Source organism: Parasphingorhabdus sp. (genome assembly GCF_039939955.1).
Classification (GTDB): domain Bacteria; phylum Pseudomonadota; class Alphaproteobacteria; order Sphingomonadales; family Sphingomonadaceae; genus Parasphingorhabdus.
On record NZ_JBDVHS010000004.1, the window covers coordinates 115343 to 173013 of the forward strand.

Annotated in this window: 54 protein-coding genes and 1 tRNA gene (2 of these 55 running past the window's edge); 17 read left to right on the forward strand and 38 right to left on the reverse strand. The window is 54.0% G+C overall.

Features of this window, described 5'->3' with window-relative positions; translation table 11 throughout:
• From ABJG22_RS04910 to ispG, 11 genes are all read right to left on the reverse strand, one after another.
• Window positions 1-653 carry the 5' portion of a hypothetical protein gene (locus ABJG22_RS04910; protein WP_348019135.1) on the reverse strand. 1120 nt of this gene lie to the left of the window's left edge, so only the first 653 of its 1773 coding nucleotides appear in the window; the start codon lies at window positions 651-653; its stop codon lies off the left edge, out of view.
• A 4-nt stretch (window positions 654-657) separates the two neighbouring features.
• Window positions 658-2028: a sulfatase-like hydrolase/transferase gene (locus ABJG22_RS04915; RefSeq protein ID WP_348019136.1), complete on the reverse strand. Its 1371-nt coding sequence runs from the start codon at window positions 2026-2028 to the stop codon at window positions 658-660.
• A gap of 5 nt (window positions 2029-2033) precedes the next feature.
• Window positions 2034-2486: a GtrA family protein gene (locus ABJG22_RS04920; protein WP_348019137.1), complete on the reverse strand. Its 453-nt coding sequence runs from the start codon at window positions 2484-2486 to the stop codon at window positions 2034-2036.
• A gap of 6 nt (window positions 2487-2492) precedes the next feature.
• Window positions 2493-4079 carry an NAD(P)/FAD-dependent oxidoreductase gene (locus ABJG22_RS04925; RefSeq protein WP_348019138.1) on the reverse strand — a complete coding sequence of 529 codons (1587 nt, stop codon included), beginning with the start codon at window positions 4077-4079 and terminating at the stop codon, window positions 2493-2495.
• A 164-nt stretch (window positions 4080-4243) separates the two neighbouring features.
• Window positions 4244-5599, reverse strand: coding sequence for a hypothetical protein (locus ABJG22_RS04930; protein WP_348019139.1), 1356 nt, complete (start codon window positions 5597-5599; stop codon window positions 4244-4246).
• A complete protein-coding gene (gene nhaA, locus ABJG22_RS04935) occupies window positions 5596-6846 on the reverse strand; it encodes a Na+/H+ antiporter NhaA (RefSeq protein WP_348019140.1) in 1251 nt (416 codons plus the stop codon). The genes ABJG22_RS04930 and nhaA overlap by 4 nt, the downstream gene beginning before the upstream one ends.
• Before the next feature lie 87 nt (window positions 6847-6933).
• Window positions 6934-7935: an LLM class flavin-dependent oxidoreductase gene (locus ABJG22_RS04940; protein WP_348019141.1), complete on the reverse strand. Its 1002-nt coding sequence runs from the start codon at window positions 7933-7935 to the stop codon at window positions 6934-6936.
• A gap of 530 nt (window positions 7936-8465) precedes the next feature.
• Entirely contained in the window at window positions 8466-9185 is a 720-nt protein-coding gene (gspN, locus tag ABJG22_RS04945) for a type II secretion system protein N (RefSeq protein WP_348019142.1), read from the reverse strand.
• A 15-nt stretch (window positions 9186-9200) separates the two neighbouring features.
• Window positions 9201-9686: a thioredoxin family protein gene (locus ABJG22_RS04950; protein WP_348019143.1), complete on the reverse strand. Its 486-nt coding sequence runs from the start codon at window positions 9684-9686 to the stop codon at window positions 9201-9203.
• Between the two features lie 10 nt (window positions 9687-9696).
• Entirely contained in the window at window positions 9697-9861 is a 165-nt protein-coding gene (locus tag ABJG22_RS04955; protein ID WP_348019144.1) for a hypothetical protein, read from the reverse strand.
• A gap of 100 nt (window positions 9862-9961) precedes the next feature.
• Window positions 9962-11098: a flavodoxin-dependent (E)-4-hydroxy-3-methylbut-2-enyl-diphosphate synthase gene (gene ispG, locus ABJG22_RS04960; protein WP_348019145.1), complete on the reverse strand. Its 1137-nt coding sequence runs from the start codon at window positions 11096-11098 to the stop codon at window positions 9962-9964.
• Window positions 11099-11185: 87 nt separating this feature from the next.
• Between ispG and ABJG22_RS04965 the strand changes: the two genes are divergently transcribed.
• The 5 genes from ABJG22_RS04965 to ABJG22_RS04985 all read left to right on the forward strand — a co-directional run bounded on the left by ABJG22_RS04965 (window position 11186) and on the right by ABJG22_RS04985 (window position 16779).
• Complete coding sequence (locus ABJG22_RS04965) at window positions 11186-12292, forward strand: isoaspartyl peptidase/L-asparaginase (protein ID WP_348019146.1); 1107 nt, start codon at window positions 11186-11188, stop codon at window positions 12290-12292.
• Entirely contained in the window at window positions 12289-13590 is a 1302-nt protein-coding gene (locus tag ABJG22_RS04970) for a S41 family peptidase (RefSeq protein ID WP_348019147.1), read from the forward strand. Before ABJG22_RS04965 ends, ABJG22_RS04970 begins: the two co-directional genes overlap by 4 nt.
• Window positions 13591-13874: 284 nt before the next feature.
• Complete coding sequence (locus ABJG22_RS04975) at window positions 13875-15398, forward strand: carboxyl transferase domain-containing protein (protein WP_348019148.1); 1524 nt, start codon at window positions 13875-13877, stop codon at window positions 15396-15398.
• A gap of 43 nt (window positions 15399-15441) precedes the next feature.
• Complete coding sequence (locus ABJG22_RS04980; RefSeq protein ID WP_348019149.1) at window positions 15442-16278, forward strand: S1/P1 nuclease; 837 nt, start codon at window positions 15442-15444, stop codon at window positions 16276-16278.
• Between the two features lie 240 nt (window positions 16279-16518).
• Complete coding sequence (locus ABJG22_RS04985; RefSeq protein ID WP_348019150.1) at window positions 16519-16779, forward strand: hypothetical protein; 261 nt, start codon at window positions 16519-16521, stop codon at window positions 16777-16779.
• A gap of 11 nt (window positions 16780-16790) precedes the next feature.
• Here the strand turns inward: ABJG22_RS04985 and ABJG22_RS04990 are convergent, their stop codons facing one another.
• From ABJG22_RS04990 to ABJG22_RS05005, 4 genes are all read right to left on the reverse strand, one after another.
• Window positions 16791-17882, reverse strand: coding sequence for an endonuclease/exonuclease/phosphatase family protein (locus ABJG22_RS04990; protein WP_348019151.1), 1092 nt, complete (start codon window positions 17880-17882; stop codon window positions 16791-16793).
• Between the two features lie 109 nt (window positions 17883-17991).
• Window positions 17992-18900, reverse strand: a complete 909-nt coding sequence (locus tag ABJG22_RS04995) for a haloalkane dehalogenase (RefSeq protein ID WP_348019152.1) — start codon at window positions 18898-18900, stop codon at window positions 17992-17994.
• Window positions 18901-18978: 78 nt separating this feature from the next.
• The gene (locus ABJG22_RS05000; protein ID WP_348019153.1) at window positions 18979-20346 is read right to left on the reverse strand and encodes an aromatic ring-hydroxylating dioxygenase subunit alpha; all 1368 of its coding nucleotides are present in this window, start codon (window positions 20344-20346) and stop codon (window positions 18979-18981) included.
• A complete protein-coding gene (locus tag ABJG22_RS05005) occupies window positions 20336-20902 on the reverse strand; it encodes a nuclear transport factor 2 family protein (protein ID WP_348019154.1) in 567 nt (188 codons plus the stop codon). Before ABJG22_RS05005 ends, ABJG22_RS05000 begins: the two co-directional genes overlap by 11 nt.
• A gap of 54 nt (window positions 20903-20956) precedes the next feature.
• Between ABJG22_RS05005 and ABJG22_RS05010 the strand changes: the two genes are divergently transcribed.
• Both ABJG22_RS05010 and ABJG22_RS05015 read left to right on the forward strand, forming a co-directional pair.
• Window positions 20957-21505, forward strand: coding sequence for a nuclear transport factor 2 family protein (locus ABJG22_RS05010; protein WP_348019155.1), 549 nt, complete (start codon window positions 20957-20959; stop codon window positions 21503-21505).
• An 83-nt stretch (window positions 21506-21588) separates the two neighbouring features.
• Window positions 21589-23043, forward strand: a complete 1455-nt coding sequence (locus tag ABJG22_RS05015) for an MFS transporter (protein ID WP_348019156.1) — start codon at window positions 21589-21591, stop codon at window positions 23041-23043.
• Between the two features lie 84 nt (window positions 23044-23127).
• Here the strand turns inward: ABJG22_RS05015 and ABJG22_RS05020 are convergent, their stop codons facing one another.
• The 5 genes from ABJG22_RS05020 to ABJG22_RS05040 form a co-directional block, all read right to left on the reverse strand.
• On the reverse strand, window positions 23128-25329 hold the full coding sequence (locus tag ABJG22_RS05020) for a M3 family metallopeptidase (RefSeq protein ID WP_348019157.1): 2202 nt from the start codon (window positions 25327-25329) through the stop codon (window positions 23128-23130).
• Between the two features lie 172 nt (window positions 25330-25501).
• Complete coding sequence (locus tag ABJG22_RS05025) at window positions 25502-26350, reverse strand: phosphodiesterase (RefSeq protein ID WP_348019158.1); 849 nt, start codon at window positions 26348-26350, stop codon at window positions 25502-25504.
• Between the two features lie 27 nt (window positions 26351-26377).
• Window positions 26378-28183 (reverse strand): cytochrome c3 family protein, encoded by a 1806-nt coding sequence (locus tag ABJG22_RS05030; protein ID WP_348019159.1) that lies wholly within the window; start codon window positions 28181-28183, stop codon window positions 26378-26380.
• A gap of 15 nt (window positions 28184-28198) precedes the next feature.
• A complete protein-coding gene (locus tag ABJG22_RS05035; RefSeq protein WP_348019160.1) occupies window positions 28199-29080 on the reverse strand; it encodes a hypothetical protein in 882 nt (293 codons plus the stop codon).
• Entirely contained in the window at window positions 29080-31530 is a 2451-nt protein-coding gene (locus ABJG22_RS05040) for a cyclic nucleotide-binding domain-containing protein (protein ID WP_348019161.1), read from the reverse strand. The genes ABJG22_RS05035 and ABJG22_RS05040 overlap by 1 nt, the downstream gene beginning before the upstream one ends.
• Before the next feature lie 242 nt (window positions 31531-31772).
• On the opposite strand from ABJG22_RS05040, the gene ABJG22_RS05045 reads away from it, so the two are divergent.
• The gene (locus ABJG22_RS05045) at window positions 31773-32732 is read left to right on the forward strand and encodes a tetratricopeptide repeat protein (RefSeq protein ID WP_348019162.1); all 960 of its coding nucleotides are present in this window, start codon (window positions 31773-31775) and stop codon (window positions 32730-32732) included.
• Between the two features lie 87 nt (window positions 32733-32819).
• Here ABJG22_RS05045 and ABJG22_RS05050 read toward each other — a convergent pair whose 3' ends face one another.
• The 12 genes from ABJG22_RS05050 to hisB form a co-directional block, all read right to left on the reverse strand.
• Complete coding sequence (locus ABJG22_RS05050; RefSeq protein ID WP_348019163.1) at window positions 32820-33572, reverse strand: siderophore-interacting protein; 753 nt, start codon at window positions 33570-33572, stop codon at window positions 32820-32822.
• Between the two features lie 174 nt (window positions 33573-33746).
• A complete protein-coding gene (locus ABJG22_RS05055) occupies window positions 33747-35087 on the reverse strand; it encodes an aromatic ring-hydroxylating dioxygenase subunit alpha (RefSeq protein WP_348019164.1) in 1341 nt (446 codons plus the stop codon).
• 20 nt (window positions 35088-35107) lie between these two features.
• Entirely contained in the window at window positions 35108-35617 is a 510-nt protein-coding gene (locus tag ABJG22_RS05060; RefSeq protein WP_348019165.1) for a nuclear transport factor 2 family protein, read from the reverse strand.
• Between the two features lie 314 nt (window positions 35618-35931).
• Window positions 35932-36007: transfer RNA gene (locus ABJG22_RS05065), tRNA-Phe, on the reverse strand.
• Between the two features lie 101 nt (window positions 36008-36108).
• Window positions 36109-36282 (reverse strand): DNA gyrase inhibitor YacG, encoded by a 174-nt coding sequence (gene yacG, locus ABJG22_RS05070; RefSeq protein ID WP_348019166.1) that lies wholly within the window; start codon window positions 36280-36282, stop codon window positions 36109-36111.
• A gap of 33 nt (window positions 36283-36315) precedes the next feature.
• Window positions 36316-37749, reverse strand: coding sequence for a sodium-dependent transporter (locus tag ABJG22_RS05075; protein WP_348019167.1), 1434 nt, complete (start codon window positions 37747-37749; stop codon window positions 36316-36318).
• A gap of 52 nt (window positions 37750-37801) precedes the next feature.
• Window positions 37802-38182 (reverse strand): histidine triad nucleotide-binding protein, encoded by a 381-nt coding sequence (locus ABJG22_RS05080; RefSeq protein ID WP_348019168.1) that lies wholly within the window; start codon window positions 38180-38182, stop codon window positions 37802-37804.
• Window positions 38182-38502, reverse strand: coding sequence for a phosphoribosyl-ATP diphosphatase (locus ABJG22_RS05085; RefSeq protein WP_348019169.1), 321 nt, complete (start codon window positions 38500-38502; stop codon window positions 38182-38184). Before ABJG22_RS05085 ends, ABJG22_RS05080 begins: the two co-directional genes overlap by 1 nt.
• Before the next feature lie 87 nt (window positions 38503-38589).
• Entirely contained in the window at window positions 38590-39351 is a 762-nt protein-coding gene (hisF, locus tag ABJG22_RS05090) for an imidazole glycerol phosphate synthase subunit HisF (protein WP_348019170.1), read from the reverse strand.
• Window positions 39348-40073: a 1-(5-phosphoribosyl)-5-[(5-phosphoribosylamino)methylideneamino]imidazole-4-carboxamide isomerase gene (gene hisA / locus ABJG22_RS05095; RefSeq protein ID WP_348019171.1), complete on the reverse strand. Its 726-nt coding sequence runs from the start codon at window positions 40071-40073 to the stop codon at window positions 39348-39350. Before hisA ends, hisF begins: the two co-directional genes overlap by 4 nt.
• On the reverse strand, window positions 40070-40690 hold the full coding sequence (gene hisH, locus ABJG22_RS05100) for an imidazole glycerol phosphate synthase subunit HisH (RefSeq protein ID WP_348019172.1): 621 nt from the start codon (window positions 40688-40690) through the stop codon (window positions 40070-40072). The genes hisA and hisH overlap by 4 nt, the downstream gene beginning before the upstream one ends.
• A complete protein-coding gene (gene hisB / locus ABJG22_RS05105; protein WP_348019173.1) occupies window positions 40683-41276 on the reverse strand; it encodes an imidazoleglycerol-phosphate dehydratase HisB in 594 nt (197 codons plus the stop codon). The genes hisH and hisB overlap by 8 nt, the downstream gene beginning before the upstream one ends.
• Window positions 41277-41390: 114 nt before the next feature.
• Here hisB and ABJG22_RS05110 point away from each other — a divergent pair, with 114 nt between their 5' ends.
• From ABJG22_RS05110 to ABJG22_RS05125, 4 genes are all read left to right on the forward strand, one after another.
• Window positions 41391-41876 carry a ClpXP protease specificity-enhancing factor SspB gene (locus ABJG22_RS05110; protein WP_348019174.1) on the forward strand — a complete coding sequence of 162 codons (486 nt, stop codon included), beginning with the start codon at window positions 41391-41393 and terminating at the stop codon, window positions 41874-41876.
• Window positions 41873-43267: a class II fumarate hydratase gene (fumC, locus tag ABJG22_RS05115; protein WP_348019175.1), complete on the forward strand. Its 1395-nt coding sequence runs from the start codon at window positions 41873-41875 to the stop codon at window positions 43265-43267. Before ABJG22_RS05110 ends, fumC begins: the two co-directional genes overlap by 4 nt.
• Window positions 43268-43285: 18 nt before the next feature.
• A complete protein-coding gene (locus ABJG22_RS05120) occupies window positions 43286-43555 on the forward strand; it encodes a hypothetical protein (RefSeq protein WP_348019176.1) in 270 nt (89 codons plus the stop codon).
• A 103-nt stretch (window positions 43556-43658) separates the two neighbouring features.
• A complete protein-coding gene (locus ABJG22_RS05125; protein WP_348019177.1) occupies window positions 43659-44981 on the forward strand; it encodes an MFS transporter in 1323 nt (440 codons plus the stop codon).
• A 12-nt stretch (window positions 44982-44993) separates the two neighbouring features.
• Here the strand turns inward: ABJG22_RS05125 and ABJG22_RS05130 are convergent, their stop codons facing one another.
• Window positions 44994-46199 carry an AI-2E family transporter gene (locus tag ABJG22_RS05130; RefSeq protein WP_348019178.1) on the reverse strand — a complete coding sequence of 402 codons (1206 nt, stop codon included), beginning with the start codon at window positions 46197-46199 and terminating at the stop codon, window positions 44994-44996.
• A 36-nt stretch (window positions 46200-46235) separates the two neighbouring features.
• Between ABJG22_RS05130 and gmk the strand changes: the two genes are divergently transcribed.
• Window positions 46236-46904 (forward strand): guanylate kinase, encoded by a 669-nt coding sequence (gene gmk, locus ABJG22_RS05135; protein WP_348019179.1) that lies wholly within the window; start codon window positions 46236-46238, stop codon window positions 46902-46904.
• Between the two features lie 457 nt (window positions 46905-47361).
• Window positions 47362-49392, forward strand: coding sequence for a hypothetical protein (locus tag ABJG22_RS05140; RefSeq protein WP_348019180.1), 2031 nt, complete (start codon window positions 47362-47364; stop codon window positions 49390-49392).
• Window positions 49393-49473: 81 nt separating this feature from the next.
• Here the strand turns inward: ABJG22_RS05140 and ABJG22_RS05145 are convergent, their stop codons facing one another.
• Together ABJG22_RS05145 and ABJG22_RS05150 are read right to left on the reverse strand one after the other, a co-directional pair.
• On the reverse strand, window positions 49474-50772 hold the full coding sequence (locus tag ABJG22_RS05145) for a hypothetical protein (RefSeq protein ID WP_348019181.1): 1299 nt from the start codon (window positions 50770-50772) through the stop codon (window positions 49474-49476).
• 22 nt (window positions 50773-50794) lie between these two features.
• Window positions 50795-51190, reverse strand: a complete 396-nt coding sequence (locus tag ABJG22_RS05150) for a hypothetical protein (protein ID WP_348019182.1) — start codon at window positions 51188-51190, stop codon at window positions 50795-50797.
• A 190-nt stretch (window positions 51191-51380) separates the two neighbouring features.
• Between ABJG22_RS05150 and uvrA the strand changes: the two genes are divergently transcribed.
• Window positions 51381-54398 (forward strand): excinuclease ABC subunit UvrA, encoded by a 3018-nt coding sequence (uvrA, locus tag ABJG22_RS05155; RefSeq protein ID WP_348019183.1) that lies wholly within the window; start codon window positions 51381-51383, stop codon window positions 54396-54398.
• A complete protein-coding gene (locus ABJG22_RS05160; protein WP_348019184.1) occupies window positions 54395-54730 on the forward strand; it encodes a phosphotyrosine protein phosphatase in 336 nt (111 codons plus the stop codon). Before uvrA ends, ABJG22_RS05160 begins: the two co-directional genes overlap by 4 nt.
• On the opposite strand, the gene ABJG22_RS05165 is transcribed toward ABJG22_RS05160, so the two are convergent.
• The 3 genes from ABJG22_RS05165 to ABJG22_RS05175 form a co-directional block, all read right to left on the reverse strand.
• Window positions 54727-55098 carry a DUF4345 domain-containing protein gene (locus ABJG22_RS05165; RefSeq protein WP_348019185.1) on the reverse strand — a complete coding sequence of 124 codons (372 nt, stop codon included), beginning with the start codon at window positions 55096-55098 and terminating at the stop codon, window positions 54727-54729. The two genes, ABJG22_RS05160 and ABJG22_RS05165, sit on opposite strands and share 4 nt — an antisense overlap.
• A gap of 53 nt (window positions 55099-55151) precedes the next feature.
• A complete protein-coding gene (locus tag ABJG22_RS05170; protein ID WP_348019186.1) occupies window positions 55152-55802 on the reverse strand; it encodes a hypothetical protein in 651 nt (216 codons plus the stop codon).
• A 129-nt stretch (window positions 55803-55931) separates the two neighbouring features.
• Complete coding sequence (locus ABJG22_RS05175) at window positions 55932-57329, reverse strand: cytochrome P450 (RefSeq protein WP_348019187.1); 1398 nt, start codon at window positions 57327-57329, stop codon at window positions 55932-55934.
• A 158-nt stretch (window positions 57330-57487) separates the two neighbouring features.
• Here ABJG22_RS05175 and ABJG22_RS05180 point away from each other — a divergent pair, with 158 nt between their 5' ends.
• On the forward strand, window positions 57488-57671 hold the beginning of the coding sequence (locus tag ABJG22_RS05180; RefSeq protein ID WP_348019188.1) for a hypothetical protein. It continues 530 nt past the right edge of the window; 184 of the gene's 714 nt are visible here — the first part of the coding sequence; its start codon is at window positions 57488-57490; its stop codon lies beyond the right edge, outside the window.

Genomic DNA, 57671 nt, shown 5'->3' on the forward strand with positions numbered 1-57671 from the left:
ACTCCCTCATCGGTTTGGAAGACCCAGCGAAACGTCAGCAAAACGACAAAAGCAACAGATAAAGGCAAGCCTTCCAGCGAGATCGAAAGCCAGAGTGCAAGCGCAGCGCCCAACGCCATTCCTCCCTTGCGTTTATCCGGCCAGAACATCGTCCAAAGCGCGGTCAGTGCCAGAACGATCTGCCAGCCATGATGATCAACCCGCATCGGTCGAATTTGCGCAACAATAGGAACTGCGGTGGCCATCAGGGCAGCTGCCAGAAGACCGATCTTACGGTCAAAAATCTGTTCGCTAATTTTGGTGATCAGCCACATGGCAATACCAAGGGTCACCAGCGGCACGATGACCATGGCTGCGGTTTCCGCGCCGGTCACACCGATCAACGGCTTGAGCAGCAGAAAGATCAATGCCAGCGGCAATTCGATCCAGCGGGGCCAGTGCATCGGTTGGCTGTCCGGTTCACCGATCCGATACTGCGTGGTGTCAAACCAACTCTGTCCGCCAATCCAATCGCGCAGTTGAACCATGCGAAGCTGATCGTCTGGATCCCAGCCAATACCCGTCATGATCTGACCGCTGGTTACGAGAACGAGCACCCCGCAGACGACGAGCCAGATCAACAATAATGGTAGATTGCCGCGCAAGCGTTCCAAAATATTACCCCTTGGGCTGTGAGCCTTTAGCCTTCAGATAAAGCCATGGAACCCGTTCGGGGTCAAATTGTGAACGATGATGACGATCAAAAAACGGCGGCATATGGTCGCCGACCAACAAGATATCTGCCTCCGGGAAATCGTCCGCAGTAATTTCTTTGATCAGCGCCTGGTCGATATCATCAAATATGGAAAACTGGCGGCAGATCATTGGATAGTCACGGGCCAGCTCAGCCGATACTTTTTCGCAGTTTCCAGTGTTGAGATTTTGTTGGGTCGGAACCGGCAAATGGGTGTTCAGCGTCAACCAATATTGGAAAGTCGGCTGCTGTGCTCGTTTCAGATTTTCAGCCAGCATTTTCGGCACCTGCCGATCACAGGCCCCTGAAAAAACCCCGCCGCACCATTCTGCACCTCGCTTTTCAAGATCTGCAGCAAATTCGCGCTTTTGGAAACCGATCTTCGGATACCAGGTCGCGCGCTTGAAAAAGGGCGCTTTGAAACTGTGCATCGCTTGGGTGGCATAGCCTTTTTCGACCAGCTGCACGGGCAGACAATTCGCTGTCTTTGCGTCATCGCTATTGAGCAATTCATAATAATCACCCCAGCGACCGCAAAGTTCGCGCATCTCGCCGGCTGTCGTGCTGTTATAATAGAGGCTACTGCCCTGGCTAACATCATAACGGGCGTTGACTGCGCTATCGTTATAATAGGCAAACAGCTTGTCAGCCATCGCTTGGTTGTTCTTGGGCAGACCAAGCGATTCAACCATGATCAGCACCAAATGGCGCTTGCCATCAGCGCGCGCAGCAAAGCCGGATTTTTCGACGGCTGATTCAAAGCTCGCACCGACAGGAGCTGGCCGGAAATAATGACCGCGCATCCCTTCACCGACCGCGGCATCCGCACCGACGAGGCCAAAGACCAACGCTCCACCGAGCAGGATATGCAACGGTTTGGAGAAGTTCGTATCGCGCTTGAGTAGGAACCAACTGCCGATCAATATGCCGCCCATCACCACCGTCGCGGCAATATATTCCATCGAATTGCTGGGTTTAATCTCGGCAAAAAATTGCAGCGAGTAAAGAAGAGAATCGAGCGTCAGGCTGAACAGGCCCGAGACGAAAGAAAGCAGAGAAAAGATCATCACAGCGACAAAGGCGCACCATTGTACAGCCCGCGGCATCCGTTTGACGATAAGTCCAAAGAGGCCAGCCAGCGCAATCGGAATCGTACGCGGTGGTGCTCCGACCATCCACATCGCCATGAAGGGAATATTCGCCAGAACAACCCAGACCAGTGCCCAATTCAGAAATTTCTTAAACTCTGAACTGAACCGATGCCGGCTTGTGGGCGCTTCAATGGCAATATCCATCGAACTCACCGAAATACACCATATTTTCGGGTCAGATAAACGGCAAAGAAACTCACAACGACGGCAGCCCCTTTGGCGACAACGGGCAATATGCCAGCAGCAACCAGCCCACTCACGATGGTCACCGTGATACCAAGCCCCAGAATGGCGGTGCAGATGAACCCGAAACGCTGCAATTGCAGGGCCGTGCCATCGCGAAGCTTGCCGGGAAAGACAAAGTTGGATGAAATGAACCAGTGCACGACAATACCGGCACTATAACCCGCCGCTGATGCCCATGCAGGATCAAAGAGGAAAGCGACCAAAATCATGAACAATGCCACATCAAAGGCGAGGCTCATGACACTCGCCAGCAGATAGCGTGTGATCGCAAAACGATTGAGTATCGCCAGTGATGCCGGAAGACTGCCCACCCAGGTGCCGATCGTCGACCGTCTGTCTATGCCGCTGCGTTCCATATTCTTCTAGGCCGCTTTCTGGGCTTTGTCGGCGACGGCAGATTCCTCAATCCGTGTCGGGACATCGCGCATGCTTTCAAGCGCAGCGACCCGGTCTTCGCTCATTTCTTCCGCAATCACCTGCTGCGCACCTTCGTCGCCCGCTTCGTGATATTCAGCGTCTTCATTGACGTTCCAAACATTCCATTTGCGGGTGCCGGCTTCGATATTTTCCACGGTCAGCATCGCGGTCATCATCGCATGATCCTGATTATTGTAGCGGTGCATGCCGTTACGTCCGACCATGTGCAGCGTCGGGAAACGATTCTCCAGATCATCGCGCATCGTAGCGACATTCTGTTCATAACTGTCGTCATAAACCGGATAGGCTTTTTCCTGGCGGACAACGGTACCGCCCACGACATCATCGGGATTGCATAGACCAAGGATCGCCATTTCTTTCTTGGCAAGCTCAACCAGATCTTCGTCGGACGAAGACCACAGGCCATCATTTTCGAAGCAGAAATATTCCAGACCCACACAGGCGATATTCTCGTCCGGTACCATTTCTGGTGACCAGCTGCGGAAATTCTGCACGCGGCCAACCTGCACGCGATCATCATGGATATAGATCCAGTTATCGGGAAACAGGTCTTCGGATTTGACCATGATCGCCACGGTCAAAAAATCGCGATAGTAAAGATCTCGTGCTTCGGGCAAAGACTCCGGCAACGGATGGATACGGGTAGCAAGCTCCCGCATCGGCGCGCTCGAAATCACATGTTTCGCGGTGATGATGCTTTCGCCTTCATCGGTAGAAGCGCTTACCCGCCAGTTGCCGTTTGCGTCTTGTGCGAGTTGCTTCAGACTATGGCCCATCAACACTTCATTACCTTTGGCTTCGACATGGGCTTTCGCGGCATCCCACATCATACCGGGGCCGAGGCGCGGATAGCGGAAGGTTTCCAGAAGCGTCTTCACTTCCTGACCGTCATTGGGTTTCTTGTTGAGACCCAGCGACCGTTTCAGGCCATCGGTGACCGCATTCCAAAGGCTCAAACCCTTGATCCGTTGTGCTGCCCAATCCGCCGACATTTCATCGCAGGGCATGCCCCAAACCTTCTCGGTATAGGTTTTAAAGAAGATCGAATAGAGCTTGTAGCCGAACTGGTTGACCGTCCAGTCCTCGAAACTCTTCACATTCCTGTTCGGGAAGACTTTGGCTTTGGCATAGCTCAACATGCAAAGCGTCGAACGCCAGATACCGAGATTCCACAATGCTTCAAAGGCCCGCAGCGGATAGCTGTAGAATTTGCCTTCATAATAGATGCGGCTCATCCGGGGGCGTTGAATGAAGTCATCGGGGAGAATTTCATTCCACAGGTCAACCACTTCCTGGCTTTTGGAAAAGAAACGATGCCCGCCAATATCAAAGCGGAAACCGTCATGCTCCACGGTCCGGCTGATCCCGCCGACATATTTGGGGTCTTTTTCGATTACTTTGACCGAATAGCCTTTTTTGGAAAGCAGATAGGCTGCGGTCAGGCCCGCTGGCCCTGCGCCAATAATGGCTACGTCTACTGGATCTTTGGAGCGGTTACTTGGCGTTGTCATACAGTCTGGTCCCTGTTCATGTGACGCGCATATTGGCGCTGTTCATGTTTCAGAAACTGGAGTGAACGAAATTGGTTAATGAAAGGTTAGAGCGCAAAGTAAATTGGCGCGCGCGGAATGGGCGATCATCACCCTGAAACGGGTTCAGGTTGATGGACTCAGCATCAGTTTGCTGGGTCGGAAACCATCTCGCCCAACAAATCTTCCGGCAATATCGGCTGACTCAACAATGCTTCCATCGCCTTCCAGCGCCAGACCGGTGAATCACCCTCATCTTCGATCCAGTCGCGGACCATTTCCATGCCAAGACCATAGTTGATCACATAGCTGCGATATTGTTCGGTGAAGTCGGTCATCTGGGCCGCGCGCTTTGCCGATACCAGCTGATATTTCTGGTTGAGCGCGATCGATTCTTCACGGCTGATCTCGCCATCCAGATATTGCTGCGCGATCGTCATTCGCGCGCCTTTCAGCGCCTGTTTGGCGATCTGCAGCGCCCAATAGGCCGCCGCTGTGTCTGGATCGAGGCCAGCGAGCGGGTATAGCACATCGCGTTCGTAGTTCAGCCGTTCCTGCCCGCTAAACGCCAGTTCTATACCGTAGTTGGCCGATCCCTCGGCGATCAGGCTTTGTGGCGAATAGAGCGGGTAGACGTAATATTCCAACCAACCGCGACTGCGCGTCAGATTCTGCTCGAGCAGCATGTTATAGACATGATGACCCGGATAGCCTTCATGACAGCCGAGATCGACGGCACGGCCGATGAAAATCGGCAGGTCGGTGTTGATCTGGATCAGGCTCTGAAAATTGCCCTGATAATAGTTATAGCCGCTCCAGCTTTTGCCGGTTACGAATTCCATCTTGAAATTCTCGCCCTCGGGCAGATCAAAATATTGATCCGTTCGCGCCTTACACTCTGCAATGGCAGTATCAAACACCAGCTTCAATCGATCTTTCGGAATGATGTAACCACTCTCAAAGGCCGCCACCCGCTCGCTGAGCGGACCCTCACCGGGCGCCAGCCGCTCAATTTCTTCAAGCACAGGGTCAAAATCACTAAGTGGTCTTGGATCAGGCGACACGCCGAATAGTTTCTCCGCCTCGTTTCTAAACGGCAGCTTCTTGCCCTGCATCATCGCATGGCGGGTCTGTGCAGCTTGCAGCTGCGCCGCCAGAAACCGTTTGCGCGCCTCGGCCATCGGATCATCACTGGCCGAAAGCATTTTTAACTGCTGCGTCAAATCACCGATGGCTTCGCCCAGCTCTTGCATATCGCGAGGATCGGTTTTTGCCGCCTCTGCCCAATATTCCGGGCCATAATAGGCATCAACATAGCCCGGTTCTTTTTCGCCTAGGGCTAACGTCAGTTGAACATAGTCTGACGCGATCTTGTCCAACGGCGCTGCAGCAGGCAGATGCGGCTGGGGCTGCTCCGTTGGTTGAACTTTGGCGCTCTCAATCTGAGCGGTCGTACAGCCAGACAGGACAGCCGTTGCGGCAAGCAGGCCAAAAAGTCTCAAAGAGTCGCCTTCAGTTCTTTCTCATCTTCCTCTGTGTCCGACTGTCCGGCCTGCGGTGCAAACCGCAAGATCAGGAAGCCGACAACGGCCGAGACCAACGATCCCATCAACACGCCGATTTTAGCCTCTTCGATCAGCAATTCATTGCCGGGAAATGCCAGTGCACCGATAAACAGGCTCATCGTAAAGCCAATGCCGCATAGCATCGCTACACCATAGACCTGCAACCAGGTCGCACCGCCGAGGCGTCCGGCAAATCCGGTCTTGACCGCAATCCATACGCTAGCGAAAATACCGATCTGCTTGCCGAAGAACAGACCGGCAGCGATACCCAGAGGCAGTGGCGCAAAAATATGCTCCATACCAATGCCTTCCAGCGAAACACCGGCATTGGCGAAACCAAATACCGGGACGATCAAAAACGCGCTCCACGGTGCAATCGCATGTTCGAGACGGTGAAGCGGTGAATTTACGGCATCCGGAGATGTTGGCGTAACCACAATAGGAATGACCATCGCTGCCAAGACACCAGCGATCGTCGCATGAACACCGGACATCAACACTGCATACCAAAGCAACCCTGACAAGATCAGATAAGGCCAAAGTTTTAGAATGCCATTGCGGTTCATCGTGTACATGACAGCCAATATCACTGCACTAGCCAACAAAGCGGCACCGTTGATCTCCGCTGTGTACACCAGCGCGATAATGGCAACAGCGCCCATATCGTCAACAATAGCTACGGTGACCAAAAACAGCTTAAGCGATGTCGGCGCGCGCGATCCAAGCAGAGCAAGCACACCAATAGCAAAAGCAATATCGGTCGCCGCAGGAATGGCCCAGCCATTATAAAGAGCCGGCACATCCTTGACGATGAACAGATAGATGAGCGCCGGAACGACCATACCAGCGATGGCCGCAACCACCGGTAACCGCCTACGATCCCAGCTGTTGAGCCGTCCGTCTACAAATTCGCGCTTGATTTCGAGCCCGACCAGCAAAAAGAAAATCGCCATCAATCCGTCATTGATCCACAAGTGAGGTGTCATCGGACCCAATTTGCTGGAGAGTGTCGGACCCTTTAGCTCGTGCAGAAAATGATGGTACATTTCATATAAGGGACTATTCGCCACGACCATCGCCAGCGCTGCGGCGAACATCAATAAGATACCGCCAGCCGCTTCGCTCCTTAGAAAGTCGCGTAGCGCTGAATCTCTGCCGGAGCGTTGCACTTTTTCTTCTGCCATAAGGGCGCCTTTTTTGGAATTTTGATTTGCCCAAGTCATGCGCAGACTGTGTTACAAAATCAAGACTTGTATGCAGAGAATTGAGCCCTAAGCCGCAATCATATCGCGAACATTGGCGGCAATGGTATAGCTTTTTTCTCGGGCGGCCTGATCAAAGATCGATCCGGAGATAATCAACTCGTCTGCACCTGTCCGTTCAAGGAACCGATCAACGCCCTGCTTTACCTTGTCTGGCGAACCAATGGCGGTGCCTTGCAATACCTGCCCAAGCATCGACTGGGCCTGTGGGGGTAGACTTTCCCGATAGCCTTCGACTGGCGGCTGCATCTTACCCGGATTGCCGGTGCGCAGCGCGACAAAGCTCTGCATCATCGAACTGGAGAGGTACTCTGCTTCCTCATCACTATCGGCGGCAAATATATTGAAACCGCACAAGACATAAGGCTCGGAAAGCTGATCCGATGGCTTAAAATCTCGGCGATAGATAGAAAGCGCCTCATCCAGCATTTGCGGCGCAAAATGTGAGGCAAAGGCATAAGGCAAGCCAAGCGCGGCCGCCAGTTGTGCACCGAATAAGCTGCTACCAAGAATATAGAGCGGGATATTCGTCCCTTGCCCCGGTGTTGCTTGAATACCGAGCCTTTCATCGCCCGCCAGAAGCGCCTGCAATTCGATGACATCGCGCGGAAATTCGTTGGCATCACTATTGAGATTACGGCGCAACGCTTGGGCAGTCCGTTGATCAGAGCCGGGCGCACGACCAAGCCCGAGATCAACTCGCCCGGGAAATAGAGCTTCCAGCGTCCCGAACTGCTCAGCGATGACCATCGGTGCGTGATTGGGGAGCATGATTCCACCCGCGCCGATATGAATGGACTTGGTGCCCTGTCCAATATGCGCGAGCGATACCGCTGTCGCCGCGCTGGCAATACCCTCCATGCCATGATGCTCAGCCATCCAGAAACGTTTATAGCCCAAAGCTTCGCCATGCTGAGCGAGCGCAAGCGACCGATCAAGCGCCTGCCGCACATCTGCACCTTGCGGTACTGGAGAAAGATCCAGAATCGAGAATTTCAACTTTCCTGCCATTTGTGCACGTCACTCCTAAAAAATATGACCTGATGTCTAGCGATTAAAATAGCAACTATCGGAGAAACAACCACTATCCGAAAAAAGACAAAATCTTCACTTTTTATAAATGTAAATTTGCGTAAACCTACGTATCTTGAGGCATCAACGATTCGTTGCTTCCCCATCTTTAGCGCCGCACCACGAACATGAATAAAGGATACGAAGCGTGCCTGCCCTATCGAGTTTAATTTTTGAAACCGTTGCCTATGCCTCGTTTTCTTTTCTATTTTCAGCCTTTTTAGTGCGGTTTTTCGAGCGTTCGCCTATATCAAAGGTGATACGTCGTCATTTTTACATTTTCCCGTTCGTACCACCGCTCTTCACTATCATATATGTCGGGAAATTGATGGCGTGGATCACCAAAATTCCAACCCGCATATTGCGGGCCTTGTTTGAGAAGCTGTCAGGAAAGAAAACATATCGGAGAAACAGAACCGCTGGCTTAGGCTATTATGGTCGATATTGAGACCATCCAGAATCGAGACTCTCTAACTGCCCAGCTGCCCCGCCACCTTGATCGCATATCCTTCTGGCACCTGACGGAATCCCAAAGTAGGAAGCAATAAGGTCCAGGCCCCATCATGCCCGGTGAGGAACAGGCGCGCAGTATAAAATCCATTGCCTTCCAGCTTGAACGTCAACTTTTCCATCCCCGAACCACTTTGCAACGGCAATATGAGAACGCCATCCTGACATTCAGCATTCCCAAGCAAACCCTGTTTCAGATCTAGACCCGGAATATTAGCGTCGAGAGATATGCGGACCTTGCCACTGGCCGACTGGCAGCGTCCACCAGCAAAAGCGACGCTAACTCCATCCAATTCGATATTGGAAGCTGGCAGCGGCGCCAATTGTGAACCGACATTCAGATTTGCCTGCACGTCTTGTAAAAGCAAGCTTTTGCCAGTTTTGCCGACAGTTACGCGGAGCTCATCCCCTTCTGCGCTCGCGGGGCGTTCCAACTCCATCAAAATTTTGCCGGTCAAAAACGGCCAGAATTTCACGCCGGCGTCCAGGTTCCCCAATGGGAGGGGGCCGATCTGAGCACCTTCAATCCGGCCTTGCCAGACCGATCCGCTGATGGACTTGGCCGAAAAACGGGACTCTTCGAGACCAGCCATGCTGACCGCCATTCGCAATGGCAGAAAGAAAAGCGCCGCAGCTGCCACAGCCAGCAGGAACAGAAAATAAATCAAAATGCGCGGCACCTGCTTTCCTTTGATTCAAGTTTCAGGGGTAAAGCGGTTGAAATATAAGAAGATATCTTTCCCGGTACGACTTGCGGCATTGCGCCATGTGGGTGCGGATTCCCTGTTCAACAACAGACCTTGTGAAGATAGCACCAGCACGGTCGGCGTCCCTTTGAGCGATTCTATACCAAAGCGCTGCGCTATATCGATGTTGCGGTCTCTTTGACCGACATCCACATAAACCACCTCATATTTTTCATCGAGCATCGCGGCAAACCGTGGTCTTGAGAACCAGAACGCCAGTCCCCGACTATCATGACACCAGTTCCCACCCATCACGACCACGACACGTTTGTCGGTCTCTTGCGCTCGGGCGAGTGCGGCATCAACTTCAGCCATTGAATCGGCTTCCCGATCATAGGGTGTCGCTTTGGGATGATAGGTCTTAGCGGGTTCCGCCGATGCAGCGGAAATCGGAACGATGGCCATAAGCGCTAGAGCAAGCAGGATAAATCTCATGGAGAGTCTATTACACTGCCAGCGGCGTAAGGGAACAGGCTTTTGTCAGACCAAGCCCCCGCTTCATAGCCGGAAAGCTACGGATCATCGCCGCACTCATCGCCAGCTCAAACCGTACGGTGCGGCCATATCGCGCCTCAATCCGGTCGCCGAGTTCGCGCAGGTGATCGCGCAAAGACCGATATTCAGCCCCATCCGTGCGACATGGAACAACAGCGCCGGTGCATCAAGGCGGACGGGAAATGCAAGGTTTTTCAAGACAAAATAGCGGATCGTTACTCCGCCGCTTCAACCAGTTCCGCTTCCGCTTCGATCTCAGCCGCCTTCGCTTCGACCAGCTTGACGATATGATCGACCATATCTGTGTCTTCCACATGATGGTCAGTAACCCCGGAAAGATAGACCATATGCTTGCCCTTGCCGCCGCCGGTGATGCCGATGTCGGTTTCGCGCGCCTCGCCGGGTCCGTTGACGACGCAGCCGAGAACAGAGAGCGACAGCGGCGTACGGATATGCTGCAGACGTTCTTCGAGCGTCTGGACAGTACGGATCACATCGAAACCTTGCCGCGCGCAGCTTGGGCAGCTCACCACGCGGACGCCGCGCGTGCGCAGGCCCAGCGCCTTGAGCATTTCATAGCCGACGCGCACTTCTTCTTCGGGTTCTGCGGATAGGCTCACCCGGATCGTGTCGCCGATCCCGGCCCAGAGCAGATTGCCCATGCCGATGGAGCTTTTCACGGTGCCGCCGATCAGGCCGCCCGCCTCGGTGATGCCAAGATGCAACGGGCAGTCCACCGCGTCGGCCAGCTGAGAGTAAGCCGCGACCGCGAGGAATACGTCAGAGGCCTTCACCGCGACTTTAAATTCGTGAAAATCATGATCCTGCAAAATCTTGATATGGTCGAGCGCACTTTCGACCAGCGCCTCGGGGCAAGGCTCGCCATATTTCTCGAGCAGGTCCTTTTCGAGGCTGCCCGCGTTCACACCGATCCGGATCGCGCAGCCATTGGACTTGGCCGCGTCGATGACTTCGCGCACCCGCGCCGAAGACCCGATATTACCCGGATTGATCCGCAAGCAGGCCGCGCCCGCCTCTGCCGCTTCAATGCCGCGCTTATAGTGAAAATGAATATCGGCAACGATCGGTACATTGCTCGCCCGGACAATCTGTTTCAGCGCCGTGGTGCTCTCGACATCGGGACAGGAGACACGAATAATATCGACGCCTGCCTCTTCACAACGGCGAATCTGGTCGATCGTCGCCTTGGCGTCGGACGTCAGCGTGTTGGTCATCGTCTGCACGGTAATCGGCGCATCACCGCCCACCGGAACATCACCGACCATGATCTGGCGGGACGTGCGCCGATCAATATCACGCCAAGGTCGCAGCGACGGATTATTTAAGGTCATATCTTTGCTCTTGTCAGAAGGGCTTGTTTGCCAGACATATACGCGTTCTACGAAGAAATTATAAGAGCCAATCGGGAGGGCTGGTTGATGACCCGCTATTTACAAATATTATTGGGTTTAACCCTAGCCACTTGCGCAGCGCTGAGCCCTGCCTTGGCGGAAGATAGCGATAGCGGAGAAAACTGGTCGATTGCTATCCATGGCGGCGCGGGCACCATCAAGCGCGAGAATATCACGCCCGAGAAAGATGCCGAGATCAGAGCCGCTTTGAACGCGGCGCTGATGACAGGATCCAATATCCTGCGCGATGGCGGCAGTGCAATGGATGCAATCACCGCGACGATCATAATTCTCGAAGATGATCCCAATTTCAATGCCGGCAAAGGCGCGGTATTCACCTGGGATAAGACTAATGCACTCGACAGCAGCATCATGGATGGCAGCGATCTGTCCGCTGGCGCCGCAGCCGGCATCAACGGAACGAAAAATCCCATCTTACTGGCCCGCGCCGTCAAGGATAACAGCCCGCATGTGATGTTGTCCGGCGAAGGGGCCAACCAGTTCAGCCGCGAACAAGGACTGGAGCAGGTAACGGCAGATTATTATGCAACGCCGCGACGGATCAAGCAGATTGAAGCGGTACTAGCCAAAGAAATCAGCGTAGCGGACGTCGACTATAAATTCGGTACCGTTGGCGCAGTAGCAATGGACAGAAACGGCAATATGGCCGCGGGCACCTCGACCGGCGGTATGACCGGCAAACGCTGGGGCCGGGTCGGCGATAGTCCGATCATTGGTGCTGGCACCTATGCCGACAACCGCAGTTGCGCGATTTCTGCTACTGGCTCCGGGGAATATTTCATCCGCCTCGGCGTCGCCCACGAAATCTGCACCCGCATTCGGATGCGCTGGCCGATCGCTATCGATGAAGCGCAACTAACGGTGCCGAAAGATGCAGATGGCAACTACACCTATATGATCCACGCCAGCGAATTCATGCTACCGGACGAAGAAATCCAGCAGATCGCAAATGATGTCATCGCCGAACTGGGCGAACTCGGCGGCGACGGCGGGATCATCTACGCCACGCCATGGGGGCAGGCAGGCTACAGCTTCAACACGGCTGGCATGTACCGCGGCAGAGCCACCAGCGATAGCGAGCAGAGTGTTGAAATTTATGGGGATGACGAGTGAAACAACGAGTTAGCGCAATAGCATTCAGCCTCGCGATATCTCTGGCTGCACCCGTATATTCAGCAGAGCAAGAGTCGCCATCACAGCCCGAAAGTACAGAAAATTTCGATGCTCAAGAAGCTTGGCAAGAATTCGAAGACGTTTTTCGTCTATTCTATGCCTATTCCGACCGCAGCGACATGGATGTGGAAACATTGTTGGAACGCGCGAAGGCATTTGCCAGCCAAAGCACAAATCGCGAGCAATTTCGCAAAATTCTACACCAGACCGCACTGACTTTTTCGGACCCGCATTTCATTGTCGGTCCTTTCGACGACACGGACTATTCGATCATTCCCACTGGTTTGGATATTGCGACCGAATATCGGGATGGCCAATTTTATATTGCCGACGTGCGAGCGGGCTCTGCGGCCGATAAAGCGGGCCTGCGCCCGGGGTGGAAAATCATATCGGCTGACGGCATTCCAATGGCTCAGGCAGTCACAAAGCCCTATGGTGACCTGCTCCCCAATCCGACACCCAAACAGCTAAATTATGGCGCAATGTTAGCGGTGAGTGGTTTACGCAATCAAGCGCGAGAGCTGGTGTTTAGCGATGATCGCACAAAGCGCAAACTTACCCTCGCGCCCACCTATGACTATAGCAAAGAAGTCCGTGAAGGGCCTCTGCTGGAAATTACCCGCGCGGGCGACACCGACAATATCGGTGTCATTCGCATCAACAATGCTCTGGGTAACAATGACCTCATCGCTGCCTTTGATCAGGCCGTCGAAAATCTCTCCGATACGAAGGCCATGATCATCGATCTTCGCAATACGCCCAGCGGCGGCAATACCGAGGTTGCGCGCAGCATCATCGGCCATTTCGTGCAGGAGACGAGAGCCTATCAGGTCCACGAAATCCCGAGCATCGAAAGGGAGTTCACCGTACCGCGCCGCTTCATCGAGCAAGTCAAACCCCGCAATCAGCAATATAAAAACCCTGTCATTGTTCTTTCCGGCCGCTGGACCGGCAGCATGGGCGAAGGACTGGTTATTGGTCTGGATGCCGCCGCGGATGCCTATACAATAGCGTCCGACATGGGGGATTTGCTTGGTGGCCTATCCAATTTCACCCTCGAAAAATCCGGTGCCCGCATGGATCTGGGCACGGAAACTCTTTTCCATGTCGACGGTACGCCGCGCGAGGATTATATCGCCGATATGCCGCTCGCTTCTTCCGACCGGGATGCCAACGGCAATGATCCTGCGATGGACAAAGCCCTGCAACATCTCGGGCAATCAAATAGTGCGCGTTGATGCACAGTCGATATTCCGGCTTCCCCTAGCTTAACCAGTCGGTTAAACCCATGCTATGATATCCCAACCGGCCACCCTCTGATGCTCCTGTCCTACATAGACGCGTCGCGCTATGCTGATCGGATGATGAATATTCATATTTCTCGTCCGATTGAAACGGTCGTCGCGGAAGGTTACACTCGGCACATCAAAAAAATGGCTCAATCCGCAGTTTTCTTTGACTTAGAGCCAGCCATCCCCGAAAATAAAAACCTGCGTTTCTGTAAACTTAACCGGACCCAATAATGACCTGGAAACCCGAACTCGAAGAACTCGCTGAGCGCCAAAGGTTGGCCGAAAAAATGGGTGGCGAGGAAAAAGTCTCTCGTCAGCATGGCCGAGGCAAGCTGGATGCGCGGGCCCGAATTGCGGGAATTGTCGATGAAGACAGCTTTCGCGAGATCGGAAAGATCGCCGGGCGCGGGACTTATGCTGAGGACGGAACCTTCGAGGATTTCGCGCCGAGCAACCTGATTTTTGGCCGCGCCAATATTGAAGGACGTCCGGTTGTCGCCTCCGCAGATGATTTCACAGTCCGCGGCGGCGCGGCGGATGCAGCGCTCCACCGCAAGTTCACCCAATGTGAGAAAATGGCGCATACACTCGGCATCCCGATGATCCGGATGATCGACGGCACAGGTGGTGGTGGCTCGGTCAAATCGCTCGAAGATATGGGCTTCACCTATGTTCCAGCCGTTCCCGGTTGGGAAGATATTATAAAGAATCAGGACACGGTGCCGGTCGTAGCCCTAGCGCTTGGACCGACAGCAGGCATGGGCGCAGCACGCACCGTGGCCAGCCATTATTCGATCATGGTGAAGGGACTTTCCCAGATATTTGCCGCGGGACCCGCCGTGGCCGCAGCCATCGGTGATGATCTCAGCAAGGAACAATTGGGTGGGTCGGACATTCACACCACCAACGGCGTGGTCGATGAAGAGGTCGCCAGCGAAGCGGAAGCCTTTGCCACCGCGCGCAAATTCCTGTCCTACCTGCCCAGCAATGTGAATCAGCTATCCAGCCGCGCCGAGAATTGGGACCCCGTGGACCGCAAGGACGAAAGCCTGCTCACCGCCGTCCCGCGTGCTGACAAGCAAGTCTATTCGATGCGGAAGATCATGACATCGGTCTTCGACGAAGGGTCTGTATTCGAAATGGGCAAGCGGTGGGGCCGCGCGGCGATCACCGCCTTTGCTCGGCTCGACGGCTGGCCGGTGGCTGTGCTCGCCAATGACCCAAGCTTTCTTGGCGGATCGTGGGATGCCAAATCTTCGGAGAAGGTCGAACGCTTTGCCAAACTGGCCGAACAATTCCATCTGCCCGTCGTCCATCTGGTAGACAACCCCGGATTCATGATCGGCGGCGAGGCCGAGCGCACCGGCACCATCCGCTATGGCGTACAGGCGATGAACGCCGTGTATAAAGCGACCGTGCCTTGGGCCAGCATCATCGTCCGCCGCGCCTATGGCATCGCCGGCAGCGCGATGAGCAATGCGGAGAATTTTCAATATCGCTTTGCATGGCCATCGGGAGACTGGGGTTCATTGCCAATCGCCGGTGGTCTAGAGGTCGCCTATAAATCGGATATCGAGGCCGCCGACGATCCCGCGGCCAGACTTGCCGAAATCAAGGCCAAGCTCGACAAGGTCACTTCGCCTTTCCGTACCGCCGAGCAATTTAGCGTAGAGGATATCATCGACCCACGGGAGACAAGACCCCTCTTGTGCGAATTTGCCGATCTCGCGTGGCAGAAACTGGGTAGCCATTGACCGCTTACCTCAAATTGCAATCAATCTTGAATAGGCATCAATCATGATAAGATTCTGGATCGCTGCGCTGCTTGCCCTTCTGTCCACCCCGGCTTTGGCTTGGGGTGAATTTGCCCATCGCACCATTGCCGACATCGCCGAGGTCAATTTGGATCCTGTAGCGAAAGCCCGGATGAACAAGCTTTTCCAATCGGCGTCACTGCTCGGCACACCCAAGTGCGATCTCAAAAACATCCAAGATGCCAGCGTCTGGCCCGATTGCGTGCGTCGTGACCGGTTGCGCTGGCGCTATACCGGCCCCTGGCATTATCAGAATGTCGATATCTGCAAGCCTTTTGATATGAAGAGCGCCTGCGCCAATGGCAATTGCGTGTCCTCCCAAATAGATCGCAATGCAGCGCTGTTAGCCGACAAAAGCCTTCCCGCCCACATCCGTCTGGAGGCCTTGGCCTTTCTCGTCCACTTTGTCGGCGACATGCATATGCCGTTGCACAGCGGTGATCGCAGCGACCGGGGCGGCAATGATGTCAGCGCGGCATATGGCATTATCGAAGGGCGAATGAATCTCCATTGGCTTTGGGACGGCCCTTTAGCCGAACGTGCCATCACCGATGGTCCAAATATGGTGCGACGCTACAGTGATTCGGAGCGTGAGGCGCTGGCTTCAGGAACCACCGAACTATGGGCTATGCAAGCTTGGGAAATTTCCCGCAATCACAGCTATGCGACCGCGGAAGATGCCCCATCCTGCGGCCCTGAGATGGAGCAACGTGCGATGATTGATAACAAAGAAATCCCAGCTCTAGTGCCTGTTGCACGGCTCCAGATAAAGCGATCAGCGCTCCGGTTAGCCGGATTGTTGAACGACGCGCTCTACTAAATCTGGCTGCCTAGCAAGTGGGCCAGATCAAGGTGTAAAATTGTGCATCCTTCCTCCGCAAAACCAACCATTTAATCGTAACTGTGTTAACAGTCTCTCGAAAGTGACGATTATGTCCTATCGATTTTCAGATGATCTGAATATCATTTCATCTACCAAAATAAACGGTTCATCTCGGATAAAGAAACGCGATGATAGTCAGTTCGAAGTAAGTTTGGCACAATAGGAAAGGAAGAAACGATGTACTTATCTCCCGGATCATTCATCAATCAGCCTGCTCATGCATTGGCCGAACAGGAACTCGTTCGTGGTTATCAACCACTCTATCATCTCGATATCGTCAACCGCTGCCCAGGTTGTGGTAAGTCACATTGGCACGTCGGTAGGATCAGCGCAGAATGCGCCCATTGCGAAACCGCGCTGCCCTTGGCAATGGTTGCTAGCCAACCGATGCAACCTCGCTTTACCGAACATCTTAGCAAGACCGCGATGGCAGCTTAATTTTCACCGATTCAATTCGATTTCAAACCCGCCAAATAGGATGCTGCCGCATTTGATTTGATCCGCACCCACATCGGTTTGTGGTCGGAAAGCTGATACGTGCGCCAAATGCCCTTATAATATTTTGTGAGCGCCGCACCCTGCTTGTCCTTGCCACCCTTTTTCTTGCGAAGCTCGCTTTCATATTCCAGCGTATCCCCATCGCGAAAAACCGATTTGAATATCTCGACAATACCTGCGTTGGCCTTTTTAGGATCATCAGTTTGGCGATCGATGAAATTCAACGTGTCGTCGTCAGTCATGAACGCGATCTGATCATAATATTTGGTGAGATCGAGATTGGACGGTCGGTTCAGCGCATTAGGGATTCGGAATCCATGCCGTTTCAGCGCAGTCATCGTTTCATGATCCGGATGCACAATATTAAAATCACCCAGCAAAATCAGTGACCGGCCTTCCTTTTGCGCCTGCTCGGCTCGATCCCCAAAATAGTCAGCGACACGGTCAATCTCCTGGACCCGCTGCTTCAGCTTCGACCCCGAAGAGGAACCGTAGAATAGATGCACCGTACAGACATCAAACTTGAACCAACCCGACTGGAAGGCGGTAATGAACGGGGACCGCCGGAACTGCTTGCCTTGGAATAGCTCGCCTCCCTCGCCTGCTGTGTCGTCGGTAATCAGCATCTCGGTTGGCAGCACGATTTCGCCAGCAATATTCTGAAAGCGCACCTTGCGCTTGTCATAGAGATATAAGAGGCGTTCGCCGCCGCTACCCAGCTTGTGGTGGGTTTTGTCCGAAGCAATGAAATCATAATCGGGACCGAGCCGGTCCATGACCGCATGCCAGTCGTCTAGATCCACGACCTCCTGCACCGCGACAAAATCAAAGCGGGACAGAATCTCTGCAATATACATCAGGCTTTCCGGTAACCTTCTGACCTTGCCGAAATTTCTAATATTCCAGGTCGCCATCAACAAGGTCTGTTCACTGTCCTTGTCGGGCACTTCCCGATCAAGCTGGGTCATCAGCCGCTCAAGATTACCAACGACGCGCGGGCGCTCACTTTTCGGAATATATCTGAGATAATAATATTGCGGCATCGTTCGGCTTCCTTCCATCGGTTAGAAGCGACCCGGGTGTTTTTATGCCATCATCCCTAACATAATTTGCCGCTGGCGTCAGCGCCCGAAATTATCGTCAGCAATCAAGCTAGATATCACCAAAGGACTTCAGTGCCGCTGGTGCAACAACATCCCCCCATTCCTGCACGAAATGCCCAGCCTCTTCGATCAGTAGCGGTTCAGGGCAGTCCTTTACGAGGCCGTGCATCATCTTCATCACCGGCGGACCGAGTACTGGGTCGGAGCCGCCGATGGCCATGAAGCTGGGGCCCTTGAATTCGGTACTCCAGAAAGCCGCCGCCTTCTTGCTAACCTCAACGCCATCCATATCGGGCGAGACCGGCACCAAAGCCGGGAATTTCCGCGCACCGGCCTGATAGCTGTCATCCGGATAGGGCGCATTATAAGCAGCGGTTTCCGCCTCGGTCATTTGTGGCGTACCCCGCGCGATAATCTCTCCGGCATCAAAGACCGGCACGGTCAGCGCATATTCTTTCCATGCGTTGAAGCCGTCCCCCGCGCCTGTCCCGAGACCCAGAGCGGTGTTCATGATGATCAACCGCGACAGGCGTGCCTTGAAATCGGGGTCAACGGGTAGCGTCAGACCAATCAAACCACCCCAATCCTGCACCACCAGAGTGATATTGGTCAGCCCCAGCCGCTCGATCAGCGCCAGAATATGATCGCGGTGGAAATCAAACGTATAGGTTTCCAGCTCCGTCGGCTTGTCGGAGCGGCCAAAGCCAAAGAAATCCGGACAGACCACCCGCGCGCCAGTCGCGGTAAAATGCGGGATCATCTTGCGATAGAGAAATGACCAGCTCGGTTCACCATGCAGACAAAGGAACGTCTTCTCCGCATCCATGGGCCCGGTATCAACATAGGCAGCACGCAGTCCTTCATAGCCCGGCAGATCATCGACATAGTGAACCGGATAATCAAAATCCGGGATATCGGCAAAGCGATCATCAGGGGTGCGAAGGGCGGCGATGGTCATGGTGAGTCTCCTATCAACTTGTGCTTGGCTTAGCAGAAGTCACGAACCACAGGAAATGGAGCATATAGACATCGACCCTTACGCCAAATATTCATCCAGCGTCATCTGCAACTGCCGGATCCGGGCCTCCTGATAATTGCCCAGCGACTGAGCCCCTTTCTTCGAAGCTTTGGCGCCATCCCGCTGCATGGCGAGATTGTCAGTGTCCTGATCAAGAATCTCCGCGAGGACAAAACCCTCTACCGTCGTATAGCTATCCTCGACCTCCAGCCAGATCGGTTTGGCGGGCGCAGGACGCTCGCCGCTCTCGGGCAGCGGTTGCAGCACCAATATCTCATGCAGGCAGTGATCCACGTCAATCGGCCGGAACCGATAGCAGAGACGGATATTGATGCCGGGGAAGAAGAACATATTGGGAAAGAGAAAATATTCGAGGCTATCGACCATTTCGCTCGTCGACACGTCAGACAAGTCGACATTAAACTCGCGACCATGTTCCTGGCGTAGCATATCGGCATGAACTGCCCGTGCCGATGCCCCTTCAGGTAGGTCCTTCGGATCGCGGCCAAGCTTTTCGAACAGTTTTTCCTCGCTGACCGGCTGTTTCATATGCGGACTGGGGACGCCAACTGCGTGCATGAACCGACTGACATTCTTACCGAAAATATCATATTGCGCATTGGCATCGCCGGCGGTGTAAACCGCCTGCGAATGGGTTTCCAGCACATGATAGGCCTCTAGAAACGCCTCCATCGCCATCTTCCAATTTGCCGGCAAGACTTTCTGCGTGTGCAGCGCGACATAGCGATCATCCATCGGCCATTGTTTGAAATGGTCCGGCAATATTTCGAGATAATCAGCCAGCGGCGGCGCATCATCATCCATATTGATAAACACAAAACCGCCCCACAGATCGCAGCGGATTTCGGTCAGGCCGAAATTATCTGCGTTCAGATGCGGGAAGTCCCAGCGGCAGGGTATTTCCTTGAGCGAACCATCGAGATTGAAGGTCATGCCGTGGAAGGGGCAGCGGATATGCGGGCGCTTGGCGTCGCTGCTGCCTTCATTGGCGAATTTCATGCCGCGATGCGGACAGCTGTTCACAAATGCCCGTATCTTGCCATCGTCGCCGTGCACGACCATAATCGAATAGGGTCCGACATCATAAACATGCTGATTGCCGGGCGCGGGAATATGCTCCTCGCGACAGGCCCATTGCCAGGTCCGGTTCCACATCCGGTCGATTTCGCGATCATGGAAGGCCGGGTCGATATAGCGATCGAAGCTGATATCCTCGTCGCCGAGAAATTCATATTGCTCGGCCCGCATCGCGGCCGGTGGATTGTCGCCGTCGGCGTCCATGATATCCTGCATCGAGGGGCCCGGGCAACGTGCCTCACCCGGTGCCAGTGCCGGATCGGACGGCTTTGTCAGATCATAACTCATGATGTGGCTCCAATTTGCGGCGCATCGCCTTACGGTCGTACAATGGGTCGGAAGGCTTTCGCGAACCGACAATCATGGGCGTATCGCTTAGAAAATCGTCGGTGCAGGGATCGTCGCGGACCCAATCCACCAGCTCTGATCGATAAGCGAATTTCCAGGTGCCCCCGCGCCTCTCCATCCGATCAACATAGCGCCCGCTGATCAAAAGATCGCGCTTCTCGCCCGCCTCATTGGTCAGCTTGTGATAGGCCTGATAATAGACTTCGCCAAAAGCCTCATCGCCCGAAATCTCGATCAGATGCTGACCGAGCATATGATGATTGCGGTCATGTGTTTTCAGGGCATCGATGCAGAATTCGGCAAAGCCGTCCGGGCCGCCTTCGTAAATGCCGTAGCTGAGGAAAGCGTCGTCCCAAAATTGCGCACGAAGCAAATCGCGATCCAATCGATCTAGCCCGCGCATATAGAGCGCGGCCAAATCCCGGATCGCCAGATTGGCCGTTACGGCGGCTAACTCTGTTGCACTAATCGGCTCTCTCCTGTTCTTTTGAGGCATAGTAGGGGCCGCAAGCATCAGGTAAATTACCGTTATCGATAGCAGGAGTTTTACATGTCAGATGAAACAGGCCCGAATAATCTAAAGGCGCAGGAACCGGGCCGGGTGCCCAACGCTGCGGAACTGGCTGATCGCGCCGCCATTGCCGAAATCATCGCCCTGCACTGCCGCGGCGTCGACCGAGCAGATGAGCAGACGTTGAAAAGCTGCTACTGGCCTGATGCAACGACCGCTTATGGCAAGGATATGGTCCCGGCCCACGCATTTTGTGCGGAGCTCGTGCCCGCGATCAAGGCGTTCCGACAGACACATCATGTCGTCACGAACAGCATATATGCTTTCGACGGAGCGCAAGCGCGGGTGGAGAGCTATCTGGTCGCCTTTCACTATTTGGCCGGTCCAGATGGCGAAGATAGCGAAATGACTTATCTTGGCCGTTATCTCGACCAGTTCGAAAAGCGCGGTGATATCTGGAAGATCAAACATCGCGAACCGGTGATGAGCTGGAGCCAGAATGCGGCCACCACCCATGACGCCGACCACCCGGCCCTGTCGGCGCTCCGCCAGGCCGCCCGCTTCCCGGATGATATCATCTATAAATAGCCCGCGCCGGTGCCGGACCGTTCGTCAAGGTCACCGCAATTCCAGTAGCTTCCCGACTCCATTTGTGCGACGCTGCCGATACTTTGAAAAATCGAGCGCCCGAACTCCAATATCTGACTCTCCTTGACCGCTTGTCCTACGGCCTCGGCGGGGCAGTCTATGCGGTCAAGGAAGCGGCATATATCATGTTCGTCTTGCTGTTCTACACGCAGGTCATGGGACTCAGCGGAACCGCGACGGGAATTGTGCTGTCGATCAGCCTGTTGTGGGATGCAGTGTCAGACCCGATGGTGGGTAGCTGGTCTGACCGGTTCAAGAGTCGTTGGGGACGGCGGCATCCGTTCATGATCTACAGCAGCCTGCCGCTAGGTCTTGGCTTTATCGCGCTGTTCGCGCCACCGGAATTCGTGCTGGGCAACGAGCTATGGCTAGCGGGATGGCTGCTGCTCTGCTCGATCTGGATCCGCACGGCGCTGACCTTTTTTTCGATCCCGCATTACACGCTGGTTGCAGAGATCACCCAGGACTATCACGACCGCAGTGCGCTGATGGGGCAGCGTACAGCCTTTCTGTTTCTCACCACGCTCCTGCTGCCCTCCGGCAGTCTCTATTTCCTGTTCGGCGAGGGCACCGGAGGCGATGGCCGGTTTGTTGCCGAAAATTACGTGATCTACGGATGCTTGTCAGCGCTGATCATCTGGATCACGGCAACCGGATGTATAGCCGGCACCTGGAAATTTATCGGCCACACCCGCATAGATCCGGAACGCGCGCCGTCAACTCCCGGATTTCTGGGATTATGGCGCGATTTCCTCTCGACGTTCCGGAACCGCAACTTTCGCAATCTGCTCTGTTACGATCTGGCTGCGACCGCATCCTATGGCATCACGGTGGCGCTGAATATCATCTTCTGGACCTATTTCTGGGAACTGGATGCGAACGAGACCGGGCTGGTGCTCGGCCTGTCTGTGGTGATCGCCGTACCGATCGCGATGGTTTTTCTGAAAACCATCGGTCGACGGATGCACAAGCATGATATCATCAAATGGGCCGTCGGGATCATGTTGCTTGATCTGACCTGGCCGTATCTGCTGCGGTTTCTCGACCTGATCCCGGATAATGACCATCCTGTTATATTGGCAATATTAGTGACCCAGAACGCCGTTTTCATGAGCTTCTTCATATTGCGTATCGTTGCCATCACCTCTCTCACCGCCGACCTGACCGATGAGCATGAAGCGGAAACAGGCCTCCGGCAGGAGGGCGGTTTCTATTCTGTGCTGCAGTTCACCACCAAGCTTGGTGGCGCTGTGGGGCCGCTTTATGGCGGCTTCGCGCTCGACGTCGTCGGACTGAAAGAAGGCATGCGACCCGGATTGGTCGAACAGCCGATGCTCGACGCTCTGGTCTTGATCGGGGCCGCCGCCATCATCCCGCTGATGCTGATTGCCTTTTTCTTCGCCTTCCGCTTCTCGATGACAGAGGAACGGTTGCTGCAAATTCAGGGGCTGATCGCCCGGCTCCGGCGACACGAATAAAAAGGGGGCCAAGAAGCCCCCTTTCCAAATTCCCGATATCGTCGCGGCCGATTTCACCGCGTCGTCGATGCTAGCCTTGTCGGCTCACTCCCCCGGTACAGGGAAGCCGCGCTTCTTGAGGATATATTTCACCTCTGGATCGCGGCCGCGGAAGGCGCGATAGGCTTCCTTGCGGTCGGTTTCGTTGCCCGTGCTCAGGATGATCGAACGAAAGCGCTCGGCGGTGTCGGCATCCCACACATCACCGGCTTCTTCAAAAGCTGCCCATGTGTCGGCGTCCATCGTTTCCGACCAGAGATAGCTGTAATAGCCAGCCGAATAGGCGTCTGACGAGAAGAGGTGGTTGAACTGGGGCAGGCGGTGACGCATCACGATTTCTTTCGGCATACCAATTTCTGCCAACGTCTCGCGCTCGAACGCATCAGGGTCGGTAACCGCCTCTTCGCGGTTGTGCAGCTTCATATCGACAATCGCGCTCGACAGATATTCGACCGTCGCAAAGCCTTCGTTGAAGGTTTTTGACTTATTGATCTTGTCGACCAACGCCTGTGGCATCGGTTCGCCGGTTTCGGCATGTTTCGCATAATTGTCGAGCACATAGCGCGTCAGCAGCCAATTTTCGTTTACCTGGCTGGGATATTCGACAAAATCACGCGGCGTGCCAGCAAGGCCCGGATAGGTGATGTCATAGTTCAGGTAATGCAAAGCATGGCCAAATTCATGGAACAGGGTTGAGGCATCATCAAGGCTGATCAGCGTCGGCTGTCCTTCGCCGCCCTTAACGAAATTATTGTTGTTCGACGCCAATACATAGCGATTATTGCCGCCCAATTTGTGCTGACTGCGATAGGTGGTCATCCATGCGCCCGACCGCTTGCCTTCACGCGCATAATTGTCGAGGTAGAATAAGCCGATCAACTTATCGCCGCGCTTCACTTCGAATGTCCGGACTTCCGGATCGAATACCGGAACGCTTCCCGTGTTGTCGGTGAAGGTCATGCCATAGAGCTTGCCCGCTGCGTCAAACATCGCGTCAACCATATTGTCGAGTTTGAAATAGGGTTTCACTTCTGCGGCATCGAGATCATATTTCGCTTTGCGAACCTTCTCTGCGTAGAAACGATAATCCCAAGGCGCGATGGTGATACCAGCAGCTTCAGCATCCGCTACTGCCTGCATATCGGCAACTTCTTCCTTCACGCGACCAACAGCGGCAGGCCAGACTTTCATCATCAGGTCCATGGCCGCTTCCGGATCTTTCGCCATCGTGTCGGCCATGCGGTAATGGGCATGGGTCTTGAAACCCAGCACCTTAGCGCGGTCAGCGCGCAATTTGAGAATTTTGGCGATGGTCGCATTGGTGTCATTATCGTCACCATTGTCACCGCGGTTGATATAGGCGTTATAGACCTGCTCCCGCAAATCGCGGCGGGTCGAGTTTTGCAGGAAGGGCTGCATCACGGAGCGTGTGTTTTTCAGCGCCCAGCCTTCTTTACCCTGCGCCTCAGCAGCCCCCTTGATCGATGCGATGAAGCTATCGGGGAGTCCCGCCAGATCAGCTTCATCGGTCAAGTAGATATAGGTTTCTTCATCCGCGAGCACTTTGTTGGAAAATTCGTTGAACGCCTTTGACAATTCGGTGTTGAGCGCGATGAGTTTTTCTTTCTCAGCGCCTTCCAACAACGCGCCGTTGCGAACAAGCTGTTCATAATTGCGTTCTACCAGGCGCAGCTGCCGGGCATTGAGGCCTGCATCAGCCCGACCATCATAAACCGCTTTGGTTTTTACCAGTAATTTGGGATCGAGGGTCAGTTCGTTGAAGAAAGCCGAGACTTTCGGTAGCCACTCGCCCTGAATCTTGCGGACTTCTTCATTGGAGAGGTTGCTGCTGTGGACACCCCATACTGAGAAAAGTTCATTCGCATCATTGCCGGCGAGCTCCATCGGAACGGTGAAATTTTCAAAAGTTGCGGGTTCAGGATTGTCTCGAACGGCGACAACTTCCGTTTTGACCTTGTCCATGGTCGCCTGAAAAGCAGCCGGAAAATCCGATACTTTCACTTCATCCCATGGTGGTACACCATCATAGGGGCCGGTCCATGCTTCAAGGATGGTATTTTCGCTCGCAGTAGCGGGGGCAGACTGCATCGCACTTAATTTGTTTAATTCTGCAGTGGTCATTTTTTCCCCATGATTGTCGGCGAACGCCGGTGTCGCAGTCGCGCCGAAAAGCGCGGCGCTGGAAACGCCCAGAAAAAATTTGCGGCTGGAAATCGTGAATCGCATTTTTTGCTTCTCCAAATATCGGACCCTAGTCGCGGGTCTCTGCAAAGCGCTCTAGGCGCAGTTGGCATCCGTCTAGCCAAAGCGGAGCGGAAAGGCAAAAAAGGTTGCGTAGGAAATCAAATATTAGACGAACAGCAATTCTCTATCGATGAACGACATTGAGAGGAGTTGGCTATTTTGGTCGCTCCGCCAGCAAGGCACGGACCAGTGGTTGCAGGTTCTCGTCATATCGCGCCAGCATGACATGCTCTTCTGCATTTTCGAAATGGCTGATCAACTGGCGGCCGTTCCACCAATGCAGTGCTATAGCTGGTGGATCGGCGACGATCATATTGCGGCCATCGGGATTTTCAGGATCAATCGGTTTAAGGTCCAAAGCCACCTGTGGCGCAGTCGAGGCACAAATTGCCAGACTGACATCACCCCACCATGTTGAAATATTACGATGTAAATGCCCGGTGATCATGCCCTTGACCTGATCATGGCCGGCAACCGTTTCCGCCAGACGCGAAACCCATGGTTCATCGGGATGGGTGTTCATCCACTCAATTCCGCTTTCCACCGGCGGGTGGTGCAGAATCAGGATCGTTGACTTGTCTTGCTTTTCCGAAAGCTTGGTCGACAGCCATGCAGCGCGGGTATCGCAAAATTCACCGCCATGCCTGCCCTCCTCCAGTGTGTCGAGAAACAACAAGCGGAGTTCCGGCATATCCACTTCATATTGGATAAAGCCATCAACAGTCGGAACGTCGGGAAACTGCTTGCGGAAAGGCCCTCGTAAATCGTGATTGCCAAGGCACATATAGACCGGAAAAGGCACAACAGACAGAGCATTTTCTAACCTACGGTAGCTTTCCTGATCGCCACGATCCACAAGATCGCCGGTGGCCAGCAACAGATCCGGTCGCGGAGATATTGCGCAAATCGATTTGATCGCCTGATCAAGACGCTTACGATTAAATTCTGCCGGATTGTCTGGGTCAAAGCCCAGATGAATATCCGTGATCTGCGCCATCAACATGGACGCTCCCCCTCTTTCCCCGTCACCCTAGTGGCTGGCAATCTTCTTCTCCGGTCGTTTCTGCTTTTCTTTTTGTTGTTCTTTGATCAGCCAGGGCAATCCATCATCAGGATGGTAGTCATGGCACATCGCACATGTCGAAGGCACATCAGATGTCGTCTGAAACTCCCCGCCGTGACATTCGCGGCATGTCTTGATTCCCGGTAACAGCAGATCATCGGCTTGTTTGGATGTCGGCGCATTGTGACAGGTCGAGCATTCTTCATCATTATGCGCTTCGTGGCTAAACCAGCCCTTGTGCATATAGCGATCCGTCTGGGTCACCGGTTTGATGCCATAATCGACGCGCCCCGGCGCGCTTGGTGGAGTAATGCCATGGCAATCAAAACATGCTCCACCACGCGAAAATACTTGGCTAATCGCAAGATTGGCGCGGCCCGGACGGAACTGCACCGCGCGAGCATAATCACTGGCAACGCGGGCCTCGTTGCCGCCTCCGGGACGGCGGCGTGCCATCCCGCCAAGATTGATCGGTCGGGTCGGCCGCGTAGACCGATAATAAGCCCTGAGGTCAGCCTGCACCATGGCAGGCTCGCCGTGACGCAGAGTCCGGACCGTACTGCCGATCTCGTCAAAAGCCAGACTATGGCACATGCTGCAATCATCCTTCATGTCGACCGGCTCAAAGCGCACCCCCTGAGGGTCAGGCGTATGACAATCTTTGCACACCAGCGAAGGTCCGAATCCGAAATCTGCCGACAGTCTCCGTCCCATTTGCGCGACGCCTCCTGTCTTGGATAGATGCACATCATGGGGAAATTTCAGGCCATTATATTCAGTTGGCTTCTGATCGAGCGATATCCGTTCCCTTTGCGGATTCTTGCCGCCCGGGGCGACCAGCACAGCGGGCCGAAATTGCGGGTGTTCAATGCCGAAGTCCGACGCATTTTTAAGCTTTGTGTCGGTCAAGCGCCCATCCATCCCGTTGTGACAATCCGCGCAGAATTTTTGCGCAGTGGGTTCCATAGCACCACTGCCTTCATGCTCGCTGTGACATTCGACACACCTGCCCGGCGGCTTGTTAAACGCAGACGCAAAAGCAGCACCAACTTTTCCAAATCCTTCGGGTGCCCCGCGTGCTGTTAGCAAGCGCGGTTTGGCAGCATGATCATGGGCATCTTCTTCGTGACACGTAAGACAAGTCTTGTCTTGGACCGTGACAAAGGCATCGACGTGGCAGGCTTGGCAATCTTTCTCGAGCGCATGATGCGCGCTACTCAGAGCGCCCGATGACCACATGGTATCAGCATGAAACTGGTCTGGTCGCTCCTCAACGCCGCGCCATGTGGCCCATGTGTATATCGGCCAAGCAAGAAATGCCGCTAGCACCAAAGCAACAAATCCCCACGCAGTAAGCCTTTTGCTCGGGAGCAAACCTTTGAGCGTATACAATGTCGACTCGCTGCGCATTGCTTCGGAATCCGCCAAAGCCTCAACCCGCTTGACGGTCAGAATAACATCTTCGGCCTCTGCGCTGACGACTATGACATGACCACCAAAACCGACTTCCGCACCTGCAGATGGATCTATGGTGACCGATGTTCGATGTTTGCCATCCAGCTTGAAATTCTGACCCGACGTACTTTCGACAATGATCTGGCCATCGTCTCGCTTGCGGATCACGGCGTGATCCGGATTAACCGCAAGATCAGCTAAGTGGATTGCATTTTCGGTGCTCCGGCCGACTCCGATTTCATCTGACGAAAACGGGTTGGACCGAATAATCTCCCGTCCAGCAGCCGTGGTTGTGATTTGGCGAACAATGAAGCTCATGCTTGTTCCCCCATCCTACCAGTAAAAAAACACGCTGATAATATGTGCGGTCAGCGTTGCGATCAGCGCGAAAGTCATAGGTACATGGATGAACAGCCATATTTGCAGCATCGCTTTGAGCCTCAAATGGCGGCGAACACGGCCGAGCGTGGATTCCTTCTTCTCGAGCAGCAACTCGACCTTGTCCAGCGGATCGTCACCACCCATTTTGGGTTGATAGGCACGCTCACGGCGCAGGTCAGCCTGTGCCTGTCGGGTCGCGCAATCTGAATATTTCCCGGAAATCCGCTGCAAGAAGCCGCCGCCGAACGGGTCTTGCTCTAGCGATTGCAAAACCAAGGTCGCATGCCCTGCCGAAAGCGGCTGCGCTGATTCGTGCAACTGCCGGTCGAGCGATCGCAGGTTCTCGAGCATCTCTGTCTCCGTCATTTCATCGCGATTATCCGACAACGCCTTCGGAATAGTCACATAGAAATAGATTCCGACAATGCCGGAAATGATCACGATCATCATGAATACGTATGCCGCTGTGTGGACGTTCCAACCTAGCTGGAAACCAGTGTGCAGCGTGCCGATCACGATCAAACTCAATCCAAGATAGATATGCGCAGACGTCCAGGCTTTGAGGGACCATTGGCCAGCGGTCATGGCCCGTTTACGTACCCCCAACATCGTTAACCAGAGGATCAAAAGCGCGCCGATCGTTCCGAGCGTATAACCATACCAACTGCCGCCATTGTGGCGCGGCGAGACATCGATGAAAATATAGCTGACGATGCAAATCAACATGATTGCGGAAGATATTTTCAGCCAGCGGAAACCTGCATGCCGTAGGAAGCCGTCGTGCATCACAACTTTTTTACGGCCTGATTCGGCGGACATTGCCTGGCTCGCCATCAGATATCCTCCGCTTCAAGCTTGGAGACGGTTAGAAAGTCTTCCGGCACCACGCGAATAGCCGCGCCGGTCGGGCAAGCACGAACACAGGCAGGTCCACCGTTGATTCCGGCACACATATCGCACTTAATAGCCTTTTTTGGTTTTTCGATCGCAGGATCGCTATTCTCAGAAGTCCATTGTTTGTCCGGCTCGCCCGGTCCCGGTCCGTTACCAAAGAACAGCCAGCTCAATAGGCTAGGTTTCTTCGGTGGCACCTTGTCCATGCGGATCACGCCATAGGGGCAATAGCGTTGACAATTGCCACAGCCGATACAGCTATCATCAATAAACACCTCACCATCGGGACCACGATGAATGGCGTCAGGTGGACAATCGGACATGCAATGCGGATGTTCGCAGTGGCGACAGCTAGTCGGCACATGGAGATGGGCATAGGTTTTGCCAGCTTCACGGTCGAGCCGCGAGAGGCCTTCGTGACTGTCGGCACAGGCCTTTTCGCAATTGTCACAACCGACACACAAATTCTCGTCAATCAAAAGCACGTCCGTGGCTTCACCAATGCCATTATCGACAAGAAAATTGGCGATCCCCGAATACATATCAACAACACCCGAAAAACTGTCCTTTTTCGCTTCGACAAAAGCGTTGATATCCTGCCGTGCGGCCATTTCCTTCTTCGCTTTACGCATCAAATCGGGATGTGCGTCGAGCACTATCTTGAACGCATCGCCGTTAATCTTGATGACTTCCGATTTGATCGCCGCCTTGACCGTAGCAGTCCGATAACCACCGGCGATCAGCGTCATTTCTCCGACATAAGAACCAGCCGGCAGATATGATAAGAATACTGGTTTTCCGCCAATCTGTTTCTCGACCACCATCGATCCGACCCGAATGACATAGATGTCATTGCCCTCCGCGCCTTCCTCGATAATCGCTTCGCCAGCGCGGACATTGATGATTTCGCTGGTTTCGACGACCTCGGCAATATCCTCTTTGGTCAGGCCTGATCCAAACATCTGCAACAACTGCCGCTCAGTCGAAATCTGGGTTATCCTGCGTTTCGCCGCAGGGACGGATGCTTGTAATTTTAGCGCAGCCGTGCGCGAAATCTCGACCACGATAACATCTTCGGCCGCCTTGATCGTTGCGCCGCGCCGACGACCAGAAATCAGACCGACTTCACCAAAGATAGATCCTTGCTCGATGGGAACTGTGATCGAAGGATCGTTGGGATTGATTTCTACTGCGACCGAACCATCGGCAATGGCAAAAAGCGAGCTTCCTGGGTCACTTTTTTCGAATATCACATCGCCCCGTCGATAGCTTTGCGGTTCACTATCGAGCATGAACTCACGCATCTGCAAAGGAGACAATTCATTGAGAATTGCCACGTTGGAGCGGAAAAATTCTAACCAGTCGTCAACCGAGCGACCTTTTGGCAGGTTGCTGAACTTGGCTTCGAGTATCGGTTCATCGGCAGGCTTGAGATCGGCATTGCCATTGATGAATTCGATAACATCATGGCCCTGATTCATACAGTGCTTGATCAACGGATAACCGGCGAGCGCTCCAATGACGTAAATGCCCTTCTTGGTGCTTTCAAACGCCGGTGATAATTTGGGATAGGCCTCGCGATCCTCGCTGGTAAACTCAATCCCGCATTCTTCGACAAATTTGCGTGGTGGCGCGCTACCCATCCGCGCAATGATCCGATCGCATTTGATCGTTTCCTGTCCATCCCGGGTTTCCAGCACCAGCTCTCCATCCTTGACTTCGGCAGGCGTGGTTTCGTTGCGGATCATTACCTTGCCTTGCTCGCCCGCCTCCATCAGCAGCTTCACATTAGCCTTCTTGGCTCGGGCAAATTCTGCAGAGCGGTTGAGAATGGTCACAACATTATTCTGCGCCGCATCAGCCGCAAGGCCCAGCGCATTTTCTATTCCGGCATCGCCGGAACCAATAACGGTGATATGTTCATCAAAATATTCACCCGGATCATCAAGTTGATATTGGACCAACTTATTGTCGCCGCCAGGGCAGCGCATCAAATTGGGATTGCCCTGCGTCCCGATGGCCATGACGATTGTTTCAGCCAATATTGTGTCGCCATTTTTCAAGGTGATGGTAAAATTACCTTCGTCCCCTTCGATTTTGACCGGCTCAGCATTGTGCATGACATTCACGCCATGGGCCGCCGTTTGCTCATCCCATGTGCCTAGAATAGCTTCGCGTTTACCCGCGTCAAAATCCATGTCCGAGCGCAACACCAGCTGACTGGGTGTCGCCATGACATGCTTGCCCTTTTGATATTTGTAGATGGTGTCGGAAAGATGATCGGTTTTTTCGAGCAACACATGCTTGAGCTTCAGCTGTGCAGCGCGTCCAGCCGCACTCATGCCCGCTGGCCCGGAACCGACTATAGCAACTCGAAACTTGTCCGACACGCGCCTGCTTTCCCCTTATCGCTTTCCCAAACCAACGCATCCTCATACGTTTTGATGATCTGGTTCTGCTTTCTATTCGGCTGTAGCGCGACCCAAAAGATTGAACTTTGGCAGTATCTTATCAAAAAGCCATTCCATTGCCAGTGCAAAATATCACAGCCATCTCAGCGCTTGTCATGTAACGGACGGCTCCGTATCTCTAAACGGAAATGTCGCGTCACAAAACAGCTTGGGAATTGACCATGGCGAACTCAAAATCATCGATGACTCTCAACCGGATCATACTGATTGCAGCAGCCTTACTGGCATTGGGCGCTATTGCTGTGCAGATTTACCGTGGCACGAGTGATGACTCCGGCGCGACCTCGCCTGTCGCTGGGAACGAAGCTGAACAGGCTGCAAGCGTAGACGAAGTGATCGGCGGTCTGGAGAAAAAACTGCAAGAGAGTCCGGACGACGCTGAAAGTTGGCGAATGCTGGGGTGGAGCTATTTTGAAACAGCGAAATTTGCCGAATCGGCCACTGCTATGAAACGCGCCACTACGCTCGACCCTGACAATCCGGAATATTGGTCGATGCTGGGCGAGGCATTGGTCATGGCAAGCGATGGACAGCAGGTACCGCCAGACGCCGCCGATGCTTTCCGCAATGCTCTGAAACATGATGCAAAGGACCCGCGCGCGCGCTATTTTCTCGCGGTACAGAAAGACATCGCAGGCGATCATCAAGGCGCTATCAATGACTGGTTCGCGCTGCTCAAAGATACCCCCGCCGACGCGCCTTATGCCGCCGATATTCGCCGGGTCATTGGACAAGTAGCGGAGAATGAGGGCATTGATGTCGCCGCTCGCCTAGCCAAGGTCACGCCAGCGGCTCCAACCGGAGGGACAACCACCGATGGCCCAGCAGTCGCCACAGCCGCAATTCCCGGCCCATCGCGTCAGCAAATGCAGGAAGCCGCCGCTCTGCCTCCCGGTCAGCAGGAAGCGATGATCGCCAACATGGTCGATGGCCTAGACAAACGACTGCAAGCCGACCCCAATGATGCCAATGGCTGGATCATGCTGATCCGCAGCCGCACGCAATTGGGACAGGATGTGCAAGCCAAACAGGCTCTCGAGCATGGATTAGAGGCATTCAAAAATGATGGGGCAGAAGCCAAACGAATCAGAGAGGCAGCAGCTGCGTTAGGAATTAGCTAGATGGCCACCGATACTGGGCGTGGCTCTTGGCAACCGCGTTCGACCAAGCATCCGCGTGGATATCCGTCAACTTGGTAACTCACTCCCTTAGGGAGCCACTTCTGCATCAGCGCGCTTGGCTTTCTTGTGCTCGTCTTCAATCAGACCGCGTTTCCAATAGCTAGAAATATACAGGCGGTCCGGTCCAAACGCCTGTTCAACGCGCAAATATTGGCGCATCAGTTTCATCGCTTCGAACTCACAGGCGACCCAAGCATAAACCAAATCTGCCGTCGATGGCAGCGCCCTAGTGGCATCGACCAACAGTGCAGGATTGGCACCAAGATCAGCGTCAACCAACCAATGGATGGTGACACCAGCCGGTTTGGCAATATCCTGCTTGTCGGCAGCATCGCGAACGAGAAGGATCGCATCCCCAGTTGCATCATCTGGCAACGCTTCGAGATTGATAGAAATTGCCGGTAACGCGGTCATATCGCCAACCAGCAGGAACGGACCGCGCCCTTCCGGCAATGGTTTGGCCGCACCAGGACCACCGAGCATCATCGTATCACCCGCTTTTGCGTTGATTGCCCAACTGGTCGCCGGACCCGAGTCCTCATCAGAACCGTGCAAAGCGAAATCGACATCAATATCACTCTCTGACTGACTTCTTATCGTATAGGTCCGCACAACGGGTTTTCCGCCTTCGGGGCCATCCAACCTGAGTTTGACATAGCCACCACTCTGGCCGCTGGGAAAACCTTTAAGGCCTTCACCACCAAGTGTGACCCGGTGTAGATTGGGGGTAACGCGAACGCTATCTATAACAGTCAAAATACGTGGTTCTGGTCGTGCCATAAGATGTTCCGTTTGAGAGAATGAGGGAGGAGAAATCACCGCGGCTTCATTGCCACGAAGATTAAACCAAAATGCTCGTCATCTCGCAACCTCAATCGCGCAATACCACTCAACGGAAATATTAATACCGCCATTGGCGGAATCTTGTTTGGGATATTCTACATCAGCCGAGGATTAGCGTTTCATCCACTGTTCCAACGTCTCATGAAAATAGCGCATCCGACTTTCCTGACCCGCTAGATAATCGCGCCCATAGCCTCTCGAATGGAGACCTTTTTGCTGCTTGTTCCAAACCGCGATATCCTGATCAATCGCCGGCCCTGCAGATACTTCATCTGCCTTGCCTTGACAGTGAACCGCAGGATTATCGATTGATGTCAGCGTCTTCATTGTTTGCGAATAATATTCCGTCACACCTTTGGGAAACAGCGTCATATACCACATGTCAAAATAGCATTTTTCAGGATCCGATTCATGCGGCCTTGCGCGCAGCCAGATATTTCCATCGGGCTTGAGGCTGAACGACAGATTAGGGAAAATCGTATAATGCCAATGATCGGTCAATTGCTCATCATGATAGCTTGAAAAGTCAAAACCCTTTTCTTCACCCAACAATCGCTTTTGCTTTTGCAAATCCTTGCGCATGTTTGATGTTTTTCCGGAGCGATATTGATCGGGATCCAGTTCCCAAAACTCCAACTCTTCCTTCATCATTTCGAGCGTTTCATTTTCTCCACCTTTCAGAGTGGAGGTCGGGATCGACCCCGGCATCAACATTCTGCAATGCCCCTCGGGATAATGATCAAATTGACTATTCTTGTAGGAATATTCCATCACGAACTTGGTTTCGGGATGAACGAAAGGAACATGATAGGACTCACTAAAATTATCCTGCACCAGTTTCCAATTGAAATCCCCCTCAATCGTTACCCAATGGGTGCGGATCATCTCTTCCATAGGGTAGCTGTCAATCTGGTCAGCAATCGGGCCCAGGAACTCCTTCAGAGGTGCGCAGTTTTCATCCATATTATACCAGACAAAACCGGCCCAACTCTCGCAAGGGATTTCCACCAAATTCAGTTTGCCGCAGGGGCTTCCTTGTGCGAAGTCGGCTTCGTCAGGAACGAATTTCAACTTTCCCTCCATGTCATAGGCCCAGCCATGATAAGGGCAGGTTAGCCGCTTCGCATTACCGCATCGGTCTGGCATCAACTCCATCCCGCGATGCTGACAGACGTTGTAAAAGGCCCTCACCTTTCCGTCATTAGCCATGGTACAAAGGATGGACTCCCGGCCAAGTTCCGTCGTCACAAAATCACCGGGCTTCTGTATCTCTCTCGACAGACAGGCGATCTGCCAGGTTTTCGTCCAGATCGTCTCCCATTCCTGGTCCATAAAATCCCGCGAGAAATAACGGTCGGCAGTAATGGTTGTGTTTTTGAACACAGGTTCGGGCCGCTTGGATTTGTCCGCCATCGGACGCTTCAAATCATACTGCTCTGCTGTCGTAGCCATGTCGTCCACCCTCGCTTATGTTAGCAAAAATGACCATAAGACGCGTCACCATTGCCGCGTCGACCAAATTGCATGTCTCCAGGAGCCTCGCGGTCCCAACCATCACTGCTCCGGACATTAGAATTCCAGTCATAAACAGCGGTACGACTACTTATTTTCCAAACACCATCCCGGCACTCAAACGTATCGAGATAACGACCCGCGGCAACCATCTGCTGATCATTTCCATCTTGTTTCAGCGCGTGCTGGGCAATGAAATAGCTCTCGCCGCTTGCCGAATCTCCATCCACCTCGATCAATATTTGACCGATGAAATGTTGCGTATGTTCCATCGAATGCAGCACCGGAATCACCCATGCGACAAATTCATCGATCGATCCTTTGAAAGAACCATGATCATCATGCGCATCTTCATGAAACTGAGCTTTCAAAAGCTGCGCATCGCAACGATCAATGGCTCTAGCCGTGCGAGACACCAAATCAGTGCATGCTTGTTTGGCGGCCAATATTTCAAGACTTAACATGTTCATGAGCGATCACCCTTCGTTGACGTTACATGCCCCCATGAACGAACGACGAGGAACCCCCAGAATTGACAGTCTTGGGGTCTATTCTCTGCGCAGGGGTCTAGAAATATAAAAACGTAGCGCCTGGCACCGTCCAGAGAGATCAGGGAATAGATTATCAGAAACAGAGGCAGAATCTGTTTATCCTGCCTGCCCTGTCCATCGTCTGCATATTCGCAGTTAGAAATCGGCTTTTCGTCAACCAACAACTAACTGCTAAATACGGACAAAACCAGATTTCGGTCTATCGAAAGAAAGACCACAAAAACAAAAAAAGGTGGTGCCCGAGGGCGGATTCGAACCACCGACACAGCGATTTTCAGTCGCTTGCTCTACCAACTGAGCTACTCGGGCATCTGGGCTAGCGCAATGCGCGGGCCGCGTTAGGAAGCGACGCTATAGGCGTGGGGATTGCCGCTTGTCTAGCCTAAAAATGGCGGTTTCGTTACGCCTGTTCAACCCTCCCCGTCACGGCCGGAATCCCCGGCAAAATGATCGGCAAGCTCGTCAGGAGAAACCGCTGGCCCAGGTATTTTATAGCCATCATCCAGCCATTGCAGCAGATCGCGATCCTTACACCCGGCGCTGCAAAAAGGCGCCCATTGTTCAGTACCCGTCTTACGACACACAGGGCATTTCGGTTTTCTCATTCCGGTCAAGGGCTAGCCCTGCCCGACGAGATTCGGGAAGACGGCAAAGACAAAGATCAGCGCCACACCAATGGGCGAGAGCCAAGCAACCAGAAAACGCCACAGACCAAATAACGGCCCTTCAAGACCGGTCTCTGCCGCGATCAGCTTTTTGTCAGCCCGCCAACCGATGAAGACAGCGGTTAGAAAGGCAGTGACCGGCAGCAATATTTTCGACACCAGATCATCGATTGTGTCGAAAATATTCTTGTCTTCAAACAGAGTGAAGAAGCCCAGCGGCCGGACATCGCTCCAAATATTGAGCGACAAGGCACAAGCAACGCCAATCAAGAAAATGATCCCGCCGATCAGCCAGGTTGCAAGCCCGCGGGTCCAATTAAATCTGCGCATCGCCCAAGCGACCACAGCCTCGAGCAGCGAAATGGAACTGGTCAAGGCTGCAAAAAAGACCAGAATGAAGAATAGCAATCCGACCAAAGAACCGGCAGGCATGGTGTGAAATGCAATCGGAAGAGACTGGAATACCAAGGTCGGACCAGCCGCTGCATTTAGGCCAACGGCGAACACAATCGGAAAAATCATCAAACCGGCAATAAGCGCAACGCCTGTATCGGCGAAGGCGATCATACCGGCGGTTGGCGCAAGCTTGGTTTCTCGCGATACATAGCCACCATATGTGATTAGAGCGGCGGATGCGACGCTCATCGAAAACAAGGCCTGCCCCAGCGCATCATTCATAACCGCAGGGGTCAGCTTGCTAAAATCCGGGGTGAACAGAAACGCCACCGCTTTGGCAAATTCGCCGGTAAAAGCACCGTAGATAGTAATCAACACCAACAGCACAAAAAAGGTCGGCATCAAATAGGTTGCGGCCTTTTCAATACCATCCGTCACACCGCGCGCGACGATCCAGATGGTCATGACCATGAACAATGTGTGCATACCCAGCAGCATCGGGATATTGGTAAAAAGGTCCGTCATCCGGCCAGGAATAGTATCGGGACTTTCCGAAGCCAGCGCCCCCGCTAAGGGGTTTCCGGAGAAGAGCGTGCCCAGAAAATCGCCGGCCATCACGCCGACATAATAGAGAACCCAGCCGGCAACCACACTGTAAAAGGTAAGAATCAGAAAAGCGTTCAGAACGCCTATTCCGCCAAATAGGCCCCATTTTTTGCTGACATTGGAATCTTCCGCGACCTTGACGACGCTGTGATAGGCGTCGCTGCGGCCGTGGCGCCCAATCAGTATCTCGGACAAGACCATCGGCAAACCAATCAGAAGGATACAGCCGATATAAACTAGGACAAATGCACCGCCGCCATTTTCGCCAGCCAGCGTTGGAAACCGCCATATATTACCTAGGCCAACCGCCGCGCCAACTGCTGCCAAAACAAATGCCGTCCGCGAGGACCAACCCTCACCACCCGGTGCTATTGCGCCTGCCATCGAAATATTCTCCCCAAAATCTAGGACCGTTACGGCCTTGTTACGACTGTTACTAGCTGCGCATCAACATGGGGCCAAGTGGTTTTCCGGCAAAAATATGGACGTGGAGATGCGGAACTTCCTGATGCCCGTCCTTGCCGATATTGGCGAGCAGGCGGTAACCGGGCTCCACCATGCCCGCTTCGCGCGCCACATGGCCCACCGCGCGGACAAATCCAGCAATCTCTGCCTCGCTCGCGCTTACCGCGAAATCATCCCAGCTGACATAGCGCCCTTTCGGGATCACCAAGATATGGTCAGGGGCCTGCGGATTGATATCGTGAAAGGCGAGCGCCCATTCGTCTTCGTAAACGGTTTTGTTGGGAATTTCGCCGCGCAGGATCTTCGCAAATATATTATCGTCATCATAAGCCAGGGTCGGGTCAATCGCCATCAATTCGCTCCTCTTGCGGCTTTTTCTTCCAGTCCAGACAGGCCTTCGCGGCGCGCAAGCTCTGCTATTACGTCGTCCAGAGACAGATCCATGTCCGCAAGCAATACCATCAGATGGAAAAGCACGTCAGCGGCCTCTCCAGTCATAGAGGCCTTATCATCCTGCACTGCGGCGATCACCGCCTCCACGGCTTCTTCCCCCAGTTTCTCTGCCATTTTAGCCCGCCCCTTGGCGCGGAGGCTGGCGACATAGCTTTGCTCGGGCTCCGCGTCGCGGCGCTGCAAAATCGTAAGTTCGAGAGATTTCAGAATATCGGTCATCACAGGCGGTTTGCGCGACCGATCGCCTGTTCGTCAAGTCCTAGCGGCACAAGTTTATACGCAACGCATAAACGGGCTGAACCTTGATCAGGTCCGGGCGGGAAGATTGGCGGCGCGCAGCGCGGCATGGGCATCGGCGATCTTGTGCTCGCCAAAGTGGAATATCGAGGCCGCAAGAACCGCATTGGCATGGCCTTTGGTCACGCCCTCTACCAAATGGTCAAGATTGCCAACCCCGCCGCTGGCCACGACCGGAATCGATACTGCATCAGCAATGGTTCTGGTCAGTTCCAAATCATAGCCGTCGCGGGTGCCATCGCGGTCCATCGACGTCACCAGCAACTCCCCTGCTCCCAGTTCTGCCATCCGCACGGCATGTTCCAGCGCGTCGATACCCGTCGGCGTGCGGCCACCATGGGTGAAAATTTCCCAGCGCCCCTGCTCGACCCGGCGGGCATCAATCGAGGCCACCATGCACTGGCTGCCGAAGCGGGTAGCAATATCGCTGACCACTTCTGGCCGCGATACGGCCGCGCTGTTGACCGCGACCTTGTCGGCACCGGCCATCAGCAGCGCCCGCGCATCATCCGCCGTGCGCACGCCGCCACCGACCGTGAAGGGCATGAAACAAACCTCGGCCGTACGCCGGACGACATCGATGATCGTATCACGATTTTCATGGGATGCGGTGATGTCGAGGAAACATAGCTCGTCAGCCCCGGCCGCGTCATAGGCCTGCGCCTGTTCGACCGGGTCGCCGGCGTCCTGCAGATCGACGAAATTAACGCCCTTCACCACGCGGCCATTGGCGACATCGAGACAGGGAATGACACGGATACGGACGGTCACCGGTTGGCCATCGCAATCGCGGTCGCCAGGTCCAGCCGTCCGTCATATAGCGCGCGCCCCGAAATCACGCCCTCGATTCCGTCTTTGGCAAATTGGCTGAGCATGTGCACGTCGTCTAAGCCTTTGACTCCGCCGCTGGCGATCACGGGAATATCGACGCCCCGGGCCAGATCCACCGTCGCTTCGATATTACAGCCGGTCAGCATCCCATCGCGGCCAACATCGGTAAACAGAATGGAGGCGACACCCGCATCTTCAAAGCGACGCGCCAGATCGCGGACGCTGACATCCGACACATCGGCCCAACCTTCGGTCGCGACCATACCGTCCCGCGCGTCCACCGCGACAACGATACCGCCTTCATATTCCTTGGCCATATCCTTGACAAAATCCGGGTCCTTGAGCGCCGCGGTTCCAATCACCAACCGCGCCACGCCCAATCCGAACCAGCGTTCGACCGTTTCGCGATTGCGAATACCGCCGCCCAGTTGCACATAGCCCGGAAAGCTTGCGACAATGGCTTCTACCGCTTCCGCATTGCGCGGCGAACCCGCAAAAGCGCCATCGAGATCAACGACATGAATATGTTCGGCACCGGCAGCAGCAAACAGGCCTGCCTGTTCCGCCGGGTTGTCGCCATAGACCGTAGCGCGATCCATATCGCCTTCTGCCAGACGCACGACTTCGCCGGATTTGAGATCAATAGCGGGAAATACGATCATGGTTTCCACTCCAGAAAACGGTTGAGAAAGGCCAGCCCATAAGCCTGGCTTTTCTCCGGATGAAATTGCACACCGACAATATTGTTGCGACCAACCGCCGATACCAGTGAGCCGCCGTGGCTGGTCTTGGCTAGGATATCCGCCTCGTGCGCGGTATCAAAATGATAGCCGTGCAGATAATAAGCTTCGCCGGACTCGAGCAGATCATGGTCCTCGGTCGGGGTCACGTCATTCCAGCCCATATGCGGAATTTTTATAGCATCGCTTGCGGGTTCAATTGCTGTTACGGTGCCGCCAATCCAGCCGAGACCGTCATGCTCGCCAAATTCTATGCCTTTGTCCGCAAGCATCTGCATCCCGACACAAATCCCAAGAAAGGGCATGGCTTCGGCCCGCACGCGCTGCTCCAGCGCAGCCACCATTCCGTCAATTCCGACCAGAGCATCGCGGCAGGCCCCGAAGGCGCCCACGCCTGGTAATATGATACGGTCCGCCCGCGCCACCAGCTGCGGGTCGGCGGTTACGGCCACATCCCCAGCTCCCGCCGCCATCAGTGCATTGTGGACACTGTGCAGATTCCCGGCGCCAAAATCGATCAGCGCGACAGTCTCAGCCACCCAATTGCCCCTTGGTCGAAGGGATCGCATCGCCCTTGCGCGGGTCGCGCTCTACCGCCTGGCGCATCGCGCGGGCGAAGCCCTTGAAGATGCTTTCCGCGATATGGTGATTATTCTCGCCATAGAGCAGCTCTATATGCAGTGTAATTCCAGCCGCATCTGCGACGCTGTGGAACCAGTGTTTGAACAATTCGGTATCCATCTCGCCGAGCCGTTCCTGCGTAAAGGCGGCATTCCAAACGAAATATGGGCGTCCAGAAATATCGAGTGCGACCCGACTCAATGTCTCGTCCATCGGCGAATAGGCACTGCCGTACCGAACGATGCCAGCCTTGTCACCGAGCGCCTGTTCGATCGCCTGCCCCAGCGCAATGGCGCTGTCTTCAGTGGTGTGATGCTGATCGACGTGGAGATCACCCTTGATCCGCAATTTCAGATCAATCAGCGAATGACGCGAAAATTGTTCGATCATATGGTCAAGAAAACCAATGCCCGTCGACACGTCATATTGACCGGTTCCGTCAAGGTTCAACTCGACAAAAATCTCGGTTTCCTTGGTGTTTCGCTCGATTGTCGCTGTTCTCATGCAACAGGCCTATAATGGCTTCGCAAAATCAGGCAAGAATTTCGCGGCCTTTGGTGAATAGTAAATTCATTTTACGCTCTTGACCCCATGCTCGCTTCGCGCCACCTAGGGCAAATGAGTGATGATGCCCTAGATAGCCTGATTCCATATGACGAAATCGTACAGGAAGCCCTGCGTGCGGTGGTGAGCCGCGTGCTCGGAGAAGTGGAGAAAGACGGGCTTCCAGGCGAGCATCATTTCTATATCACCTTCAAAACCCGCGCTCCCGGTGTCGATATACCCGATCATCTAATCGCAAAATTTCCGGATGAGATGACGATTGTCATCCAGAATCGCTATTGGGATCTGAAGGTTGACGAAGACCGGTTCGAAGTCGGCCTAAGTTTCAACCAGATCAGTTCTATGCTGCATATACCGTTTGCGGCGATCACCTCTTTCGTAGACCCGGCGGTGGACTTTGCCCTGCAATTCCAAGTCGATGAGGTCGAAGGCGAATTGAACGACCATGACCCAGCGGAAAATGACGGTGAGACGGATAAAGTCGAACTGGTTGATGATGGCTCCAACGTCGTGACAGTGGACTTCGGCAAGAAAAAGTGAGCGAAACTCGCACCGAGACCGACTCTCTTGGCGAGGTAGAAGTCCCGGCCGATGCCTATTGGGGTGCTCAGACACAGCGCAGCATTGAGAATTTCCCTTTCCCGCGTCAGGAACGCATGCCAATCCGACTGATTCATGCGTTGGCTGCCGTCAAACAAGCAGCGGCACGGGTCAACGGCATCCATGGCCTGGAACCCGAAATTTCGGCTGCGATTGAAAAGGCCGCTAACGCCGTACGGACCGGCGAATATGACAATCAATTTCCTTTGACCATCTGGCAGACCGGGTCCGGCACCCAGTCGAACATGAACGTCAATGAAGTGATCGCCGGCATCGCCAATGAAACAATATATGGCACGCGTGGCGGCAAATATCCGGTCCACCCCAATGATCATGTCAATCGCGGGCAATCGTCCAATGACAGCTTCCCCACGGCTATGCACGTCGCTGCGGCACGGGCACTGGAAGTTGAGCTGTTCCCGGCGCTCGAACAACTGCACGACGCCTTGGCGCAAAAAGCGCAACGATGGAAAGCCATCGTAAAAATCGGCCGCACCCATTTACAAGACGCGACGCCGCTCACCCTGGGACAGGAATTTTCCGGCTATGCGGCCCAACTGGTCGCCGCGCGCGACCGGATCGAAAGCGTCCTGCCCCGATTGCTCCAGCTGGCGCAAGGCGGCACGGCGGTGGGAACCGGCCTCAATGCACCTGAAAATTTTGGCGAACATATTGCCAATGAGATATCGAAGATTACCGGCCTGAAATTCACCTCTGCGCCTAATAAATTTGCCGAGTTGGCAGCCCATGACACGATGGTTGAACTGTCCGGCGCGCTGAACACGCTGGCCGTGTCACTAACCAAGATTGCCAATGATATCCGCCTTCTTGGTTCCGGACCGCGTTCCGGCCTTGGTGAGCTGGACTTGCCAGCCAATGAACCGGGCAGCTCGATCATGCCGGGCAAGGTCAACCCGACCCAGTGCGAGATGCTGACGATGGTCGCCGCGCAAGTCATCGGCAATCATCAATCGGTAACTGTCGGCGGACTGCAAGGCCATCTGGAACTCAATGTGTTCAAGCCGCTGATTGGTGCCAATGTACTGCGCTCTATCGAGATTATTTCCATCGGCATGTCCAGCTTCTCCGAACGCTGTGTGGAAGGGTTGGAAGCAAATGAAACGCGAATAAGGGAACTGGTCGACAATAGTCTGATGCTGGTCACCGCCCTCGCTCCGGTAATCGGCTATGACAAGGCCGCAGCCATTGCCAAGCACGCGCATAAAACCGGTCAGACATTGCGTGCCGCAGCGTTGGACTTGGGGCTGGTTGACGAAGAAACCTATGATGCCCATGTTAAACCTGAGAATATGGTGGGAAATGCCAACTAGCTTGGGAATCAGTAAAAGATGTCGCTAGTCAGAAATATCTTCACGACGGTTGTCGGAAATGAAGCGCGCAAGCGTACAAAGGGCAATGGAGCGTTGCACTTTGGCCTCGGCATGATTGCCGCTCGGATCGCGACCCGATCCGTTCCCGGCGCACTATTGGTTGGCGGGGCGCTGATCGCCAAAAAACTCTATGATGATTCGAAAGAGGCTGAAGTCCTGCCCGCATCCGAGACGGTGATTGATATTGAGGGCAGGCCGGTGCCAGAAAAGAACGAATCCCTATTATAGCCCGCTTTCTACGACGTCGCTAATCCGCCAACGGCAGGCGCAACCGCCCCGCTCACTTCATAGCAGCATAAGCATCATTGATTGTCACTGACATTACTGTAACTTGCTCAAAAACCGCCAATATGTAGCGGTACAGGAGAGCATATTGGCAACCACCGCGCAAACGGGGCAAGCGCCCCGCAAATTCTATGGCTGGATCAATGTCAGGCTGTTCTTCTTCATTCAATTTGCCGCCTCGGGTTTTGTCTATTTCGCCTATTCGGTTGTCTTTCCGGTGATGGTCGAAACTATGGCGTGGAACCGTGGGACGGCCTCCTTGGCGCAATCCATTGCCTTGGTGATGTTTGGTTTAGCTTATCCATTGACCGGCTATCTTCTCAGGCGACACGGCGTCCGCCAGACATTGACCATCGGGCTGCTCGTCATGCTAACCGGTTTGATGCTGCTAATTTTCGCGGTTACCGAAGTATGGCAATGGATCATGATATGGGGCGGCATCATGGGCCTTTCTTTCTCCCTGACCGGCCCGATTTGCTCGCAAACCGCGATGATCAGCTGGTTCAGCATCAAAAGATCCACAACCATCGGGATTGTGCTGACCGGCGGCGCTCTGGGGGGTGCATTGGTGCAGCCGGCTCTCTCTTCTTTGATGAGCCAGTTCGACAGTTGGCGCGCCGCATGGATCGTTGCCGCCGCCATGGTGGTCATCGCTCTAATTGTCACGCGATTCATCATTAACCGTCCACAAGATATCGGTCAGTTTCCTGACAATATAGACCCAGACTCTGTGAAAGATGATCCCTTGGCCAAAAATCTGCGGCCCAAAACTCATCGGACCGGCCATGACTGGACGATCAAACAGGTTGTCCGAACACCCGCGCTCTATCTCGTGATGTTGGTGACGCTTGGTTATTTGAGCACTTTCTTTTTCCTGCTCAACCATGGAATCTTGCACCTTACCGACAACGGTCTGTCTGGCCTGGAGGCCGCATCGATCCTTGGCCTCGCGATATTGGGTAGCGGACTGGCGCGGATTCCTGCGGGCTGGCTCGGCGATCAATTCGAGCTACGCTGGACAGTGTTTGGATTCATTGCCTTGATGGCGTTCGCGCTTGCTGGATTCTGGCTGGGCAACGGCATTTTTCTCCTCTCGACGATGGGCATGCTTTTCGGTGCCGGATACGGCGGTTTACTGGTCTTGGGGCCGGCGATGACGGGAAATTATTACGGAGAGCGTGCGTTCCCGATCATAAATTCTATGATCGCGCCCATCATGCTCCCTTTCGCAGCCGCTGCACCAGCCGGAGCAGGCTATATATTCGAAGCCACCGGCAGCTATAATATCGCATTCACGCTTGCAATCGGCTTGCTAGCGACCGGGATGATCGCTGCATTTTTCCTAAAGCCGCCGGTGGCGCCGGTTTAAGGCCGTGCGGTCCTAGATATTTCCATCGCTGGAGAGCAACGCGGCAATCGGTTTTGTTCCGGGCCGCCGGGCCAGCACGATCATCAAGATGGTGGTGAACGGAACCGCCAATATCGCACCGGGTATGCCCCACAGGCTGCTCCAGATTGCCAATGACACCAGCACCACCATCGGGCTGAGATTAACCGATCGGCTGAGCATTTTCGGTTCAACAATATTGCCGATAATCACCTGTGCCGCCACCATCAGCCCAGTGGCGATCATTGGAACCGTCAAACTGCCAAATTGAGCCACGGCAAATAGCGCCGGAAAAGCGACGCCGACAAAAGAACCAATATAGGGAATATAGTTGAGCAGCGCGATTATGATTGCCCATAGAGCGGCATATTCCACGCCCATGACCAACAATATGATCCAACAGATAATTCCTAGAATGATATTGATCAGCGTCTTGGTCGCCAAATAGCTACCGATATCATGGTTGATCCGCGTGATCATATTCAGCGTGTCCGTGGAATCACCATCAGAACCAAAAGCCCTGCGCACTTTTTCGGGAAAACCGGTAATCTCGCTGAGCAGGAAGGATGCGTATAATATCGTTATAAAAACGAAACCGCCAAAGCTGGTCAATGAGGACAATACCGACTGAGCAAGCGCGGCAATATCAATCTCGGTAAAAAATCTCGTGGCAAATTCGCTGACCGCCTTTGCAACCGCTTCGGTGCCCCGGTCAAACATCGCCCCAGGAGATGCCATAAGATCGGAAGTCTCCAATGAAGCGCCCGGATCTTCAGCGGGAAGCGGGAACCAAGCTGCAAACAAGCTTTCCAGATTGCGTTGATAGACAGGCAGCGAGGGCACGAGATTCTGCAGGCTGGCCACCAGCATCCGGGTCATGGCAAATAGCAGAGCCAATACCCCGATCAAGGCGACCGTCGCGCGCAGCCACAAAGGCGTGCGACCCAGTCCGGGAATACGGGCCACCGTGGCGCTCGCGGCGTAGAGAATCTGCAACAATATAACCGCGGTGACGATCGGCAAGATAATGTCCTTACCGACGTAAAACAGCCAGCCGACCATGATGGTAATACCCACGGCGTAAAATATCGTACTGACGCGTCCTTGGAACATACATTTGGAATAGCCGGATTTTTCGGGGCTGTCATCATGAGGATTGCATCGCAAAGCTGGCGCGTGGGTAAACATCAGGACAAGCATCTTGACGCGGCGCTCCGTTCTCGGCCAATAGCCGCTATGGCCGACAATATTTCTTCCCAGACAATCGACAATGATCATCGCGAATTAAACCGCAGGGGATTGCTATTCGTACTTTCTTCTCCGTCCGGAGCGGGAAAGTCGACGCTGGCGAGCATGTTGCTGGAGGCGGATGAGGAGATCGCGATGTCGGTCTCCGTTACGACGCGCCCCCAAAGGCCGGGTGAGGAACATGGCAAAGACTACCATTTCGTCGGCGGCGACGAATTTGAGGAAATGGTCGCAGACAACAGCTTCCTCGAATATGCAACGGTATTCGGCAATCGCTATGGCACGCCTGCGGCACCGGTCAATCAGAGCCTGGAAGACGGACAGGATGTGCTGTTCGATATCGACTGGCAGGGCACACAACAGCTTTATCAACGCGCCGGACAAGATGTTGTGCGCGTCTTTATCTTGCCGCCTTCGCTCGGCGAACTACGCAAGCGACTGGAAAGCCGTAACACCGATGCGCCTGATGTCATTGACAACCGGATGCAACGGGCAGCAAGCGAGATCAGCCATTGGGACGGTTATGACTATGTCCTGATCAACGACAATCTCGAAGCTTGTTTTGCGAAGGTAAAACAAATTCTCGCTACGGAACGGATGCGCCGTGCCCGACAAACCGGTTTGATCGGATTTGTCAGGGATTTGATGGCCGAATGATTGGTCGTTTAACGCCCCGTCCGCGCTGACTTCAACAAAAGGGATGGTGCCAGAAGGGCTTCAATGACCGCGCCCAATAGGGGGCGGGCGCGAACCCAAATGTCCCGGGAATAGGAGCATGCCCATGCGGTAGGCAAAATATCCCGGTTAATCATTCTGCGAATCCGCATCCTGACACCATCCCCCGTGATTGAGCTTCGATGCAACCCGTTAGCTTGTTATGCTTTTTCGGATATTCACTTAGCTACCAACGGGATAGCATGATGGCCCAGCGTGCCGGATTCCGTTCGACCAACGGCAATTGTCCGTCGATGAAATGGCGACACGGTTACATTTCCTACAATTATTTGCGCTTTCTTCTCGCTCCCGATCAGCCTCACCCGCTAAAAGAGCGTTGGTTTTGCTGTCCCGACCAGTTACCAAAGGAAGGAATAGCAGATCGCTGTAAGGGGCAAATATGGTAGAGACACGGGAAATTGATGTCCTGATCGTCGGCGGTGGTTTTTCGACCATGCCGCTGATCCGGGAGCTGGATGCCAGCGGAATCAGCTGGCTTATGGTGTCCCCGATGGCCCCGATCTGGCAGCAGCTGGAAGCCGCCGATGCGCTGGATTTTGATCTGGTCAGTTCCCTGCAGAGCAGCGTCTACTCTTTCGAGCTGGTGGAAATGCTGAAAGAACAGGGCGAAGATTTCACCGACAATTTCCCCACCGCGCGCGAATTTTACGCGATCCACAAAAAATATGCCGCGCGCTACGCCGACCATATTCACAACGGCCGCGTGGACAGCATCGATAATCATGGCGACCACAGCATCATCCATCTGGAAAACGGCGAGCAGTTCCGCGCCAAACATGTCGTCGTCGCCACCGCGTTCCGCCGGAAAATGAACGCCAATCTCAAACAGATCACGGTCGACGAAAGCTTCGCCGACAAGAATGTGGCGATCACCTCGACCGGCGACAGTTCCAACCTGCTGATCGCCAAGCTGGTTGCTTATGGCGCAAAAGTGCATCTGGTCACCAATGGCTTCATCATGCTCGACAAGATGTTCGCGACCTTCTCGCCCTTTGACGACGGCCCGCGCTTCGTGCCGCTGGATCAGCTGGAATGTCACAATTTCTCGGAAGTCAGCAAATGGAGCTATCGCGCCTTCATCGATGGCGGCTATATCCACGGCCTGATCCATCATGGCTTTGCCAAGATTTTCGACCGCAACAGCCTGGGCGTGCGCCATCCCAAGAGCATCCGGCCGCACAAGGACATCCGCAGCTTTTTCAAGGCCAAGGCACCGGTTGAAAACGGCCATATCGCGATCAAATATTGGCCGATCGATGTCTACAAACTCTATTGCGAGGAGACGCTGGAGCAGAAGATCAGTGACGGCTATCTGATCAACGACCTGCCCTTCTTTCTGGAGCACGGCCATGTGAAGCTGTGGGACAAGTCGGTCGCGACCATCGACGATGACGCGAAACAGATCCGCGAAGGCGGCGAAAGCGCGGCCTTCGACATGATCATCGACGGCGATCAGGAAGAACCGGCCATCCCCGAAATCCGGGTCCATGGCGAAAACGGTGTGGAAGGTTTTTCCTACCAAACCCGCGAACAGTTCATGGGCGTGGTGTCGTCAAAGCTCGACAATATCTACACCATCGGTTTCACCCGTCCGTTCACCGGCGGGCTGAACAATATCAGCGAAATGCAGTGCCTGCTGGTCCACCGGATGATCGCGGAGCCCGACTTTCGCGAGAGCATCAACGCCAATATCGACCAGCGGATCAGAAACTATAACGCGACCTATTATGCGAACCGGCCGGCGAAAAAGACCGACCATCTGGTCTGGTACGGCACCTATACCGATGAAGTCGCCAAGCTGCTCGACATCAGACCCACGCGCGCCGAGATGCCCGGCAAGAAGGGCTTGATGCGCTATTATATGGCCCCGAACAATGTCTTCCGCTTCCGCGAGAAAGGCCGCTATGCGGTCGAAGGCGTCAGCGAGCTCATCGATCACACCGCCAAACAATATCACGACTATAAAGTGCTGGCGCTGCTGGTCATCCGTTACCCGTTTTTCGAACTGCTGGCGCTCGGCACAATATTGCTGGCACCGGTGCCGTGGTGGATCAAGATCCCCGCTGCAATCATCCACAACCGCCTGCCCTTCACCTCGACCCTAGTCGGAAAATTCGGGTTACCGACTAGAGAGAGCAAGGGGATATTCAACTACCGCAAGGCGATCAGTTTTCCGGTACTCGCATACCCGCTAATCGCTGCTGTTGTATGGGCCGCAGCGGGTATGGGCGCGGCGTTCGCATTTTCTGCCGGATTGCTCGCCTACGTCTACGCGATGATCCACTTGGGTACCGCCAAGGGCTGGAACCGCAAGTTCTTCTGCGACATGAAGAGCAAAAGGTCGCCGGAGATGGTTGGTTTTTTCGAGCGGTACCGGAAGGCTTTTGGGCGGGTTAAGGGTGGTGGATAAAGTACGAAACGCCCACCTATCAAAAAAAAATGAACTAAACAGACAAAATTAGCCCTTAGATTGGGCGCCAAGGCTTCTAGATTAAATTTTCGAAAAGTCGAAGGCCTTGGTAACGAATATTCCAAACTTAAAATCGCTTTCTTCACTGTCATAAGCGGCCTTGATGCCGGCATTCAGCTGGTTTTTTTCGTTCCTTAGAAGATAGATGGGCACTTCTATTCCCCAATTTTTATCCTCAACATCATAAGAACCCTTTAGTTCTAGGGCAAAAGGTAGCTTCGGATCGGCCCAACGCATTACTCCAAAAACTCGGATATCTTTGTTTTTCTTAGGTGGCGCAAAAACCGCACTCAAACATTCCAATGGATCGATATTCGCATTTGACTGGCAGAGGATTTTCTTGTCACTTGCTTTATAATTCTCCTTATATTCCCCTCCAATAAAGAAGATGAAAGGGTCCTTGATTTGGGGCATGTACCCAATTGATGCGGCTAAGGAAAAAGAACTAAAACGGTTTTTGCTCTTCATAAAAGTAACTGGATCTCGGAAGGTAAAATCTTCAATTCCCCAGCTAGTCGAGACATTTGCCATTAGGAGTGGTCGTTCAATTAGGCGCTTCCCGTCATCGTCCCACAGCTTCAAGAATTCTTGCTTTTCTGAATCCTCCAAAAACATTGATTTTCCATTGCTTCCAGATTTTATCACTGCATAAATTTGCGAATATTCAATATTACAATCGCCCGTTCGGTCCTGTTTTTCAATATTTGCGTTGTCCATTTTCTTTCGAAATGTATCTTTAATTTCCAATACCTTCTCATCGTACAATTTTTGGCTCGACAGTCGATACACTTCAGCTTGATACAACTTCTCTTGATAAGCGATGTCGATAGCCTTCTGGCGCTTTGCATAGCACCGGTCTGCCTGCAAGTCTGCCAGTTGATCCATTCTTGTTAGGGCTGCATTGGAGGTTGACTGGGTTAGATCTGGAATTGGGATGAGATCGGTTGAGAATGAGAATCCGACGCCAAGCTTGTTTTGCAAACCGGTTTCGGTAATAAAATTTGATCGATCACTTTTTTTGTCGATGGGTGCCGTGAACGTGAGAGCAAATTTTGTAGAACCGAGGCCATCAGTCGAATCCAACGTCTTGTCTACGGTAATTTTAGCATCTGAGCTACCAAAGTCAGAGACAATTTGAATCTGCTCAAAAAGATTACCTGTTACAGGGTCGCCGTCTTCCGATACTTTAGCAAGCGATTGAGTCAATTTGGCCGACATTAGTTGCTTCGTATTATCACCATCGGCTTCTGCTTGAGCTGTATTTGGAATGAAAGCAATCATCGCCGTACATATCAATAGCGCGCATTCTTTATTATTCATGTTTACTCTCCTTTTGATAGCTCTATGTCTGATAGCGCTTCCTCGCCCGCCCGACCCAAATCCCTCCAGCTAACTGACTGTCAGATGGGTTGGAACCAAGTTTCCGGTTGGAAATCAACGCAACAAATTTCTGTGGCTTGGGCGATTTTTTTCTAATCAGATAGGACACTTTGCCGTCCTTATCGCCGCGCATAAATATAGCGAGGGTGTAGAGTACCTTGTCTCTCAGTTCCGCCTCAGCTATCTCCGATTTCACTTGTTTTACGCCGCCAATTGAATCGGGTTCCGAAAGGGTTCTAATTTTGAATTCTAGACGTTGGCTCCATCTTTGATTTTGGATTCCCGTTTCACGTTCAAACTGAGCCAAATTTCGTTTCATGCCGTTCGATTTGACACGCTTTATTTCGTATATGGCCATAACGTCTCTCCCTATTCTTCCAATTTCACCTCCCCAATTGCCCACACCTCGCAACAACACCCGTGACCCCCATCACGCTCCCTCAAAAACTCACCCCTTGCCATGCGAACAAAAACAGAACATATAGCGCAAACCACCCTGTCCTTTTGACCCGCTGGACTCTCTCCGGCATCTTCGGCAAAGCACGCGCATGAGTTTGACCCACATAAAAGTTAAAAGCGCCCGCGAGCATAATCTCAAAGGCGTCGATATTGAGCTTCCGCGTGAGAAGTTGATCGTGATCACTGGCCTGTCCGGTTCCGGCAAAAGCTCGCTCGCGTTCGACACCATCTATGCCGAGGGCCAGCGGCGCTATGTCGAGAGCCTCAGCGCTTATGCGCGGCAGTTTCTCGAGATGATGCAAAAGCCCGATGTCGAGCATATCGAGGGGCTTTCGCCCGCGATCTCGATCGAGCAGAAAACCACCAGCCGCAATCCCCGCTCGACCGTCGCAACAGTGACCGAGATATACGACTATATGCGGCTGCTGTGGGCGCGCGCCGGCGTGCCTTATTCGCCGGCGACCGGCTTGCCGATCACCGCACAGACGGTGTCGCAGATGGTCGACCGGGTGATGACCCTGCCCGAAAAGACCCGTTTCTTCCTGCTCGCTCCTGTCGTCCGTGGCCGCAAGGGCGAATATCGCAAGGAATTGCTCGAGTGGCAGAAGGCCGGTTTCACCCGTGTCCGGGTCGATGGCGAATTTTACGATATCGAGGAAACGCCGAAACTCGACAAGAAATATAAGCATGACATCGAGGTCGTCGTCGACCGCCTCGTGGTGCGCGAAGGGATGGAACAACGGCTTGCCGACAGTTTCGAGACCGCCTTACGGCTGGCCGATGGGCTGGCCTTTGTTGATCTGGCGGATGGCACTGTTGAGGAAGCGCTTGCCAATCGTACTTCGACAAGCTCAGCACGAACGGTGGGTGATGACGCCGGTTCATCGAAGAAATCCGTTCGTCCTGAGCCTGTCGAAGGACCGAGCGTGGCCGAAGCCAGCGCGAATTTCAAACCGGAGCCAAGCGGCAAAAAAATGAAAGGCACGGGCCTGCCGCCGAACCGGATCGTCTTTTCCGAACGTTTTGCCTGCCCGGTCAGCGGCTTCACCATTGAGGAAATCGCGCCGCGCCTGTTCTCCTTCAACGCACCACAAGGCGCCTGCCCCTCTTGCGACGGTCTCGGCGAAAAGCTGCATTTCGACACCCAGCTCATCGTTCCCAATCCCGCTCTGTCGATCAAGCAGGGCGCGGTCGTGCCCTGGGCAAAGTCCAATCCACCCTCGCCTTATTATATGCAGGTATTGGGCAGCCTTGCGCGGCATTTCGAATTTGATCTCGATACCCCGTGGAATGAACTGAGCGACCATCATCAGGACGTAATTCTGAACGGCACGCAAGGCCTGCCGGTCACCTTGCGCTTTCAGGACGGACGCAAATCCTATGAAGTGAAGAAGCCGTTTGAGGGTGTCGTCGGCAATCTCAACCGGCGCATGTTGCAGACCGAGAGCGCCTGGATGCAGGAAGAGCTGGCCAAATTCCAGGCTGCTGCCCCCTGCGAGACCTGCCACGGTGCGCGGCTCAAACCCGAAGCGCTGGCGGTGAAGATCGCGGGCGAGGATATCTCCATTTCTTCCCGCCGGAGCGTTGGCGATGCGCTGGAATTTTTTGAAGCTCTGGGCGCAAAGCTGGACAAGACGCAGAGCCAGATTGCCGAACCGATCCTGAAAGAGATTATCGAACGGCTGGGCTTTCTCAACAATGTCGGCCTCGACTATCTCAATCTCGACCGGACCAGCGGCACGCTTTCCGGCGGCGAAAGCCAGCGTATCCGGCTCGCCAGCCAGATCGGGTCCGGCCTCAGCGGCGTGCTCTATGTTCTCGATGAACCCAGTATCGGTCTGCACCAGCGCGACAATGACCGCCTGCTGACGACGCTGAAACGGCTCCGCGACCTTGGCAATACGGTGATCGTGGTCGAGCATGACGAGGACGCGATCCGCACGGCAGACTGGGTTGTCGATATGGGGCCCGGCGCGGGCGTGCGCGGTGGCGAAGTCGTGGCCGAAGGGACGCTCAAGCAGATATTGAAATCGAAAAAGTCACTGACCGCCGCCTATCTCAATGGCTCACGGGAGATCGAAGTGCCGGCCAAGCGCCGCAAGGGGAATGGCAAGAAGCTGACCGTGCATGGCGCGACAGCGAACAATCTACAGAATATCACGGCGTCGGTTCCCTTAGGTACCTTCACCTGCATCACCGGCCTGTCGGGCTCGGGCAAAAGCTCGTTCACCATCGACACGCTTTATGCGGCCGCAGCACGGACGCTCAATGGCGCGCGGATGATTGCCGGTAAGCATGACAAGATTACCGGCCTGGAATATTGCGACAAGGTCATCGATATCGACCAGTCGCCAATTGGCCGCACGCCGCGGTCCAACCCGGCGACCTATACGGGCGCCTTCACCAATATCCGCGACTGGTTTGCCGGTCTGCCCGAGGCACAGGCCCGCGGCTACAAACCCGGCCGGTTCAGCTTCAACGTCAAAGGCGGGCGCTGCGAAATGTGTCGTGGTGACGGGCTAATCAAGATTGAGATGCACTTCCTGCCCGACGTCTATGTGACCTGCGAGGAATGCGGCGGCAAACGCTATAATCGCGAGACATTGGAAGTGAAGTTCAAGGGCAAATCGATCGCCGACATTCTCGACATGACGGTCGAGGATGCGGTGAGCTTCTTCAAGGCAGTCCCGCCGATCCGCGACAAGATGGCGATGCTCTACGAAGTGGGGCTGGGCTATGTGAAGGTTGGGCAACAGGCCACGACGCTTTCAGGCGGTGAGGCCCAGCGGGTCAAGCTGGCGAAAGAACTGTCCAAACGGTCAACCGGACAGACGCTCTATATTCTCGACGAGCCGACCACCGGTCTGCATTTCGAGGATGTCCGCAAGCTGCTACAAGTGCTGCACCGGCTGGTCGAACAGGGCAATAGCGTGGTGGTGATCGAGCATAATCTCGATGTGATCAAGACCGCCGATCATATTCTGGACCTCGGTCCCGAAGGCGGCGTGCGCGGCGGCGAAATTGTCGCACAAGGCACGCCGGAACAAGTTGCCAAGGTAAAGGGCAGCTATACCGGCGGTTATCTGAAGGATATGCTAGCGAAATGAGCAGCGGCCCTGTGAAGCTGTTATTCGTATGTACCCGCAATCGATTGCGCAGTCCGACCGCTGAAGCTGTATTGAATCAAGGCGATAGCGTCACCGCGATCTCGGCAGGCACCAACCATGATGCAGAAACAACCCTGTCAGGGGATCTGATCGAATGGGCGGACAGAATCTATGTGATGGAATCAGTTCACAAGAAAAAGATCACCCGGCAATATGACGCATTGCTGCAAGACAAGCCGATCCGCAACCTGGCTATTCCGGACAATTATCGGTTTATGGACGCAGGTCTTGTTGTGAAGATAAAGACCATGTTTCCCGAATTTTTTTCTTAGTAGCGCAATACCTTCGCCTGCCAGAGCAACAGCAATGGCGACAGCAGTTCGACAATCATGCCAAGAAATTGCTCAGTCGCCGGCGGGCCGACTGTCAGATAGGACACCGCCCGTGCACAGCCACCGATGAAGAAAAAGAATATGGCAAAACGGAATAGCATCGCCCGGCGCCGCAAATCACCAGCGCTATAGAAAATCATCAACGCGACGCCGATATAGACACCGGAAAGATAGCGATATTGGTTGTCGACCGCACTGGTAAACGGGTCCCCGCCCATATGCTCCGCAGCACCAAAAAAGACACCGTTCAGCCCAAACCATAGCGGGATGAAACCAATCAATATGGTAACAAAGCGAAATGCGATCATGTTGTTATTCCCCTAATTATCTTCTTCCCTCGAAGAAGGCATATTCCCTGATCCTATAATCCCAAAGCCGCCTGCAGCATCTCCAGACCTTCTGCTTCCTCGCTGGTCAGCGCTTGCGCTTCACAGCGCGGGTCGGTTTTCTGCAACGCCCGGATCATCACATCATTGATCGGGATAGGATCACAGCCATGATCGGTCTTGCAGATCAGATCGAACTGCGGTGCCGCTTTGACATGGCAATCCTGGCAGCTGTTGCCGAACCGGTTCACCACTTCATCCGCTCCACGCGTCAGAATTTTGGTTCCCTCGGCCGAAACATCAAGATCAAAATATTCCCAGTCCTTGGTGACTGGATTGAACCCCGCTTCGCGCTTCACCATCACTTCGGTTGGCACCAGCTGCACCACCGAACCGGCTGGATAGACGCCGCCTTCTTCGGCACTCGCAATTGCCACGGTAGCATCAATATCGCCATTGAGATTGCCGACAAAGAAGCGATCCACCGCAGTCAGGTCGCTGATACAGCCAAAGCTCTCTGCGGTGATATTCTCCGTCGGCAGTAAGCTGTCTGTTTCTTCGGTTGTAGCGTCGGGTTCAGAATTGGAACCACTGCATCCCTGCGTCACAAGCCCGGCTAGCAATATTACTGCAGCGGTGCGGAGCAGTTGAGTGGATGGTATACGCCCTGATAGGATGTGCATCATAGTCTGCCCTCCGAGAAAAACCGAGATTGGCACGGAGGGATTGGGCTGTCAATTTTTTGCGTGACGACCGCGAATATTCTTCTCCAAATCGCAGCCGTGCCACTAAATTTCTGAGCTGTTGTTGGACAGTTAGAGCCGTTCAAACCGCACCGGCAGTCCATCCTTTGGCTGCGGGATCGGGAAAACCTGCCAATCCGGTTTGTAATCCGGGCCATCCTGCAGAACAATACGGTTTTGGGTCAGCATCGCATGCATCAATATCTTGATCTGCATATAGGCAAAATGGAGGCCCAGGCACATATGCGCGCCACCACCAAAGGGAACCCATGCATATTTATGACGTCCAGCGCTATTTTCCGGCGTGAAGCGCAACGGATCGAAACGGTCAGGTTCGGGCCAGTGCTTCTCCATCTTATGGACAAATTGCGGGCTAATGCCAACGCTGGTACCCGCCGGTATCGTATAGTTGCGGAACGTGAATTCCTTGAGAGCGCGGCGCGGAATGCTGGGCACCGGCGGAATCAGACGCAGCGATTCCTTAAACGCCATTTCCGTGAGGTCCAGCTTGCCTAGCTGTTCGAGCGTAAGCACGGTCCCGGCGGGAGCAACCGACAGGCATTCCTCGCGCAACCGTTCCTGCCATTCCGGATGCTTGGCGAGCAAATAGGTCATGCTGGTCGCCGAAGATGTGATCGTGTCGTGCGCCGCCATCATCAGAAAATTCATGTGATCGACGACTTCACCTTCGGTCAGCAGTTCGCCATTCTCGTGAGTGGCAAGACATATCTGCGTGAAGATGTCTTCACCGCCTTTGGCACGCCGCTCCTTCACCTGAGGGGTAAAATATTCCAGTAGATATTCACGCGCCTTCACGCCTTTCCACATCTTCGTGAACGGAATAGGTTTCCGGGCGACGCCCACGGACGCCTGCACTTCATCAACAAAGGCCTTGTTGATCTTGTCCGCTTCCGGGCCCCACGGAATACCGAGAATGGCGCTGGCCGCAGTATCAAGAGAGAGCGATTTGATCGCTGGATAAAATTGGAGATCAGTCCCACTCCATTCAGCGACGCGGTCCAATATGCCGGTACCCAAGACCTCACAATGGTGTTTCATCGGACCTGGCTTAAAGGCGACAGAAAGTGCCTTGCGGTCGGCTCTGTGCCGATCAAAATCCATCAACATCAATCCCCGCGGGAAGAGATTGTTGAGCACGGGCCCCCAACCCTGTTCGCTGGAAAATATCTTGTCCTTGTTGAACATCACCAGCTCGGTGGCATCGGCACCCAGTAGCATGATATTATGTTTGCCAAAGCTATGGGTCCGATAGACCGAACCAAATCGCTCAAACATATATTGACCAAAACCAATCGGGTCTTTGATCACTTTCAACGTCGTTCCGATTATGGGAAGCCCATTTTCGCCGGGAATATGCGCCAGTTGTTCATCACTAGGCGGTTTCACCCAATGTGGGTTGGCGGTTTCCTCATAGGGATATCCGTGCGATTTTGCAGCAACTGTGGCCAAAGGACGACTCCTAAACAAATGTATACATGGCTTGTTAGCTACTTTCATGAATGTCAGCAAGGCGCTCCATTCATACGCTATTCAATCGCTGCGCCTTACCTATGATAATATTGAAAAATGCACTGCAAACTTGCACGGCTGGCGCTAAGGGAAAGAATATGACCAATTTCAAAATGGCTTGGCTGTTCAAATCAGCCGCAGCAGCCGGCGCTTTGTTAAGCTTGGGCGGATGTATGTACGGCGGCGGCTATTATGGTGACGGTTATGTCAACAATTCCGACTATGGCTGCGATCCCTATGCACCGTTCGACGACTATTATGCCTGCGACAATGGCTATGGTT

What these genes read in the sequence shown, in the direction of transcription:
- hisB (WP_348019173.1), bottom strand. Translation starts at nt 41,276, where the DNA reads ATGAGAACAGCGACAATCGAGCGAAACACCAAGGAAACCGAGATTTTT.
- hisA (WP_348019171.1), bottom strand. Translation starts at nt 40,073, where the DNA reads ATGATCGTATTTCCCGCTATTGATCTCAAATCCGGCGAAGTCGTGCGT.
- ABJG22_RS05085 (WP_348019169.1), bottom strand. Translation starts at nt 38,502, where the DNA reads ATGACCGATATTCTGAAATCTCTCGAACTTACGATTTTGCAGCGCCGC.
- ABJG22_RS05005 (WP_348019154.1), bottom strand. Translation starts at nt 20,902, where the DNA reads ATGCCTCAAAAGAACAGGAGAGAGCCGATTAGTGCAACAGAGTTAGCC.
- ABJG22_RS04950 (WP_348019143.1), bottom strand. Translation starts at nt 9,686, where the DNA reads ATGAGATTTATCCTGCTTGCTCTAGCGCTTATGGCCATCGTTCCGATT.
- ABJG22_RS05140 (WP_348019180.1), top strand. Translation starts at nt 47,362, where the DNA reads ATGGTAGAGACACGGGAAATTGATGTCCTGATCGTCGGCGGTGGTTTT.
- ABJG22_RS05000 (WP_348019153.1), bottom strand. Translation starts at nt 20,346, where the DNA reads ATGAGTTATGATCTGACAAAGCCGTCCGATCCGGCACTGGCACCGGGT.
- ABJG22_RS05120 (WP_348019176.1), top strand. Translation starts at nt 43,286, where the DNA reads ATGTCGCTAGTCAGAAATATCTTCACGACGGTTGTCGGAAATGAAGCG.
- ABJG22_RS05025 (WP_348019158.1), bottom strand. Translation starts at nt 26,350, where the DNA reads ATGTTGATGGCGCAGATCACGGATATTCATCTGGGCTTTGACCCAGAC.
- ABJG22_RS05150 (WP_348019182.1), bottom strand. Translation starts at nt 51,190, where the DNA reads ATGGCCATATACGAAATAAAGCGTGTCAAATCGAACGGCATGAAACGA.
- ABJG22_RS05010 (WP_348019155.1), top strand. Translation starts at nt 20,957, where the DNA reads ATGTCAGATGAAACAGGCCCGAATAATCTAAAGGCGCAGGAACCGGGC.
- ABJG22_RS04940 (WP_348019141.1), bottom strand. Translation starts at nt 7,935, where the DNA reads ATGGCAGGAAAGTTGAAATTCTCGATTCTGGATCTTTCTCCAGTACCG.
- ABJG22_RS05050 (WP_348019163.1), bottom strand. Translation starts at nt 33,572, where the DNA reads ATGGCACGACCAGAACCACGTATTTTGACTGTTATAGATAGCGTTCGC.
- ABJG22_RS04990 (WP_348019151.1), bottom strand. Translation starts at nt 17,882, where the DNA reads ATGCCGCAATATTATTATCTCAGATATATTCCGAAAAGTGAGCGCCCG.
- ABJG22_RS04980 (WP_348019149.1), top strand. Translation starts at nt 15,442, where the DNA reads ATGATAAGATTCTGGATCGCTGCGCTGCTTGCCCTTCTGTCCACCCCG.
- ispG (WP_348019145.1), bottom strand. Translation starts at nt 11,098, where the DNA reads ATGACCTTAAATAATCCGTCGCTGCGACCTTGGCGTGATATTGATCGG.
- ABJG22_RS05060 (WP_348019165.1), bottom strand. Translation starts at nt 35,617, where the DNA reads ATGAACATGTTAAGTCTTGAAATATTGGCCGCCAAACAAGCATGCACT.
- ABJG22_RS04995 (WP_348019152.1), bottom strand. Translation starts at nt 18,900, where the DNA reads ATGACCATCGCCGCCCTTCGCACCCCTGATGATCGCTTTGCCGATATC.
- ABJG22_RS05020 (WP_348019157.1), bottom strand. Translation starts at nt 25,329, where the DNA reads ATGCGATTCACGATTTCCAGCCGCAAATTTTTTCTGGGCGTTTCCAGC.
- ABJG22_RS05160 (WP_348019184.1), top strand. Translation starts at nt 54,395, where the DNA reads ATGAGCAGCGGCCCTGTGAAGCTGTTATTCGTATGTACCCGCAATCGA.
- ABJG22_RS04920 (WP_348019137.1), bottom strand. Translation starts at nt 2,486, where the DNA reads ATGGAACGCAGCGGCATAGACAGACGGTCGACGATCGGCACCTGGGTG.
- ABJG22_RS05130 (WP_348019178.1), bottom strand. Translation starts at nt 46,199, where the DNA reads ATGCTTGTCCTGATGTTTACCCACGCGCCAGCTTTGCGATGCAATCCT.
- ABJG22_RS05045 (WP_348019162.1), top strand. Translation starts at nt 31,773, where the DNA reads ATGGCGAACTCAAAATCATCGATGACTCTCAACCGGATCATACTGATT.
- ABJG22_RS04965 (WP_348019146.1), top strand. Translation starts at nt 11,186, where the DNA reads ATGACCCGCTATTTACAAATATTATTGGGTTTAACCCTAGCCACTTGC.
- ABJG22_RS04915 (WP_348019136.1), bottom strand. Translation starts at nt 2,028, where the DNA reads ATGGATATTGCCATTGAAGCGCCCACAAGCCGGCATCGGTTCAGTTCA.
- ABJG22_RS04985 (WP_348019150.1), top strand. Translation starts at nt 16,519, where the DNA reads ATGTACTTATCTCCCGGATCATTCATCAATCAGCCTGCTCATGCATTG.
- ABJG22_RS05030 (WP_348019159.1), bottom strand. Translation starts at nt 28,183, where the DNA reads ATGAGCTTCATTGTTCGCCAAATCACAACCACGGCTGCTGGACGGGAG.
- gmk (WP_348019179.1), top strand. Translation starts at nt 46,236, where the DNA reads ATGGCCGACAATATTTCTTCCCAGACAATCGACAATGATCATCGCGAA.
- ABJG22_RS05110 (WP_348019174.1), top strand. Translation starts at nt 41,391, where the DNA reads ATGAGTGATGATGCCCTAGATAGCCTGATTCCATATGACGAAATCGTA.
- ABJG22_RS05035 (WP_348019160.1), bottom strand. Translation starts at nt 29,080, where the DNA reads ATGGCGAGCCAGGCAATGTCCGCCGAATCAGGCCGTAAAAAAGTTGTG.
- ABJG22_RS05080 (WP_348019168.1), bottom strand. Translation starts at nt 38,182, where the DNA reads ATGGCGATTGACCCGACCCTGGCTTATGATGACGATAATATATTTGCG.
- ABJG22_RS04925 (WP_348019138.1), bottom strand. Translation starts at nt 4,079, where the DNA reads ATGACAACGCCAAGTAACCGCTCCAAAGATCCAGTAGACGTAGCCATT.
- ABJG22_RS05145 (WP_348019181.1), bottom strand. Translation starts at nt 50,772, where the DNA reads ATGAATAATAAAGAATGCGCGCTATTGATATGTACGGCGATGATTGCT.
- ABJG22_RS05075 (WP_348019167.1), bottom strand. Translation starts at nt 37,749, where the DNA reads ATGGCAGGCGCAATAGCACCGGGTGGTGAGGGTTGGTCCTCGCGGACG.
- ABJG22_RS05170 (WP_348019186.1), bottom strand. Translation starts at nt 55,802, where the DNA reads ATGATGCACATCCTATCAGGGCGTATACCATCCACTCAACTGCTCCGC.
- ABJG22_RS05055 (WP_348019164.1), bottom strand. Translation starts at nt 35,087, where the DNA reads ATGGCTACGACAGCAGAGCAGTATGATTTGAAGCGTCCGATGGCGGAC.
- ABJG22_RS05165 (WP_348019185.1), bottom strand. Translation starts at nt 55,098, where the DNA reads ATGATCGCATTTCGCTTTGTTACCATATTGATTGGTTTCATCCCGCTA.
- ABJG22_RS04975 (WP_348019148.1), top strand. Translation starts at nt 13,875, where the DNA reads ATGACCTGGAAACCCGAACTCGAAGAACTCGCTGAGCGCCAAAGGTTG.
- nhaA (WP_348019140.1), bottom strand. Translation starts at nt 6,846, where the DNA reads ATGGCAGAAGAAAAAGTGCAACGCTCCGGCAGAGATTCAGCGCTACGC.
- uvrA (WP_348019183.1), top strand. Translation starts at nt 51,381, where the DNA reads ATGAGTTTGACCCACATAAAAGTTAAAAGCGCCCGCGAGCATAATCTC.